At 54.4% G+C, this 57671-nt stretch carries 40 protein-coding genes and 3 pseudogenes; 25 read left to right on the plus strand and 18 right to left on the minus strand.

Annotated features, from left to right (window positions below; all coding sequences use genetic code 11):
* Window positions 1-1005: 1005 nt before the first annotated feature.
* Both MHM84_RS20070 and MHM84_RS20075 read right to left on the minus strand, forming a co-directional pair.
* Window positions 1006-2085, minus strand: coding sequence for an endonuclease/exonuclease/phosphatase family protein (locus MHM84_RS20070; RefSeq protein WP_239268620.1), 1080 nt, complete (start codon window positions 2083-2085; stop codon window positions 1006-1008).
* A gap of 375 nt (window positions 2086-2460) precedes the next feature.
* The gene (locus tag MHM84_RS20075) at window positions 2461-2976 is read right to left on the minus strand and encodes an antitoxin Xre/MbcA/ParS toxin-binding domain-containing protein (protein ID WP_239268622.1); all 516 of its coding nucleotides are present in this window, start codon (window positions 2974-2976) and stop codon (window positions 2461-2463) included.
* Window positions 2977-3658: 682 nt separating this feature from the next.
* Here MHM84_RS20075 and MHM84_RS20080 point away from each other — a divergent pair.
* Together MHM84_RS20080 and yegD are read left to right on the plus strand one after the other, a co-directional pair.
* Window positions 3659-3883, plus strand: coding sequence for a hypothetical protein (locus tag MHM84_RS20080; protein ID WP_239268624.1), 225 nt, complete (start codon window positions 3659-3661; stop codon window positions 3881-3883).
* A gap of 2408 nt (window positions 3884-6291) precedes the next feature.
* Entirely contained in the window at window positions 6292-7845 is a 1554-nt protein-coding gene (gene yegD / locus MHM84_RS20085) for a molecular chaperone (RefSeq protein ID WP_239268626.1), read from the plus strand.
* 113 nt (window positions 7846-7958) lie between these two features.
* On the opposite strand, the gene MHM84_RS20090 is transcribed toward yegD, so the two are convergent.
* The 3 genes from MHM84_RS20090 to MHM84_RS20100 all read right to left on the minus strand — a co-directional run bounded on the left by MHM84_RS20090 (window position 7959) and on the right by MHM84_RS20100 (window position 11912).
* Window positions 7959-8264: a HigA family addiction module antitoxin gene (locus MHM84_RS20090; protein ID WP_239268628.1), complete on the minus strand. Its 306-nt coding sequence runs from the start codon at window positions 8262-8264 to the stop codon at window positions 7959-7961.
* Between the two features lie 335 nt (window positions 8265-8599).
* A complete protein-coding gene (locus MHM84_RS20095; protein ID WP_239268631.1) occupies window positions 8600-9022 on the minus strand; it encodes a hypothetical protein in 423 nt (140 codons plus the stop codon).
* Window positions 9023-10658: 1636 nt separating this feature from the next.
* Window positions 10659-11912 (minus strand): hypothetical protein, encoded by a 1254-nt coding sequence (locus MHM84_RS20100; RefSeq protein ID WP_239268633.1) that lies wholly within the window; start codon window positions 11910-11912, stop codon window positions 10659-10661.
* Between the two features lie 2119 nt (window positions 11913-14031).
* On the opposite strand from MHM84_RS20100, the pseudogene MHM84_RS20105 reads away from it, so the two are divergent.
* From MHM84_RS20105 to MHM84_RS20130, 6 genes and pseudogenes are all read left to right on the plus strand, one after another.
* A pseudogene (locus MHM84_RS20105) lies at window positions 14032-14987 on the plus strand (IS481 family transposase).
* Window positions 14988-17401: 2414 nt separating this feature from the next.
* A pseudogene (locus MHM84_RS20110) lies at window positions 17402-17493 on the plus strand (transposase); the annotation flags it as partial.
* Window positions 17494-21214: 3721 nt separating this feature from the next.
* Window positions 21215-22000 (plus strand): ParA family protein, encoded by a 786-nt coding sequence (locus tag MHM84_RS20115; protein WP_239268635.1) that lies wholly within the window; start codon window positions 21215-21217, stop codon window positions 21998-22000.
* A gap of 1 nt (window position 22001) precedes the next feature.
* On the plus strand, window positions 22002-23117 hold the full coding sequence (locus MHM84_RS20120) for a ParB/RepB/Spo0J family partition protein (protein WP_239268637.1): 1116 nt from the start codon (window positions 22002-22004) through the stop codon (window positions 23115-23117).
* 4 nt (window positions 23118-23121) lie between these two features.
* Window positions 23122-23400, plus strand: coding sequence for a helix-turn-helix domain-containing protein (locus MHM84_RS20125; protein ID WP_239268640.1), 279 nt, complete (start codon window positions 23122-23124; stop codon window positions 23398-23400).
* Between the two features lie 923 nt (window positions 23401-24323).
* Complete coding sequence (locus tag MHM84_RS20130; RefSeq protein WP_239268642.1) at window positions 24324-24503, plus strand: hypothetical protein; 180 nt, start codon at window positions 24324-24326, stop codon at window positions 24501-24503.
* A gap of 55 nt (window positions 24504-24558) precedes the next feature.
* Here MHM84_RS20130 and MHM84_RS20135 read toward each other — a convergent pair whose 3' ends face one another.
* The 4 genes from MHM84_RS20135 to MHM84_RS20150 all read right to left on the minus strand — a co-directional run bounded on the left by MHM84_RS20135 (window position 24559) and on the right by MHM84_RS20150 (window position 28445).
* The gene (locus tag MHM84_RS20135; RefSeq protein WP_239268801.1) at window positions 24559-25839 is read right to left on the minus strand and encodes a Y-family DNA polymerase; all 1281 of its coding nucleotides are present in this window, start codon (window positions 25837-25839) and stop codon (window positions 24559-24561) included.
* A gap of 2 nt (window positions 25840-25841) precedes the next feature.
* Complete coding sequence (locus MHM84_RS20140) at window positions 25842-26099, minus strand: S24 family peptidase (protein WP_239268644.1); 258 nt, start codon at window positions 26097-26099, stop codon at window positions 25842-25844.
* A 367-nt stretch (window positions 26100-26466) separates the two neighbouring features.
* Window positions 26467-27858, minus strand: coding sequence for a DEAD/DEAH box helicase family protein (locus MHM84_RS20145; protein WP_239268646.1), 1392 nt, complete (start codon window positions 27856-27858; stop codon window positions 26467-26469).
* The gene (locus tag MHM84_RS20150) at window positions 27855-28445 is read right to left on the minus strand and encodes a hypothetical protein (RefSeq protein ID WP_239268648.1); all 591 of its coding nucleotides are present in this window, start codon (window positions 28443-28445) and stop codon (window positions 27855-27857) included. Before MHM84_RS20150 ends, MHM84_RS20145 begins: the two co-directional genes overlap by 4 nt.
* 101 nt (window positions 28446-28546) lie before the next feature.
* Between MHM84_RS20150 and MHM84_RS20155 the strand changes: the two genes are divergently transcribed.
* The 7 genes from MHM84_RS20155 to MHM84_RS20185 all read left to right on the plus strand — a co-directional run bounded on the left by MHM84_RS20155 (window position 28547) and on the right by MHM84_RS20185 (window position 40654).
* Window positions 28547-28777, plus strand: a complete 231-nt coding sequence (locus tag MHM84_RS20155) for a helix-turn-helix transcriptional regulator (protein WP_239268650.1) — start codon at window positions 28547-28549, stop codon at window positions 28775-28777.
* Window positions 28778-28949: 172 nt separating this feature from the next.
* Complete coding sequence (locus tag MHM84_RS20160) at window positions 28950-30929, plus strand: class I SAM-dependent DNA methyltransferase (protein ID WP_239268652.1); 1980 nt, start codon at window positions 28950-28952, stop codon at window positions 30927-30929.
* A 181-nt stretch (window positions 30930-31110) separates the two neighbouring features.
* The gene (locus MHM84_RS20165) at window positions 31111-32517 is read left to right on the plus strand and encodes a restriction endonuclease subunit S (RefSeq protein WP_239268654.1); all 1407 of its coding nucleotides are present in this window, start codon (window positions 31111-31113) and stop codon (window positions 32515-32517) included.
* Entirely contained in the window at window positions 32514-33488 is a 975-nt protein-coding gene (locus tag MHM84_RS20170) for a GIY-YIG nuclease family protein (RefSeq protein WP_239268656.1), read from the plus strand. The genes MHM84_RS20165 and MHM84_RS20170 overlap by 4 nt, the downstream gene beginning before the upstream one ends.
* 109 nt (window positions 33489-33597) lie before the next feature.
* Window positions 33598-34509, plus strand: a complete 912-nt coding sequence (locus MHM84_RS20175) for an Abi family protein (RefSeq protein ID WP_239268658.1) — start codon at window positions 33598-33600, stop codon at window positions 34507-34509.
* A 65-nt stretch (window positions 34510-34574) separates the two neighbouring features.
* A complete protein-coding gene (locus tag MHM84_RS20180) occupies window positions 34575-37784 on the plus strand; it encodes a DEAD/DEAH box helicase family protein (protein ID WP_239268661.1) in 3210 nt (1069 codons plus the stop codon).
* A 119-nt stretch (window positions 37785-37903) separates the two neighbouring features.
* Window positions 37904-40654, plus strand: coding sequence for a restriction endonuclease (locus MHM84_RS20185; RefSeq protein WP_239268663.1), 2751 nt, complete (start codon window positions 37904-37906; stop codon window positions 40652-40654).
* 62 nt (window positions 40655-40716) lie between these two features.
* Here MHM84_RS20185 and MHM84_RS20190 read toward each other — a convergent pair whose 3' ends face one another.
* Complete coding sequence (locus tag MHM84_RS20190) at window positions 40717-40854, minus strand: hypothetical protein (protein ID WP_239268665.1); 138 nt, start codon at window positions 40852-40854, stop codon at window positions 40717-40719.
* Between the two features lie 155 nt (window positions 40855-41009).
* Between MHM84_RS20190 and MHM84_RS20195 the strand changes: the two genes are divergently transcribed.
* Both MHM84_RS20195 and MHM84_RS20200 read left to right on the plus strand, forming a co-directional pair.
* Window positions 41010-41654, plus strand: coding sequence for a hypothetical protein (locus MHM84_RS20195; protein WP_239268667.1), 645 nt, complete (start codon window positions 41010-41012; stop codon window positions 41652-41654).
* A gap of 99 nt (window positions 41655-41753) precedes the next feature.
* Window positions 41754-42488: a hypothetical protein gene (locus tag MHM84_RS20200; RefSeq protein ID WP_239268669.1), complete on the plus strand. Its 735-nt coding sequence runs from the start codon at window positions 41754-41756 to the stop codon at window positions 42486-42488.
* Window positions 42489-42719: 231 nt separating this feature from the next.
* Here the strand turns inward: MHM84_RS20200 and MHM84_RS20205 are convergent, their stop codons facing one another.
* The 4 genes and pseudogenes from MHM84_RS20205 to istA form a co-directional block, all read right to left on the minus strand.
* A complete protein-coding gene (locus MHM84_RS20205; protein ID WP_239268671.1) occupies window positions 42720-43136 on the minus strand; it encodes a hypothetical protein in 417 nt (138 codons plus the stop codon).
* Window positions 43133-43492: a hypothetical protein gene (locus tag MHM84_RS20210; RefSeq protein ID WP_239268673.1), complete on the minus strand. Its 360-nt coding sequence runs from the start codon at window positions 43490-43492 to the stop codon at window positions 43133-43135. The genes MHM84_RS20205 and MHM84_RS20210 overlap by 4 nt, the downstream gene beginning before the upstream one ends.
* A 141-nt stretch (window positions 43493-43633) precedes the next feature.
* Window positions 43634-44413, minus strand: coding sequence for an IS21-like element helper ATPase IstB (gene istB / locus MHM84_RS20215; protein WP_239268675.1), 780 nt, complete (start codon window positions 44411-44413; stop codon window positions 43634-43636).
* A pseudogene (istA, locus tag MHM84_RS20220) lies at window positions 44410-45322 on the minus strand (IS21 family transposase). The gene istB and the pseudogene istA overlap by 4 nt, the downstream one beginning before the upstream one ends.
* 639 nt (window positions 45323-45961) lie before the next feature.
* On the opposite strand from istA, the gene MHM84_RS20225 reads away from it, so the two are divergent.
* The 7 genes from MHM84_RS20225 to MHM84_RS20255 all read left to right on the plus strand — a co-directional run bounded on the left by MHM84_RS20225 (window position 45962) and on the right by MHM84_RS20255 (window position 52038).
* Entirely contained in the window at window positions 45962-46375 is a 414-nt protein-coding gene (locus MHM84_RS20225; RefSeq protein ID WP_239268677.1) for a hypothetical protein, read from the plus strand.
* A 309-nt stretch (window positions 46376-46684) separates the two neighbouring features.
* Complete coding sequence (locus MHM84_RS20230; RefSeq protein ID WP_239268679.1) at window positions 46685-46855, plus strand: hypothetical protein; 171 nt, start codon at window positions 46685-46687, stop codon at window positions 46853-46855.
* A gap of 367 nt (window positions 46856-47222) precedes the next feature.
* A complete protein-coding gene (locus MHM84_RS20235; RefSeq protein WP_239268682.1) occupies window positions 47223-47735 on the plus strand; it encodes a hypothetical protein in 513 nt (170 codons plus the stop codon).
* A 755-nt stretch (window positions 47736-48490) separates the two neighbouring features.
* The gene (locus tag MHM84_RS20240) at window positions 48491-49234 is read left to right on the plus strand and encodes a DUF3944 domain-containing protein (RefSeq protein WP_239268684.1); all 744 of its coding nucleotides are present in this window, start codon (window positions 48491-48493) and stop codon (window positions 49232-49234) included.
* Window positions 49234-50127, plus strand: a complete 894-nt coding sequence (locus MHM84_RS20245; protein WP_239268686.1) for a hypothetical protein — start codon at window positions 49234-49236, stop codon at window positions 50125-50127. The genes MHM84_RS20240 and MHM84_RS20245 overlap by 1 nt, the downstream gene beginning before the upstream one ends.
* Window positions 50128-50740: 613 nt before the next feature.
* Window positions 50741-51217, plus strand: coding sequence for a DUF4124 domain-containing protein (locus MHM84_RS20250; RefSeq protein WP_239268688.1), 477 nt, complete (start codon window positions 50741-50743; stop codon window positions 51215-51217).
* 458 nt (window positions 51218-51675) lie between these two features.
* On the plus strand, window positions 51676-52038 hold the full coding sequence (locus MHM84_RS20255) for a hypothetical protein (RefSeq protein ID WP_239268690.1): 363 nt from the start codon (window positions 51676-51678) through the stop codon (window positions 52036-52038).
* Between the two features lie 114 nt (window positions 52039-52152).
* On the opposite strand, the gene MHM84_RS20260 is transcribed toward MHM84_RS20255, so the two are convergent.
* The 3 genes from MHM84_RS20260 to MHM84_RS20270 form a co-directional block, all read right to left on the minus strand.
* Window positions 52153-53601 carry an IS1182 family transposase gene (locus MHM84_RS20260; protein ID WP_239268692.1) on the minus strand — a complete coding sequence of 483 codons (1449 nt, stop codon included), beginning with the start codon at window positions 53599-53601 and terminating at the stop codon, window positions 52153-52155.
* A 107-nt stretch (window positions 53602-53708) separates the two neighbouring features.
* The gene (locus MHM84_RS20265) at window positions 53709-54887 is read right to left on the minus strand and encodes a DNA-binding protein (protein ID WP_239268694.1); all 1179 of its coding nucleotides are present in this window, start codon (window positions 54885-54887) and stop codon (window positions 53709-53711) included.
* A 190-nt stretch (window positions 54888-55077) separates the two neighbouring features.
* Complete coding sequence (locus tag MHM84_RS20270; protein WP_239268696.1) at window positions 55078-55416, minus strand: hypothetical protein; 339 nt, start codon at window positions 55414-55416, stop codon at window positions 55078-55080.
* Between the two features lie 287 nt (window positions 55417-55703).
* On the opposite strand from MHM84_RS20270, the gene MHM84_RS20275 reads away from it, so the two are divergent.
* Window positions 55704-56489: a Fic family protein gene (locus tag MHM84_RS20275; protein ID WP_239268698.1), complete on the plus strand. Its 786-nt coding sequence runs from the start codon at window positions 55704-55706 to the stop codon at window positions 56487-56489.
* Window positions 56490-56719: 230 nt separating this feature from the next.
* Here MHM84_RS20275 and MHM84_RS20280 read toward each other — a convergent pair whose 3' ends face one another.
* A complete protein-coding gene (locus tag MHM84_RS20280) occupies window positions 56720-57556 on the minus strand; it encodes a hypothetical protein (RefSeq protein WP_239268700.1) in 837 nt (278 codons plus the stop codon).
* Window positions 57557-57671: the final 115 nt, after the last annotated feature.

The raw sequence follows: 57671 nt of genomic DNA on the forward strand, positions 1-57671 counted from the left end.
GGGGGGGGGGAGGGGGAGACCGAATCGAACCGGCCGGATTCCAGCACACTTGGCTACGCTCTCTTTCTGGTAATGTTAAAGAAAAGTAACAGGGAGGCACCCATGAATATCCCCCAGGAGCGTCTCGAGCGCGTGTCTCTACTCAGCCCCAAGGGCGTCCGAGGCTGAGCGCTTGATCCTAAGAGAAAGCTCCCCAAAAACCCAAGGGCAGCGATCAACCTTCAGCGAAGACTTGTCCATCTGATACCTCGCCTGAAAAAATGAAAGGAAAAAGGGCTGATGAAGAAAGGCTTATCTCTTATCTGATTACTTTGCTGAAAGGAGTAAGGAACCACCTCTGGTCGCCGAGGCTTGTCCTCGAAACCCAACAGTGGCAGTCGGAGAATGCTCTCGATAAGAATGAAAAGGCTCTGATTGACAAAGCAGTGAAGGAAGCCGTCGAAGCAAGAATACAAGAGAAGCGCCGAGCAAAGGATCTGGCAGAGAAAGCTGCTGCTGAGGCTCGCGCTCACCGGGACAAATATGGCCCGCCAGCAGGCAGTCGAGCACATGGCCGCTCTAAGCGCAGCAGCGGTAGCGTCCATACAGTACAGGGCGGGGCACCCGGCCTCGGTAAGTGTCGCTAAATATCACACCTGGCTATCCCGCGATTCCGTTTCAATCGGAGAATAAAAAGAGGCCCGCCACAAACGTAGCGGGCCAAGCTGGCGCGAACGCCAGCAACCAAGGAAACCAGAAACCGTAAGGCGGGCATGACCACCCCCTAGATCGAAATAGGCATCTTCGCTCAGAATGCTTGTCACTTCCCGGCCAGCGGGCCACTAGTCTGAGCATCGCCCTGCTCCGGTGCGGCTACGCCTGTGCGCTCCAAGCTGAACCCGAGTGCCAGCAGGGCATCGACCAGAGGTCAAAGCATACGTAGGTCATCAGCAATAAGGGAGAGCCGATAGGCGTCTGTCTGCCTGCCCTGAACAGTCCCTCACCTGTCGCTGAGCGGCCTCTCGCTCAGCTTCCACACAGCAAGCCGCTATTCACGATATCGGCCAGCCGAGACGGTCCAATACCGCGAATTGAATCCAGAGCATCCACAGATACCCAGGGGCGACCGGCCTCGATGTCGCTGGCGCGTGCCTCGCCAATGTGCGGCAAACGCTCGAGCACCTCTTTTGGGCTTCGGTTGAGGTCGACGCACTCGTATACGGGATCATTGGCCGCCACCTGAGTAGAGGTGATTCTGGTTGCCTGCGCGGGTACGAGAGCCAAGGTTACCCCGTTGAGGCCGACATAGACCGGAGCATGGTCGCTGACTGTATCGCGCGCGACTTCATGGGTAATGCCGAGCAGTTGAGGGAAGCGAAGGATGCCCCGATCGCTGATATCGAGGGCGTCCGCCTCATACCAGAGGTTGTCGTAGAGATTGGCGTACTTGCCATCGTGAGAGCTTAGCGTGCTGGCGCCCTGCTGGATGGCGGGCACCGCGCCCCGGCGACGCAGCGCGGCCCAGGCCGGCTCGCTCGGCTCGGCATTGAAGTCGCCGGCAATCATTCGGGGCATGCCGGGATAGACTTCGGCCATCCAGTCCCAGATTCCCGTCAATGCGTGGATCTCGGGTTCACGGTCCTGCATGCTGTCACCATACAAAATATGGATATTGGCCAGCGCCAGCTCCTGCCCTGTCGCCTTGCTTCGAAATGCGGCAAGCAGCGGCTCACGGGAGAACACATCCCGGCTGTCGAGGTACACCACGGCGCCCCCGGCGTACTCAACGACGGAATCCCGCCAGGCCATTGCATACATCTCTTGGTAAGTTCCTCGGCCAACCGCATGACTGGCGATGTAGCGCCAATCCTCCCCGCTGCTGCGCTCCATGTGCTTGATGAGCATCTCCAGACCTTCTACGGACATCACCTCCTGGAACGCGACAAGATCGAACTGACTGGCAACAGCCGCCAGCTGGTCGTAGCGCTTATCATTCGACCAGCCGAGGTGAAGCACATTAAAGCTGCCGACGGTCAAGCCGGCCATGGAGAGCGATGGCAGCATGACCAGAGACACGAGCCAGGCTGCAGCGATTCGTTTGAGCATGTGAGCTTCCTTAAATATTACCATAATTACGATAATTATCGCAATTAAGTAATGATGGTGCTATATGAATTCGGTTTCATCAGCTCTGTGAGCTTTTCTTGTCTGACGGCAAGTCGTTCCAGACTCCAGGCAATTCCGCCAGTGTGAACTCCCGATCGAGCGCAAGATCACCAGGAATACGAAAATCTCGTCATTTCTAAGGGCTCGGAAGGCGCCCCATTGACATGCAAGAATCTTTCAAGACTGCAGATCGCAGGGGGCCAGGCCAGGTATAGAACGGCAACATCCTTTCTACCCAATACCCTCCAGTTTTCGCTGCTCCAATGTCGGGCATATCCCATGCCCGTCGTTTTGCGGCAGGTCTCCACGCAATCATCAGACAACTCCGCCCCATTCCAGCGCATTCAGCACGCGACGAACCTGGTTGGCGCCAAGCTCGGTACCGCAGAGCATAATCGGCGAGTCATTGCCTAGTGCAGGGTGCTTGCGACGCATCCAGTCGATAGCTGCTTCACGATCAGCAAACACCTCATCAGCAAGATGTGTTACCTCGGCGATACGATCCAGCTTTTCAGATGTTGTAGCATCCAGTGGCTTGCCACTGCGCTTACGGCGAACAATCGTCGAGCCTGAAATACCCAACAGGATCTCCAAGCCCTTCTGGTTAAGTTGAAAGGCCTCTCTGAGCATTTGGGTAACCTCCGGCTCTAGGCCAGCTTGAATCCGGGTGAGCCGGACGGCATCTGTCTGTTCAGACTGGTCCTCAGCAAATATCCAGAAGCGCTTGGTGGCGCTTTCTTGGCGGGCACCTACCTGGAAGACCCTAGTCTTCCTTCTAGGCCGCGTTAGGGGCTTAGCGGGCTTCGGAACCGTATCAACCGTATCGGCCATGACAATTCTCCATTTGACCTTACGTTTTGCTCACTTGAGGATAACAGGTCATTGCATAGGGAGAATCTGCCCCAATTAGCCTGAGTGGTACCTCTCCCTGGCTTATAAAGAAAACGGGCTCGATGGAGCCCGCCAGCCATATAATCCGAATACCATTCTCAGCCAATCGACCACACATACACATTCTCAAACGGCATGTCCTCATTATTAAGTAACTGCCACGACAGCTCCGCAAAGCCAAGCGCTACGTAGAAACGGAAAGCCTGCTGATTTTTCCAGCGAGAGTTCACCTTTCCGCTCAGAGGCGTGAGCGATCAACTGGCGCCTGATACTTTGTCCCTGCCGGTCCGGAGCAACAAAAAGGCCGCCGACAAACTTGTGCAGCATGGCCCTGCCAAGCATTCAGCATCTAATTGATTCCCTTAGTGATCTCTACCTATATATCTCTCCATTCTTGGACTATCCGGACCACACGCCTGTTGATAATACGGTGCTTTTACTACCTTATGATGCAAGAGGTATAATTAGTGATCGGGAAATAATGGCGATGTTCACGTATGAGCTTACCCCGTTCCTTGCATTGCTGTATCGGCTATGCTGGTAGTGGACTGTGCTCGACCTCGAAAGCGGACTGCCGTTTTCGCAACATGTCGCTGGCCTTAACGCTATCCAGGAGGCAGCCATGAATAAGATCCGTATGTACCCGGGTGAAGCCACCATTGTGGGCACTTCCAGCTCCTCAATGACGGCAACCGTTCACCGTAGCGCTGAAGATGTGCAGTTGGATGAGCATGGCCGCGTGAAGCGCGCATCTGCCAAGGCGTTCTTTGCCGCGGCGAGGCGCTCCGATGAAGAAGCTCGTCAATTTATTAGCCGCCAGCGTGAAGAGCTGCTCAAGCGAAGCTGACCCAACGCATCGAACAAGCCCAGCTCAGCTGGGCTTTCTTTTGCCTGGCTAGTTATTTCCTTGCTGCCCTACCCGGCTCCGACCCGGTCCATAGAAGTATCTTAACAGCTCTATCATGCAACGGTGGCCATCGTTCGGGCCGCCCCTAAGTCCCTCATGATGGAACCCGAAGAGATTGGGGCGCCACAAGTGGCCTGTTAAACTATCCAGACATAGTTTAGGTGTCCTCTTATGGATCATGTGCCGGCCATGCAATGGCTACACGACCTGGACCAATAGGGACGAAGCGAATTTACGCTGCGGGATCTCGCCAAGGTTGTTTCTCGAGGACAGACCAAAACGCTCCAGGAAGGCCTCATCCGGCTTTGCCGGCAGGGCCTGCTCGTGAGAGCTTCCCGGGACATCGATGTGTTTGCCCTATCGCAATCACCCGCCCCCTACCGGCTCGAGTGCATTGCCCGCGCCATGCGCCGTGGCGAATAAACTACTTATCCCTGAAATCCGCGCTGTCAGGGTATGGCGCCACTTCGCAGATCTCTGTAGACGAGCTGACGGTGATGACCACCGGCCGGAAAGGCATCTACCAAACGCCCTATGGCACGATCGAGTTGACCCGCACAAGGCCGTCCGGTGACCGTGCTTATGGAGCATATGAGAGACATTAGCCGCCCTCTGAGGATGGCTACCTCGAAAGCTGCCTGGGCCGACCTCAAGCGGGTTAGGCGCAACACTCACTTTGTCGATGCCGAGGCCTGGCTGAACTGGCTCAAGCTCCGAGTCGTACCCCGACATACCCTCGGGCGAAGGCACTCAGTACATCATAGCAGTGGGGATATTTGTGCATGAGCGGGGCAAACAGGGTGTGGTGAAGCCCTTGCTCGGCAGCGGCCCTTCCTAGAATCTCGGCTTGGGTTGGTAGGCTCCATAGTGGGGCATCGACCAGGTATTGCCGGTAAACTCTTCCTACTTTTTAGCTATTGGTAGCTGATCGCCAATCCTCGGTTCCTTTACCCTCAGCTGCTCCTATCACTGAAGCGCAAGTCCTGGGCCCAGGATCGACGAGCTCAGCTGCCGTTCGATCAATGACTGCAACCTGTATGGCTGGTCGAGCGGCTCATTATTCCAATCGAAACAATCCTCTTCTGTCTCCTCGAGGCTGCCATTAAAATATGGGTCGCCGTCTCTGTTCATGCCTCTCCTTTATTGCCTCGGGTACGCGTTGCTTTTCCACTATGAACGGCTCCGTAGCATGGCGTTGGCTACGCCGGGCCCAAAGCCTTAGATCATACCCGGCTCCCTCCGGGGAGGTGGCCCGAACAGATGCCGGCCACGCAGGCGAAGCGGTGCATCAGATTGGCTTGTCAGGCCTTGCTTTTTTAAGCACTCCTCGCCAAGCAAATAAAAGCCAGCATAGAGCTGGGCAAAGGAAGCGATCGCCATTAATGGCCATTACATAACAATAGAATTATCCAGAAAGCCTGAAAGTGTTACATGGCTGTATTTACGGATAATTCTATAGGTTTGTTTTACGAAGAATCAATCACTTAGGAAGCACCTATACCTATAGAATCGCCTTTTTGCACAAAACCTGTATTTCGAGGAGGCCTTGGGTAGGCACTGTCCTGCACGGAGCCTATCCATGGATGTGAGTTTTCCCCGTTCTTCCGCTGTGCTGATCCTGAAGACATGGATGAATGGCGCGAGGTGGGGATTCGCCTGCCCGTTGCTCGTGCCAATAAGATCATGGTCATCGAAGAGGAGCTATTGCTCGCGTGGCGCGAGCGCAGTTAATCGGCTGCGCCTAGGGCCATCTTTGATCTGGGTGAAATCCATGAGCTTATGAACCGGCAGGCAAAGAAACGACGTTCCCTTGTGTCCGTTCGCTCTTTGTTGTTCCCGCAGTTACAGATGTTGTCCCATGCGGAGGCTCTCTGGCGCGACCGGGCGACGCAGTTAGGGATGAAGCGTGCCTACATTGCTCGTTGCGCTCACCGCAAGAGATGGACACAAAGTGAATGCGAGCGCCTGGGGATTTTTCAGGAGAACAAGTAGACGGACAAGGACTAGATCTCTGTGCCTACCGTTATCTTGGGCCGCGAGAGCCGGATCATCAGGTTCCCCAACGATCACGCATGGGCGGAAGATTCAGCCACATAGCCCCTCCGTAGTCGATTGCCAGCATCATCTCTGGGCTGTACTAGAGCGCCTTGCGATCCGCTTCGAGCCGAGACTGTTGGTTGGCCGGCTGGCGCGTGGAATGGCTCATGGGGAAACTCCGATTCGTGATGGCTTACCCCAGATAAACGCCGCCTTCTCAGAAACGGGTAATGCATTTTTTCGTTCTTCTGAGCGAGCCGTTTTATGCGCAAAATGGCGCATGGCAACCAGGAGTTAAACAAGGATCTCGAATGCACGCAGGTATCGACTTCGGCACATCCAACTGCCTCATCAGTACGTCACGTGACGGAGAGGTCCAGCCGCTCCCCCTCACTGGCCAAACGGCCGAAATGCCCTCGGCGCTCTACGTTCTGAAGGCTGCCGTCGCGGCCCAGAGCATCGAGGACCCGCGCAACTTAGAAATGCTGGCTAGGCGCATCGGTCGGGCCAAGGTTGAGCAAACCACCGCCGTGGCGCAGGCCAAGGAAGAATACGCGCGCTGGATGCGGCGCTATGGCGATGACGACAGCAACAAGCAGCACAAGCCGACGTCGTGGAAGGAGTTCATGACGACGCGGATCATGACAGATACCGAGATCGAGTCACGGATACGCACGGTCATGCAACGCGAGCTGCTGGCGCAAGCCGGGGAAACCTACGCGCAGCAGGGCATGGCCAAAGCGCTGTCTGCCGGCGACGAAACGACCTATGGTACGGAGGCCACCGAGCAGAGCCTGGTGCAGAGTGACGACGGTTTCTATATCAAGTCGCCCAAGTCATTTCTCGGCGCGAGGCTCCCGCACGCGCGCCTTGAGGTCTTCAAGGAGGTCTGCTCCCGTATGCTCGGGCATATCCGGACAACGGCAGAACAGCACACCCAAGAGCCGATCGAGTCGGTGGTGATCGGGCGTCCCGTCAACTTTCATGGGAAACGCGGCGAAGAGGGTAATCGCCAGGCCGTAGGGATTCTTGAAGCCGCGGCGAAGAAAGCCGGCTACAAGGATGTGGAATTCATGCTGGAACCCGTGGCTGCCGCCATCGACTTCGAGAGGACCCTGCTCGAGGATCACACGGTCCTTGTCGTTGACCTTGGGGGTGGCACGACCGACTGCACGGTATTGAAGCTAGGCCCCAGCTACCGTCAGACCAATGGTCGGTCGCGTGTCGTGCTGGCGCATACCGGCGATCGTATCGGTGGGCTGGACCTCGATATCCAGTTGGCCTTCGATGGATTCATGCCTGCCTTCGGCAAAGGCACCTCCGATCGCAGCGGACTGCCTGTGGCTAACCACCTCTTTTGGGATGCCTGCGCCGTCAACGACCTGCCCGCCCAGGATGCCTTCCTCCGTGCGGACCTTCGCTATATCCATTCCCGCGCGGCCGAGCCAGGGAAGCTGAGCAAGCTGCTGGCGCTTCAGCAAAGCAAGGCGATGCTGTGGCTCAGCTTGAGTGCCGAGGAAGCCAAGATTGCCTTGTCGGAAGCGGAAGCTCATGTCGTGAAACTGTCTTACATCTCGCCTGGCTTCTCGATCGAGACGTACCGTGAGGCCTATGAAGCCGCTATCGAGCGCCAGTTGGCTACCTTCTCCAGGCTGGCGCACGAGGCTGTGCTTCAGGCCGGCACCCAGCCCTCCCTGGTCTACGTCACAGGGGGAACCGCCAAGTCACCGATCATTCGCCGATCACTGCAGACTGCCCTGGGCAAGGACACGGAGATCATCTCGGGCAATCTCTTCTCCGGCGTCGTATCCGGTCTGGCCGTGCACTCCGAAGCGATCTATCGGCCAACTCCCGTAGGGGCCTGATGGCAGCCGGCTTGGATCAAACGCATCAGGACAAAGAAAAGGCCAGGTTCTGTGCATAACAGCAACCTGGACTCGAGGATCGCTTGACGCCGACGCCGGCGTTGCGAAGCCGTTCATGCTATTTCAAGCGGCTGTGCCTTCTGAATGCGCTCTAACCTCTTGGCGTCGTGGGTGGCTTCCCAAATTTCGTGCTTCTGCTGAAGGTTTAGCCAGAACTGGGCTGTGTTCCCAAACACGCGCCCCAGCATGATGGCGGTATCTGCAGTGACGGCGCGCCTACCCCGGCAGATCTCGTTTACCAGCCGTGGCTTCACGCCCATTTTTTCAGCGAGCCGGGTTTGAGTGAGGTCGAGCGGCTCAAGGAATTCGTGGGTCAGGATATCGCCTACTGTGGAAGCCTTGCGCTGGGTTTGAACCATAACAATCACCTGTAAGTATTTGAACCCAAGAGAAGATTGAGTAACCTCTCGCCATTTAGCCAAGTTTAACCGATGCTGCCTATTCATACGAGTCGAACACTTGTTTGGTGGTTGCCGCTCAAGTACTTAAAGCGATTAGCAAGCGAGGTTATCAGGACTGCCCACTGATGGCGGCTTCCATGATGTTCAGCTTACACAATAGAGCGGATATAATGATGTTTGGCATGGCGGCCTGGCCTGCCCCGTTTGCGACGCATTAATAATACAGTATATTGTCTATATTACTCCTTTGAAATACATAATAGAAATCTTCCCTCATTACTCGTATTGTACTGCTATGGTTCCATGCTGCTCCAGCCCGCCCCAGTACTGGCTGAATTCTCAAAATTCTTGATAAATTGGCTGTATTCTCCCTCTTGATTTTTTACCATTCCTAGCAGGCTATCTAGCTGCTCTAGCGAAACCAATTCCTCTAGGCCATCAACAACCAGCAATTGAATCCATTGCTTTTCTAGATATATTATCTGATTAAAATTATCGTTCGCCGAATCAAGAAGGCGCCCCCAAAGTATCAACCGCTCTTCTATAAACTCTTCCCTCTCCTTCGAGAATCGCATTTCCAATCGTATTTCCCGCTCCTGGTATTCTTTCTTAAGGCTTTCGATATATTCTTTATATTCTCTTTGTATTTCAGTTTTGATTACAGCAATATCCGATAAGTTTACTTCCTGCGTATCGTATGATGTTCTGTTTTCCAAAGAATCCTTCTCCTGTACGGCAATAACCGTGATCTACGAGGCTTCCTATCGTTAAAGGGCTTTGCTCGATCCGTGTAATAACGGGATCCCACGTCAGCGAAGAACCTTTTCTGCAGGCCATGATAAAAAGACTTCCTCGCTGAACAAACATCAGCCAAATTCCAGTTGCGTATCCTCCTATCGTTATCGAAAGGGGTGAACCATAAATGCAGGTGCAGGTGTTTTTCGTCCAAATGATGCAGCCGGAAATGCAGCATCATTTCATGTGGCAGCAGGAAATCCTTTACTCACTGGGTCGTCTCCTCGGAAAAAACCTTGAACCTTTCAGCTGAATATTCCTCCATGGTTTCGGGGTGACTGATAATACAAGCTCCGATAGCTAAAGAGTTAGAGGCAACTGCTCGAGTATATTTACTGCCACCCCTTGCGCCCTCAACTTGGTTTCGAGCTTCAGACATTTGCTCATTAATCCAATCGCCGAGCTTGGCAGCCTCTGATATAGGAGAGTCGACGCGGTAAACCTCAATGTGGGGCGATCCGGGTAAATGTGAGATGTGCCCAGGCATACGCAAGCCCTCCGCCAGAATGGCGCTGAGTGTGCCGCGCTTGTGCCGGGGGCCGCGGGGGTATCCCTGGAACCGTAGAAACTGGAAGCCGTCGCGTCGTGATGCCATGGGTGTGTCCTAGATGTGCTGGGTTCACCCCTACACAAGCGATGCGATCCTCGGGATGGGTACCTCATTGGAAAGGTCATTCTCAATGGAGCTCATCCCCACTCGAGGTCATCCCTGATACAGAATAGGGTGAGCTCTACGGGGGAGCTATGTGCGGGATGAGCTAAGGCGTGCTAAAGAGCAAACTACAGCGCTGCAGCAGGATTGGATCTGGTCGCAGGGTGAGCGACGTTGGCATTCAGAAATGGAGCCATATCGGTGAATGATCTGCTCTGGAATGGCTCTTGTGAGGCTTAGTCAGCAGCCTGTGTGTCGGGGAAAGGCATCATAGGCATGCTTAACGAGGTGGATAAGGCTTCCCTAAGGCTTCCCTGGCGCTGTCCAAGCTTTCCCGCTCCCCTTTACACTGCTATAAGGCCTACCTGGCACTTCCCTAAGGCTTCACTGACACTTACCTAGGGATTCCCTGGCACTTCCCTGAGTTATCTCTGACATGGCTAAGTAAAGGTTAAGCCTAATGCAAGTGAATGGAATACCTAGCAGAAGGGGAGATAGCCAGATTAACATGCCCAAATTGGCTGTCAGCTGCAGGCTACCAGAGCGGGTCATTAACGTGCTGAACTGCCATGAGTCGGCACTGCATTAGAACTGGATCGGAACTAGATTGGAATTGGATCGGAAACTGGTACTGAAATGGCACTGGGTTAGCACTTGATATTGGTTTGGCACTGTCGGTAGGATGAGCAGGTCATGAATTTGAATGTTAACTTGGTAAAATACCAAACCCAAATACAGGGATACCAAGCTATTCCCTCAGTCTGGGCGGGAGACTGTACTTAGTGGTCTAAGGACACCAACTATGCTGGTGTATTTGCACGCTAGACTGATGAATTTATTCAGCATGTCGGAAACCGATATCGTGCTGTCAGAGTTATATAGAAAGACCCAAGTTCCCTCCGCCCTCACCACTTTTTAGCTTTGGATCGCTCTTGGCTCTCTAGACGTTTTTTCTCAGCCTCATAGCGCTCCATAACCAGGCGCTCCTTAACGTGGCCAGCCTTGATTTCCTGAATTAGTTCTCTACTTCCATATAAAGAAAGCTCAATATCTTCGACACGATTGCGCCAGCCACGAATTTTTCTTTCTTCTATGCGTGACAGAGTACCATGTGTTTTAAGAGCTTTAGCAACATTTATAAACTTTCTTATTCCATCACTTCTACGGCTGTAGTTAAGCTCCCCACAATGGCGAACGAAATCTTGGTACGTTATGCGGTAAGGATGCTCCTCAGAAAGGTTCCTGGCTTGAGTCAACACCATTTTGCTTAAATTCAAAGCAGCCTTACTATTTGTGCACATCAGGCGTTCAATATTATATTGACGATAGTTCCTACTGCTGATAGCCATAGAAATTAATGGATGAAACCTGGCAGCCCAGCGTGCAGAAGGGTCTGTTTTTTTGTAACCTCGCTCTGCATATGAGTAAAGCTCAGGAAGAATAGGTGCAGAGGCTGACTTAACCCCATTAACGCGTAACTCAAGGTTAGACTTATGAAGGATATTAAGTGCTTGCACTAGCTCAGTATAGCTTCTTGTTTTTTTCTGTGCGCTCATTGCATTTTTTAACCCAGAGAGCGAGAAAGAAACCCCATAGGCTCTCCCTGAGTTCAAGTTCGGATCGTCGAATAGTTTGGCCTCTTCCATCGACATCTGAACAAGGACTAATTCAACGAATTCTTCCGTCAGGCCAGGGTAATGAAATTGGTTTACTAGCTTCCCTTTTACCTTTTTTTGAAGCTGTGCCGGGGTAAGGACCATTTCATATTCATCACCATCGTGAATGAACTTATGGGTAACGATGTCAAGCGGCTCTGAAACGCCTGAAGAAACACCAGCTAAGGCGCTCCCATTATATTTGGGGATATTTTCCCAAGCTGTAAATAGGCTAGATAGTTTTTCCCTATCTGTAACCTTATTAGCGATTACACCCTGAAAATCTTGCAGATCGGAATAACCATCCGCGAAATATTCTTCCTGTGGATTGCGGGGATCTAGCAAGCCTAAATTCAGTTGGCCCACCCCTCCCTTTGGAATCACGGGACGGTTATTACTGTTTGGCTTGGCTTTCTCTACAGGTCTACCTTCGAGTCGCTCCAGCGTCTTCTGGCGGCGCTTCTGCAGTTCAGCTAAATCGACATTCTCAGTACGGTTTCCCATAGAGGCCTCCTCCGGTTCATCGACGAGGATAAGTGAGTGCGGCCCCCTTCGGCTAGGAGGAATCCGTCGCATCTTACATTTTTTAATGTCACTGTAATCATGTGGCAAAAGCCAATGATCGTACGACAAGGCCAGCTCCTGGCCAAGGAGACTATGTACCAGTATTGGCTAGCTTTTAAAGCAGTAGCCTCTCAGACCCTATCGAACGGCTTGCTCACAGCGTAGAGCTTTGGCTGACTTACCGAAGAGTCCCTATGGCGAGTTCTGTTAGACTACGGTGATGGATTCCTTCTAGCTACTGGTTGGATGGCCTGTGTATGCTGGCCTCTCTTGGCCTTCGGTGACAGATTCCTCCTAGCTTTACGGGTTGGATGGCCTGTGTATGCTGGCCTCTCTTGGCCTTCGGTGACAGATTCCTTCTAGCTTTATCGGCGATAGTCTGTATAGCCGAGCTCTTCTAGCCTACGGCGACAAATTCCTCCTAGCTATGCTGGTTGAATAGCCTGTATAGGCTGGCTTCTCCTGGCCTACGGTGACGGATTCCTCCTAGCTGTACTGGTTGGAATGGCCTGTGTAGGCTGATTTCTCCTAGCTACGGTGACAAATTCCTCTTAGCTGGGGTGATTGAGTGGCCTATGTGGGCCGCCCCCTGGCCTACGTTGATAAATTCCTCCGAACTGTGCTGGTTGGATGGCCTGTGTGGGCCGGCCTCCCCTGGCCTACGGTGACGGATTCCTCCTAGCTGTACTGGTTGGAATGGCCTGTGTAGGCTGGCCTGCCCTGGCCTACGGTGACGGATTTCTCGTAGCTGGGGTGATTGAATGGGCTATGTAGGCTGGCCTCTCTTGGCCTTCGGTGACAGATTCCTCCTAGCTGTGCTGGTTGGATGGCCTGTGTGGGCCGGTCTCTCTTGGCCTTCGGTGACGAATTCCTCTTAGCTGTGCTGGTTGGATGGCCTGTGTAGGCCGGCCTCTCCTGGCCTACGGTGACGAATTCCTCCTAGCTGGGTTGGTTGGATGGCCTGTGTGGGCCGGTCTCCCCTGGCCTACGGTGACGGATTCCTCCTAGTTGTGCTGGTTGGATGGCCTGTGTGGGCCGGCCTCTCCTAGCCTACGGTGACAAATTCCTCCTAGTTGTCCTGGCTGGATGACCTATGTGGGCCGGCCTCTCCTGGCCTACGGTGACGGATTCCTCCTAGTTGTGCTGGCTGGATGGCCTATGTGGGCCGGCCTCTCCTGGCCTACGGTGACGAATTCCTCCTAGTTGTGCTGGTTGGATGCCCCTGTGTGGGCCGGCCTATCCTGGCCTACGGTGACGAATTCCTCCTAATTGTGCTGGTTGGATGGCCGTGTGTGGGCTGGCCTCTCCTGGCCTACGGTGACAAATCCTCCTAGCTGTGCTGGTTGGATTGCCTGTGTGGGCTGGCCTCTCCTGGCTTACGGTGACGAATTCCTCTTAGCCGCGTTGGGTAGCCTGTAAATTGCCACGAGTTTCGTAAAATCCTCTAGGCCTCTCCATGGATGCGGCGACGGATTCCTCTTAGCTGGGGCTGCCTCCGGTTTCCCTGTAGCAGGATCAGTGGCAACTCCCTCTTACTGGCTGAGGTGTTTCAGTTGGAAGTGATCGGGTCTTTACCTTGCCTCCTAGCTAGGAGGAATTCGGCGCATCAGCTAGTAGGTATCCATCGTTTTCTAAGTTTTATGAACGTTTTGCCGCTTCTAGCATGTTTGTAAAGAGACTCTAGCTAAGAGGTATATGTCACCAAGTTCGTCTAGCTAAGAGGTATCCGACGCACCGAAGCCAAACTACTCAGAGGTTTTTGACGTCAATCTCCTAGGTATTCGTCACGCATCTGTCCTTAGTAAGACATACTAGGAGGAATCTGACACACTCACTTAGAGGTAACCAGCACGTCAGCTAGTAGGTAAACGTCACCATAGCAAGAAGGTTTCAGTCACATATATTGGCCAGAACAGGCTCTACTACGCGGTTTCCTCCTCCTCTCCTTTTGTTCTTTCATCCTTTTATTCTTTTCTTTAATTCTTGTGCAGAGAGTACCTAGCTGTGTGGTCCCGAAGAGTAATGGTCTATCCTACCAGCCATTGTCGGAGGATGATCCATGGCTCAGATTCTTCATCAACGCACCACGACCACGCACGCCATCCGAGCAGAAATACAGCGATCGACAGATTCGGTCGCGACGTTGAGCCGGCGCTACGGCATCAATCCAAAAACTGTGCGCAAGTGGCGCAGTCGGGATAGCGTCGAGGATACCCGCATGGGCCCCAAGGCGGCTCGCTCCACGTCGCTGACGCCCATTGAGGAAGCCGCAGCGCAGCTGTTACCTTCCGGCAAAAGACCCTGCTGCCTCTCGATGACTGCCTTCATGCGCTTCAGCGAGAGATCCCTTCGCTTACCCGATCGAGCCTACACCGCCTTTATCAGCGGCACGGCATCAGTCAGCTACCCAGGGCTGGCGACCAGAAGCGTGAGAAGAAACCGTTCAAGCGTTACCCGATGGGCTACCTGCACATCGATATCAGCGAAATCCGTACCGGCGAGGGCAAGGCCTACCTGTTTGTCGCTGTGGATCGGACCTCCAAGTTCGTCCATGCGCAGCTATACCGGAAGATGACGAGGCAGATCGCTGCTGACTTCCTCGAAGACACACTGCAGGCCCTGCCTTACCGCGCCCATACGGTGTTGACGGATAACGGGGTACAGTTCGCGAAGAAGGCCGGGACAGAAGCCTACAAGCCGCATATCTTCGATGTCGTCTGTTACCGTCACGGCATTGAGCATCGCCTGACGAAGCCCTTCCACCCCTGGACCAACGGACAGGTGGAACGAATGAACCGCACCATCAAGGAGGCAACGACCCGGGCGTTCCATTACACCTCGCTGGATCAGCTCCAGTCCCATCTGGATGATTACCTATGGGCCTATAACAGTGCCCGGCCACTCAGGGCGCTCAAGGGCAAAACACCGATAGGATTTATCCTTGAGCAATGGCAGAAAGAGCCCGAGAGATTTTATGACGACCCGAACCATTACTTTGTGGGACCAAACACTTAGCAGCTAACGAGGTAGTAATCGGAGGTATCACTACGCACTTACCACGAAGAATCATCATCGAAGGCCTTATCAGGCAAACACTTCGGCAGTGCCAATGTCATCCATCTTGGTAACGCAGGATACCCACACCAACCAAAGTGTGCAGGGAATGAGGGGTGAGCCAAAGGTTCACTTGCATGAGTCATTGTCGATGCTTAATATGGCTATTCGTACAGCACTAATTTGAGTGCTCCGCCCCATCATGATGAAGCAACAGCTTGGCCTGAAAGCATCACCACGACCCGAAGACTGCGCAGCCCTACCAGCTTGTCAGGGCGCTCGGCTTTGTTACGATCACTTCCTTGAAGTGCGTACCAATGCCTAGTACGAGAAGGAACAGTGAGTCGGGTACAACGACACCTCGAAGCAGCTAAAAACAACCGGAGGCACTGAGGTTTCAGGAGGTGTCGAACTTCTGCTTGCAGCAATCGCTTCAGAACCTAGATACTGCCTTTAAAAAATTCATTCAGGGTCAAGCCAGGTATCCGACTTTAACAAGAAGCATGCTCATCGGTTCGCTACACAACCAATGGCTTTTCGTATCACAGTGGAAAAATCAAGCTAGCCAAGCACAATGAACCACTAAATATTCACTGGAGTTGTAGCTTCCCCAGCATGTCCTCCAGTGTCACAGTGAGCAAGATCAGCGCAGATCGCTATCGCGTTTCCTTATCTTGCTGATGGAAGATGTGGCGGCATTGCCGTTCAACAAGCAAGGAGGAGGTATCGACCTGGGGCTGACTCATGAGGTTATCTCCAGCAGCAGCAAAGCGTCAATCGAGCCAGGGCCAAGCGGAAAGTCGCGTGCGTACATGCCAAGAGCGCCGACCAGCGTCTGGATTTATCCACAAGCTGACCAAGCAGCTCATTCACGAGAACCAAGTCGTCGCTGCGGAGAGTCTTCAATTAGAAAACCTGCTCAAGAACCGCTCGCTGGCGAAAGCCATCAGCAATGTGGGCTGGCATCAGTTCACGGAGATACCAGCATACAAAGCGCAGTGGTACAGGCATTCTTTTGTCCAGCTCGACAGACTCTACCTGTCAAGCAAGCGGTGCCACGCCTGCGGTCACTCCTCGGACATCATGCCGCTATCAGTTGTCAATGGGACTGCCCAGCCTGCGGTGCCAGTCACGACCGGGACATGAACGCAGCGGAGAATATTCTCAAGGCAGGCAAGACAGTTCTCGCCGACGCCGTAAGCTGCGAGAGCATGAGAAAATACCGCGAAGCATGCAGGAGGCTAAGCTGGACTACGGAGCGTAACGGTGAGATTCGGGCAATATCGCTTTGTGCAGCGCCATGGCGAACCAGCTCAACGAGAAGCCCATCAGCCGCCGTACCTTGCTAGGCTGTCTCGTCATCGCCGAGAAGTGCATCTGCGATAGTGTTTAGCACAGCCCCACTCAGTGTCGGCCTTGAATGGACTCCTTGGTGACGTTCTTCACCGCACCCATTGTTCAAGTTTATAACTATGATACCGCGGTTCTATAGACTCGAATCCAGCGGTGCGTAATGCTGGGCACACTAGAGGTTCTCACCGGCGATGACGGTGCAGCCGAAGGCCTCCTCGGGAGTGCATATTTCACCAATGCCCGGGTGCGCTTAACAATTGTGACAGCGACAACTCCCTTGAGCAGGGTCGGCTTGCAGGTGCTGGGCGGCCCGTTTACCGCCTGCAAGCCAGTGTCTCCTGCAGTTGACGAAAAGTCTGATTGACCCCTATCTGCTGGCTGAGCAATAGAGAAAAGCGACTTTGCCGGGCCAGCCGCGGCGAGGATATAAGCCGGGATTTGGGCAGCACCTAGGCTGCACTGAGACCGCGTCGCAGATCGGTTCGCTCAGGGTGCGCTTGACCCAGATAGATGACCAGTGCTCCCCCCCTGCCCCGCCTTTACGGTATGCTTCATCAGAGAACATCGCCCGCTGAATAACTGTTGAGCATCCCAGCGCCACAGTCAGCTTTCGCTTAGCGTCTCGCCCTGCTCAGCAGTGCCCTTGGCAGCCTCCCGGCCAGTCAGCTTAAAAACGCCACAATCTGGCAATGGAAAGATGTAGTGGATGAACCGTGCCATCAAGGAGTCAACAACACAGGCGTTTCATGACGTCTCGCTGGGTCAGATCCATTTTCACATGAATGATTATTTAACCAGCTAACCGTTAGCGCATCCTAGGGTTGGAATACAAATGTAAGAGCAAGGGGTCCTCAGCTTTCGGTGAATAAAAACAGAATGAAGTGTTTCGCATGCGGAACATTTCAGACTAACGACAAAGCCTGGCCGAAGGGTCAGGCTTTGTCATCATCTAGGTATGCTAAAGATCTCGATCCAACTTAACATGAGTCGCAGTGACTTCAGATGGCAGCACTGGATCCCGCCTCCTGTTCAAGACGCTATTTATTGCTTACCTGTTAGGTATTCGCAGTGAGCGTCAGCTGGTACGTGAACTCCAAGCGAAACAGCCTATCGCTAGACCAGGGCAAGCGCTGATCAACTAGATGAAACTGCTTCGAACTTAACCCATAACCAGTGCTGGCGATTCAGTGACAGCAACATCGAGGAGTGGCTAATCCACTATAATTTGACATTCTCTCCTTCCTTCGCGCTACAGGAAGAGAATTTCCTAGCGGGTGATCATCGGTTGCCTGTTGGTCTAATTCCTGGTGCTGGCGGCCTCACTGCATAATTCACTTCACAGGCAATTCGGTCGTCGTCCCGCCCTGAGCATGTCTTACTGGTTCGAGGCTTAGAGACGGCCAGGGTCCCGGTATACAATGTTAATCGCTGTAATCACGCCCGCGTTCTCTGCGTAACCTCAATGCGTGCACAGGAAGCTTGCCTGCGTCCTGCGATTCTCCGCTGACTAGAAGAGCCGGGCAGGTCTGGCTCACGTTCTGCGGTGACAGCGCACGAATAGCCCACCCGACTACCGCATCTTGGACTCAAGCTGGTGGCGAATCTCGTGCCATCTCAGATCCAGTATCAATGGCTTCAGCCCCGATTTCTGCCAGACGATACGTCCCGGTGCCGGCAGCTTGCCAGAGCGGACTTTGATAGGTTGGCGACGTGAAGGTCTTCGACGGCTATCATGGCGTTGTAATCGCTGACACTCGTCGTGGCCTTATACTGGCAGTCGCGTTGCACATCGGCGATCTGCAGGTGGTTTCGAGTTATCCTGCGCTGGGCAGTGGCCAAGCGACCTTGAATAGTGGTGAAGCTACATATATTTTCGAAAATATCTACCGCTCAGCGTTATGCTCTTGGTGATACCCATGTCGTTGCCAGCAGTGCCCGATCGGGAAGCCGCGCAGGCTCAATCACGACTGCGCACATGAGAGCTACGGGCCAGTTTTCACAAGCGTCGAGTGGAACGGTGGCGTTTCGCGTTTCTCCTTCGATGGCCCGCGACTGTCGCATGGCACACCATTATTGTCATGCATATTTCGTCAGCCGCGTGCACTACAACGTGCCCTACCTTGGCGAGTCAAGGTCTCTAAGACTGGCTGTTTCGACTTAGATAACACAGCTGTTTGGTTAGATACGCGACAATTTTGTCTGCAATTTGCCAAGATTGAGGAGAATACCAACTTTGCAGCATAATCGGCTACTTCTATATCAGCATACCGAAAGGCATAATGCCCAAACGCATCTTCTGTCGCCGACCAGGACGGTTACCACTCCCCCGAAGGCCAGGCGCTACGGCGCGTAACAACCAACCGTGAACGTTACCATCATTACCAGTCAGCCCAGGCCTAGGGCAGTACTTGTCCTAGGCATAACGTCTGAAAACGCAACCTGTGCTACCGCAAGACAATGCCTTGCCACATATTGCCCAAAATAGCGGTCAGGCAGCCACCTGATGACACCGTCAGGCATACGCACTTACCAGAGCCGCAAGGAGACGGTGGAACGCAGCTTTATGCATGCAGAGCAACCTTACGGGTATCGCTTTGTACGAATGTGAGGGAGCAGGGATGCGAGAATAGGCGGTGCTCTGTGTGACTCTGTACCTGAAAGAACGACACTGGCGCCTCAAGGAAAGGCCGATAATAGAAAATTCTTGTCTCTAATCACCTGGCAGAAGGTCATTTCCGTCTGAGTACAGCATTCTAGCCATTTGCATCAAGGCTGAGCACCAAATCCTTATCGGTTAGCGTATATAGAAACGCCAATCCTGTAGATGTGCGGCACTTCAGCAACCAAAAAGCTGTTTCGCATGCGGAACATTTTGTTCAGGTGCTTTGCTATGGTTGCCCGTAGAGTTTCCGCACCTCGGTCGGTGTAGGCACTCTACGGTTTGGAGTTGGTTATCCAAGCTATACTGGCAGGCCTGAGCGATTTGCAGGTATGTTCTCGAAACCCCAGGGATGTAAAAAGTCCACGCTGCGGTTTGGATAGTGAAGCTGCCTGTCATGTGCTCGGCTATACGGCCTTCATGGATGCCAGTCTTCTTGTCACTGGGTATCTCGGCCCTGCCATATCACCGGTATGGAAACCTCTAACCAGCTTCTGACATATGAGATAGCTGCGTGGGAAGCCATATTAGTTGAGTCGGGCTCGCCGATAGCTGCTTCGGCCAATCGCCTTGATGTGTGGGGCGATGCCAATCGGTGGCGGCTTCAACCTGGCCAACGCAGGCGGCAATCAGGACATGCCTATTGGGGATGCACATACCGCAATGGTTAAACTTGTTTTGCCTGACCGAGGCGACTTCCACGGGCAGACGTATCTTCTCAAATGCACGATACAAGGGCCCTGCGAGCAACTTTGCCAGCAGCAGCGTCACGCAGAGGATGAAGGCATTCACGCTCGATAATTGCCAGCTGGTGATGGTGCTTCTTCAGGCGACGAGACGTCTTTAAAAATTGCTTCAGTGTTTTGCGCGTGTTCTTTCGTTGATGCAGCCGTGGCAGGTCAGGGTCCGGTTGCTGATGCGGTCGGAGCCGCCTGTCGCTCGGGATATGATGTGGTCGATCCCCAGCGGCGACTCCTTCGTTCCCCAGTAGGCACACAGGCAGTCCCATCCTTCCAGCAGGTATTCACGCACCCCCAGCCCATTAAGGTGTTTATCTGATACTTGATCCTTCTGATCTCAATATTCTGCATCTGCTACATGTGAAGTACACGAGTTCCTGACTGATCTCCGTGATCGATGCTAGCTTGCAAAGCCGTGTGACCCAACTCATGACGGTATCAAGCCGATGTTGCAGTCTGGGGGCGAGCCAGCCCTCGGGTCGTGTGGGGTTGTTGAACGCGGCTGCCGATAGCGCAGGTTCATGCTGCGCCGACGGCGCCGAATCCGGCACGTTGTTGCAACGCTTCACGTATCTGAAAGCCGCGATGGATCAGCTCGAACAGGCTACTGACATATTGTATCTTGCCTTTCTTACGGACCAGGCCCTACCGCTCCCCGACTGCCGAGATCAAACTTTAAGGCGAATCGTCTGGAGATCACCGCCAGTTCGATACTTCAGGAGGATCGTGAGCAGGTGGTGACATACCACCACGGCACGATCTCGCATCAGCAGCAGTCATGCTCGCTTCTCGCACACGGCACCAGGGGCCGTTGTTTGTCCACAACGATAACCGGCATGCGGTTTCCTCCCCTTGTTAATGCTCTTACGGTTTTGTAGACGCAGGCCATTTAGCCCGTCTTTCCCCTCGGGAAAGCCAGTGACCGGCTCTTGCGAGATGCAGCGATATAAACCTTCGGCGCTTTACTTTTCGCCAACGTGATTCGAAGCTTCCAAAGTCCACCGCTGAGGAAGCCCGGTGGAGCGGGGCTTGGCGACCTGCCACTACCATAACTAGTTGTCTAACGCTTTCCTTGGTCAGCCTGCGGCTCCTTTTCTCAGACCCCGCCCTTCAGAGGGTGCCGCGAAGGGGGGGCCGAAAGCAGCGATACAGCAATGCAGCAGACAACGTACTGATTTGTTAGTGTCGTTACCGATACAATCGGATTTTGCGACACCCTCTTCAGGCCGGGGTTGCTGACACGTAACGAGTTGGTAAAAGCTGAGAGCATTAGAAAAGGGCAAATTTCGCCCCCTAAAGTAACAGCCTATGTAGATTGATGGCTCACTTTATGTAGCATAGAATGTTCCGCATGCGTAACATGACGCGGGGCGGCTGGATGCTTATGACGATAACACTGATCCAATCCATGCTGAGGTCGGGCATTCCGAGATAACATGACCAAAATAATCAGTTTTGCAAATCAGAAGGGCGGCGTCGGCAAATCTACCATTTGCCTTCAAAGTGCATTTTATCTCGTCGAAGCTGGACATCGTGTTCTCGTGATCGACCTTGATCCGCAGGGCAACACATCTAGCCGGCTAGCTCAAGACGAGTCCGGTAACGAAATTGAATTTAGCGGCACAACGACAGCAGACCTTTTCCGTTCTGGCCTCGACGAGATCCCTGTCATGTCCTGCCCTAGGGGCATGGACCTGATATGGACAACCAAGAACGATCCCGTCCTATCTGAAATTGAATCTTTGGACCTTGGGTGTGCCTTACTTCCTTCTGAAAACTTAAAAGCGAGCCACCTGCTAGATAGCTATGACTACGTACTTATTGATTGCCCGCCGAGTTTAGGAAGGAAGTTGGTAGCAGCACTTGTTCTTTCCACACATGTCATATGCCCAGTCCAAGTCAGCGGCTTCGCTGTAGATGGGGTAGAGGGTCTCTTAAACACTATTATTAGCGTCCAGTCAGAGCTGAATCCTCAGTTGGAAAACACGGGCATTGTTATCAATAATCTCAACCGTAACTTCCAAACCCATATGGAAGCTCGACAGCAGCTTATAGACGCAGTCCCTGATTTGATCTACGCCACTGAAATTGGCGTTCGGGGTAAGCTGGATGAAGCTACTAATAAAGGAATCCCTGTGTGGAGCATCAAAACGAGCTCTGGACGTGCTGCCGCGAAGGATGTCCGTGCGGTAATCGAAGAACTAATCGAGAAGGTGGGCTGAAATGAGTCTCGGTAATCTTTCCAATCTTCAGAACCTATCTCGCCGCGCGAAAGGTGCCAAGGAAGTAATAGTTCTTAGCTGCGATGAAGTGATTCCGAAGGAAGGCCAAGTCCGTAAAGAGTTTACGGGGATTGAAGAACTGGCTGATTCTATCCAAACACATGGTCTTGAACAGCCCATCATTGTGTCTCCGAAGGATGCCAGTGGCAAATATCGCATCCAAAAAGGGGAGCGTCGTTGGCGTGCCTGTAAATTACGTGGATTACCCATTGAAGCTATCATTAATAAAAAAGAACAGTCAAGCTTAGACGAAACAGCAGGCGAACTGATAGAGAATATTCAGCGAGAAAACCTAGCACCCCTCGAAATTGCTGAAGGACTGAATAAGTTCATCGAGGCTGGCTGGAAAGCTGCTGCTGTGGCAAAGCGCCTTGGTAAATCGAGGGGCTATGTCTCTACACACCTGGCGCTGTTGAGGCTGCCTCACAAAATCCAGCGCTTGTATGAAGAAGGCGTGACCCGAGATACAGAAACACTCAATAACCTGCGTCAGCTCTATGAACGTGACCCTGACGAGGCAGAAGAAGTCTGCGATCGTGCATTAGTGACCGGTATTAGTCGTAAAGCCAGCCGCGATTTACTAAAAGAGGCCAAGCAAAGTAAGAAAGAAGCTTTTGATGAACACAGTGGCGATTCCATACACTCAATGGAGCACTTGTCTGGTACAGGGATGAGTAGCGATGCTATAGGAAAAGGCGAAACAGAGAAATTAGAATATAGCAATGTTTCAGATCATCAAGAGACTGACAGTTCCAAGCGTAAAGTTGAGGATACGCGTAACGAAATTGATGACCCTGAGCCTCCAGCCAACGCACGCCCCAAGGCAAAAAATCGCGGCTTGGAAAAGTGGAAACGGACCGAACCTCAGCGAGTTCGTATTAAAGTAAGTACAGTCTATCAGGATGTCTTTCGTACAGGATTGTTATTAACTGATCGCGTTGATACTACAGCGGGCTTCTGCTGGATACGACTTGACGACAACGAGGGCAGTACACCTGAAGTGGTTCGCATGAGCGTATCGGATTTGCAGTTGATGAGCGTAGACGGAGAGGATTAACCTGATGGCAGGTAATCTATCTCGAGATACCCAGCGTAAGTACGCTATTATATTAGCTTTATCGCAACTTGATAAGCCGTCGCTCCAGGATATAGCTCAGCAGACCTGCATCCCGGCTGGTACGGTCAAGCGTCAGCTAACTGCTATTCGCAATGAATTCAAGCTGCGTATCCTATTTATTAGAGATGCTGCTGAGTCAGAAAGTGCTAACGGGTTCTATGCATTAGACGACTGGGGCATTCTTAATCGCGACGAGTTTCTTCGATATTTTGGAACCCTGTAGTATTTTTATTTAACCTAATTTGAACTGGCTTATTAGCTGGGGTGGGCCTAGTGCCCACCTCTACCATATTTCATGCCTCAGTCTATTTGTTCATCAATAGCTTTATTCGGTAGGTCGGCTCCCACAAGGGGGGCAGGGGAGGGAACAGCTAGAAAATGTTTCGCATGCGGAACAGAATGACTTGACGAATATACTGAGTGCCAAAGAGTTTCGTTAAGTTCCTTCGCCCACTAGCCCGCCATGGGGCTGAAAGGCTGTAAGCCTACTGACCTGACGGCCACTCCTGCGGGTTTGAATTCGCCGATGATCCGCTAACGCGCTTGGATGGCATCTAGACCTGATATCGTTGACGCTGCGGTGGAAGTTCTGCTTGAGCAGGTTGGATGATACGGGCAACCCCCTAGATATGTAGTGTAAAGCGTTTTTTCATGCTGGACTGGAGGCTGCGGGAGAGGTAGCTCACATCCAGCGCCTGTCGCTCAAGCAGTGCCTGGGCCACTGCCTGCCGGACATGTTCTTCCAATGGGGGCGGGAATGAGCGCCTTATCGTTGCCAGCAAAGGCGTCCTTGAGCTCGCTAAGAGTAGTTGCCAGTGGATACTCTTCAACAAGCTGAAGTAGCAGGCCTTTTCAGCTTCGCCGAGTTTTCTTAGCCGACCGCCTTGCGACAGGGGATCTCTCCCTGAGTGGTAGAAACCCTATCGTCTCAACGACTGATTGTTTTTGTAAACACCTTCTAAAGCTTTTTACACTCCTGCCGATAAAAAGAACTTTAATTATATATTTAAACAGGTGAGCATGGCTTTTCGAAAACCAATTTCGACTTTTGGTGGTTTGATGTGGTGGAAAAACATCAGCCAAAACAAGCATTTTATCATGCAGGAAAATAAGTCTGGTGTATGAGCATACAAATACAGGATATTAATGCGTGAGAATCGCATGGAAATTGCCAATTCAAATGATGTTGATGAGATCAACATGGATTGGGAGTATTTGAAAGATAACGTGGTTCCACAAATTGACCAAAAAATTGATATTGGCAAGATGGTAATGGATACAGATCTGGCATCTTTTGTTGAGCTTTTGTTGAAAAGGTTTATATGATTTTCTTGCCAACTATGTTGAGCCCGGCTCTTAGCCGGGCTTTTCTTTAAATGTTCTACAGCACCCTTACCTTAGGTATCTCTTCCCAGCGGGTCGACCAGTGTGGCGTGCGGTTGGCACAGCGCAGGTGCCAGGCAGCTCCATCCGTGGGCATGCCCAGGCGCAGCGTGCCGCGCCCCATCTTCTGATTCAGTTCGTCCATGGTGGCCATCAGCTTTTCACTACGGGCGCGATCGGCGGCGCTTTGTGGCGTGTCGAGCAGCGAGAGCTGCTGCCGGTCGGCATCGACGAGATCCAGTAGCATCACGCCGGCCTTCATATAGGCGAAGCGGGGCAGGACGATCCTCTGCAGTGCCTGGCTGGCCGCGTGCAGAATAGGCCGGCTGTCGTCGGTGGGATGTTCCAGCTCGACGATCGTGCTTGGTGCGTACTGGGGTAGATCGGCGCGGTGCGGGTTGGTCTTGAGAAACACGAGCACGGCCCGGGCAAGGCTGCCTTGCTGGCGGAGCTTCTCGGCGCCGCGCTGGCCATGCTGACGAATCGCCTCCTGGATCTCCTGATAACTGCCGGTGAGTTTGCCAAACGAGCGGCTGGTCATGATGCGCTGCCTGGGCTCGTCGAAATCGTTCATTTCAGTGCAGGGAATGCCTTGCAGCTCGAGCACGGTGCGCTCGAGCGTGACACTGAACTTGCGGCGGATGCGCTTGGGATCGGTGTTGCGCAGGTCCCAGGCTGTGCGAATTCTCATGACGTGCAGGCGCTCGACGAGACGCCGCCCCACGCCCCAGATATCCCCCAGCTCGATCCGTTGCAGCAGGCCCTTGGTGGCGGTGCTGTCGCGGTCCAGCACGCATATGCCGCCATAGCCGGGAATTTTCTTGGCCGCTCGGTTGGCGAGCTTCGATAGCGTGCGGGTAGGGGCGACGCCGATGGATACGGGGATGCCGGTGTACTGGCGCACCTGTTGGCGGAGCTGGCGGCAATGCTCGGTGAGCGCAGCGGTCTCGAAGCCGTCGAAGCGCACAAACATTTCATCGATGGAGTAGGGCTCGACCTGGGGTGCGTATTCCTCGAGCACGGCCTGCACGCGCGACGACATATCGCCATAGAGCTCATAATTGCTCGAGAGCAGCACCAGGCCTCGCTGACGAACCAGATGCTTGAGCTGGAACGCCGGCGTGCCCATTTCCACGCCCAGCGCCTTGATCTCGGCCGAGCGGGCGATCACGCAGCCATCGTTGTTCGAGAGTACCCCAACGGGGCGGCCTTCCAGGCGCGGCTGAAAAGCGCGCTCACAGCTCACGTAGAAATTGTTACAGTCGACAAGGCCAACCATGGTCACACCGGAAACTCGTGAATCACCGAACGAACGACGCCCCAGACCTGGCATTCGTTGTCACCAAGCGGGATCGGGGCATAGCGGGAGTTGCCGGAACACAGGTAGGGCCGGTTACCGACCAGCTCGTAGCGTTTGACGATGACTTCACCATCCACCAGGGCGGCGAGGATATGCCCCGGGCGAGGGGTGATGGAGCGATCCACGACCAGGATATCGCCTGAGTAGTCGCTAGGGGTACTGGTATGGATACGGCCCATAACCCAATCTTTTTGGGGCTTTCGGGCATTTCTGTGAATGTCCGTATGGACACTGATAACATGTGGACATATGCGCCCTAACTTGTCCATATCCAAGCTCTGGGCCGAACGAGCTGATACGTCCGACCCGCTGCCCCTTCTCCACTCATTTTCAGGGCATCCGGATTAGTGGTTGATGCCCCCCTCCTGAGCCACCAAAACCTTAATCGTCCCAGAAGGTTGATAGATCGACGCCGTAGTTCTTCTCGTGCTCGGGGAGCCTCATGCTATAGATCATGGTGGCCTTACCTAGGAAGAGGATTCCTTGGTCTGGGGCGCCTTCTTATTGTGCTTGGTGGTCCGAAGGATGGGGTCCACTTCAGATATTTCACATGCAACTCAGCAACAACTGTCTGTAGTGCTGCGAAAAACTAACATGGTAGCTCAGTTCATCAGCAAAGCCGCCGAGCGCGTAAGTGCTCGGGGAGGCCCCCTCCTGGTCTTGTTCAAAATCGCCGTCATTGCTGCCATCTTCAGCGTTGTCAGCTATCTTGCCGCCCGACGCCGGGCTAGCTCCTGCGGCAGTCATAGGTACCTCGCGCAGCACGGCTAGATCCTTCGGCAGATCGTCGGCAATGCGTTCCGCGAATCGCCGTAACGTCGTCTCCGCCAGCATGAACAGCCAGGCTTGATCATCAGCTTCGCCCATGCGCCTCAGTATTCTCCCCAACACCTGCCGGTAGTGAAGCTCGGTACGGATGCGGCTGAGAAAGCAGCATACTTGCAGGCGGGGGATGTCAGTCCCCTCGCTGATCATCCCGACTGCGACGATCCAGCGGCAATCGCTGTTTCGGAATGCATTGATGACCTGCTGAGCATTAGGGGTTTTGTTGGTCACGATGCACCAACTCTCCCCTTTGGCGTCAAGTGCTTGGGCTATCTGCTGAGCATGTGCAATATCGGTAGCGACTACCAGGCCCGCCGCCTCTGGCTGGCTTCGGCGAAGCGCGTCCAGCTTGTCGCTTCCTAGCGCGAGCAGTTGTTCGATCACCTCGTCATGACGTAGTAAGTCTTCATAAGTGACAGGCGTCTCTCCCAGCAGCTGGGCGATACTTGGGAACAACCTGACGGTGCTCTCGGTTTCGACTGCTTCCGTGAGCACAACTTGTTGGTTGTCCAGAAGTAGAATGCGGGGCGAACGGCACAACCGGTCCGCGATGGCTTCTTGCAGACCATAGCGATAGTCGCAGATCAGCTGTCCCTCGGGGGATAGGTAACGCGCCAAGGCAATGGCGCGGTCGTCAGAGCGCCACGGCGTGCCGGACAGTGCCAAGGTGAAGACGGCACGATCCTGGATCTTCTGCAGGATCTGTTGCCCCCAGGCGTTGCTCAGCAAGGGATCATGACCGGCGCAGTGATGGATTTCGTCGAAGACGACGAACACGCGATAGTCGTCGAGCAGTCGCCAGAAGACCTCATCGCGGTACTCCATAGCTTGATAGGTGTAAGCCCCTCCCGCCGCGCCGAGCATGCCGTCCAGGCGCTTGCCGAGCACCGCCGAAAAGGTCGAGCGAAAGCCGTCGACGACCTGGCAAGAGGGTGCGAAGCAGAGGACCAGATCGATCTTGCCTTGGTCAAGCAGGCATCGGGTCAGCTCCGCCGCCATGCGCGTCTTGCCGGCACCGGGGGTCGCCTGGCACAAGAAATGCGACGTGGAAAGGAAATGCTCCAGCGCCGTGTCGATACACCGGCGCTGCCAGTCTCTTAGCGATGCGGTCATCGCTCAGAGGCTACCGCTTTAAGTGTGTTCTCGACGGCACGAAGATGTCCCAGCAGGCGCGAGCTTCGGTCTTTGGCCCCCTGATACTCGTAGCCCACTTGGTCCCTTAGATGGGGCATCTCATCAAGGAGCTGCTTGTAGCGCTCCGTTTCGCCCATCGACGACAGCAAGTCGAGCTTGATCTCTTTGAAGAGGCCTTCCAAATACGTCTGGGCATCAAGCGACGATGGCGGTGGCGTGGCAGCCTGCTTAGGTTTTGAAGCGGTCAGCTTCTCTTTATCAGGCTGCTTAAAGCAATTCTCGAAACCGTTGTCGATCAGTTCCAACTGCAGATGCGGTGGGATGGGTTGCAGGTGGTAGACCTGTCCTCGCTTCCGGCGCTCCTCGTCAGGTACGAGCCAGCCCGCTCGGAGCAGGCGACGAATCTGCTCATACACATACCGACGGACATCGCCGAGACGAAAGTCGGTGCCTTTCAGGTGCTTGGCATAGGCATCCCGCAATTCGCGGGTGGTGAATTGCGTGCGCCCCTCCTCCTGGAGAAGGTCATACAGTCGCCTGTCGAGGATGAACGGGACGGATTTCATGCAGGCACCAGAGCGGTTGTCACAAAAATGCGGATTATAGTCCGTGGCCTGTGCATCCGCAAACACACGATAGTGCTTCCTCAAGTGAAATTGAGGCGGTCATGGATCCATTGGCAAAAGCGTTGGGGGCACGGATCCGGGCGCAGAGAAAAGCCTGTGGGCTCTCTCAGGATGCACTGGCGCTGGCCTGCAGCATTGACCGCAGCTACATGGGACGCATCGAGCGTGGCGAGGTGAACATCACGGTCGAGAAGCTGTACCGCATCGCTGGGGTGCTGGCATGCGATCCGGCGTCGCTTCTTCCTCGCATGACGGAGCTTCAGGCCAGCTAGCCCTCACGCTTTAGGGAGGTATTCAGCGTCACGCCATAGGATATCTCTGACAGGCGATGTAGGACGGCCAGCACCTCCTCAAGGCGGCGTGCCTGCCTTGCCCCTCACTCCGCTTCGCTGTGTATGATGGCCGTCAACCATCATCATTAGCACCAACACGCGGGGAAGCATCGTGAATACGGAGAGTCACTCTCAGCTGGCGGCCTTCATCTGGTCCGTGGCGGATCTGCTGCGCGGCGATTTCAAGCAGTCCCAGTATGGCCGCATCATCCTGCCCTTCACCCTGCTACGGCGCCTGGAGTGCGTGCTGGAGCCTACCAAGGCCGAGGTGCTCGCCGCGGCCCACGCCCACCAGGCCAAGCCTGAGGCGGTGCGCGAGAAGCTGCTGCTGCGCGCCGCCGTCCAGCCCTTCTTCAACGCCTCGCCGCTGACCCTGGGCAGCCTCTCCGACACCCAGACCGCCGACGACCTGATGAGCTACGTGCAGTCGTTCAGCCAGGACGCCCGGGAGATCTTCGAGCACTTCGAGTTCGAAGGCTTCGTCCAGCAGCTGGCCGCCAACAATCTGCTTTACCAGGTGGTGCAGCGCTTCGCCGCCATCGACATGAGTCCCGAGCGGCTGACCAACTACGGCATGGGCCTGGTGTTCGAGGAACTGATTCGCAAGTTTGCCGAAAGCTCCAACGACACGGCGGGGGAGCACTTCACCCCGCGAGACATCGTTCATCTGACCACCTCCCTCGTGCTCACCGGCCAAGAGGACAAGCTGCGCCCGAACGGCATCGTCACCGTCTATGACCCCACCGCGGGCACCGGCGGCTTTCTCTCCGAGAGCGACGAGTACATCCAACAGGTCAGCCAGGACGTGACCGTTTCGCTGCACGGCCAGGAACTCAACCCCGAGTCCTATGCCATCTGCAAGGCTGATATGCTGATCAAGAATCAGCAGGTCGACCAGATCAAGCTCGGCAACACCCTCTCTGATGATCAGCTCCGTGGAGAGCGTTTCGACGTCATGCTCTCCAATCCGCCGTTTGGTGTGGAGTGGAAGAAGGTTCAGAAGGCGATCACCGATGAACACAAGCAGCGGGGCTACGATGGCCGCTTCGGCCCCGGCCTGCCACGAGTCTCCGATGGTTCGCTGCTATTCCTGATGCACCTCGTGAGCAAGATGCGCTCTCGTAAAGAGGGTGGCTCCCGAATTGGCATTATCCTCAACGGATCGCCGCTGTTTACCGGTGGCGCCGGCAGCGGCGAATCCGAGATCCGCCGCTACCTACTGCAGCATGATTTGGTGGAGGCCATCGTTGGCCTGCCCACCGACCTGTTCTACAACACCGGCATTGCCACCTATGTGTGGATCCTCTCCAATAACAAGGCACTCGAGCGTCGCGGCCAGGTCCAACTGATCAACGCCACTGGCCGGGCCAGTAAGATGCGCAAGTCGCTGGGCAGCAAGCGCCAGTACGTTGATGACCGTAGTATCGAGGAGATCGTGCGCCTCTATGGGGCCTTCCAAGAGAGCGAGGAGAGCAAGATATTCCCGGTAGAGGCTTTTGGTTATCGACGCATTACGGTAGAACGCCCGCTACGTCTCAACTTCCAAGCCAGCCCCGAGCGCCTGGCTCGCCTCGATGACGAGAAGCCGATCCAGAAGCTCGAGGAGGGCGAGCGCGAGGCCCTCAAGGCCGCCTGCGCCACCCTGGACCCCCAGCAGCGATTCAATAACCGTGACACTTTCCTCAAAGCGCTGGAGGCAGCATTGAAGACGGAAGGCCTCAAAGTTGGTGCCCCGGTGCAGAAGACGATCCTCAACGCGCTTTCCGAGCGTGACCAGGACGCTGATATCTGCCTGGACAAGAACGGGAACCCTGAACCCGACAGCGGCCTGCGTGATAACGAGAACGTGCCGCTGGACGAGTCGGTGTACGGCTACTTCGAGCGTGAGGTGAAGCCCCACGTCCCCGACGCTTGGATCGACGAGGAGAAGTGCGACCCGCTGGATGGCCGTATCGGCATCGTGGGCTTCGAGATCCCCTTCAACCGGCACTTCTATAAATTCACGCCACCGCGCCCGCTCGAAGAGATTGATGCCGACCTCAAGGCGTGCACCGACCGGATCAAGCAGATGATTGAGGAGCTGTCGGAATGAGAAGTCATAGCGAGGTGGGGCCTGCGTTGACAGGTAGGCCTCGTCACTTCAGCATGATGGGCGACACACCCGCCATGCCTCTCAAAGATGCACACTTTGGCGGGTTTTTTGTGTCTGGCGTTGGACCGGCTGCCCCCCACCTGCAAAAGGCAGCGGAATATACAAGGGAAGGAGTGCGAGCATGAGCTTCCCGAAATACCCTGAGTACAAGGACTCCGGCGTCGAGTGGTTGAGGGAAGTGCCGGCGCATTGGAATCACGGCAAGGTTCGCTATTTTGCCAAACTAGAGTCTGGCCATACTCCTAGCCGTAACAAGCCAGAGTACTGGGAAAACTGTACCATTCCTTGGTTCACGCTATCTGATGTATGGCAAATACGGTCTGGGCTTACCAAGGTCGTGTATGAGACGAAAGAGAAGGTTAGCGAGTTGGGCTTGGCCAACTCATCAGCACGCCTATTGCCTGCGGGCACTGTGATTCTTTCGCGAACAGCATCCGTAGGGTACTCAGCGATTCTTGGTAAGCCAATGGCTACCACGCAGGATTTTGCCAATTGGATTTGTGGGAAAAAAGTAAGCCCAGAATATTTGCTGACAGCGTTCAGGGCAATGGCATCTGAGTTTTCTCGCATGATGATGGGGTCGACGCATAAAACCATCTATATGCCGGATATCGCAGAGCTGTACTGTGCTATTCCGCCAATGCACGAGCAGTCTAAAATAGTTGCTTTCCTCGACCACGAAACCGCCCGTATTGACGCCTTGATAGCAGAGCAACAGCGCCTGATCGAGCTGCTCAAGGAGAAGCGTCAGGCGGTGATCTCTCATGCTGTCACCAAGGGACTGGACTCCGGTGTGCCGATGAAGGACTCCGGTGTGGAGTGGCTAGGTGAAGTGCCGGAACACTGGGAAATTACTAGAGTAAAGCATATTGTCCAAACCTTCGAGCAAGGCTGGAGTCCTCAGTGTGAAAATAATCCAGTCGAAAGTGAGAGTGAGTGGGGCGTGCTTAAAGTGGGGTGTGTCAATCATGGTAGATTTGACAGTCAAGAGAACAAGAAGCTTCCTGGCGAGCTCTCCCCGCGATTTGATTTATCCATCAAAGCCAATGATGTCTTGATATCACGTGCCAATACACGAGAGCTGGTCGGTAGTTGTGCAGTCCCTACGGTTTCCTATCCCAACTTAATGTTGTCGGATAAGCTGTTTCGTCTGCGCCTCCGCGAGACGGTTGCAGATCCAATATTTTTAGCTTTTTTCATGGGGGCTTCCCAAACTAGGCAGCAAATTGAGTTGGAGGCAACCGGAGCTAGTAGTTCAATGCTGAATATTGGACAAGGCACCGTGCTTGAGATGCCCTTCCCATGTCCTCCGCTCGAAGAGCAGGCAAGAATCCGCGACGAAGTCATCAAGCAGACATGGAGCTTACTCAACTTAGCAGGGGAAGCTCTAGAACTGAAAAAAAGGCTTGAGGAACGCCGTTCTGCCCTGATCTCCGCCGCTGTTACCGGCAAGATCGACGTGCGCGGCTGGCAGCCGCCGACGCGGTCATCGATTCCCGCTGAGACAGACCAAATGGAGGCAGTATGACCCAAGGGCGCAGCATCCGGCTCTTTCTGGTGGACGGCACACCCAATGGTCTCCTCACCGCCGAGATCATGAACTGGACCGGCCATGTGTTGACCGGGCCACGCAGCAAGCTCAGCGAACTGGTCCAGCGACCGGAGTGTGGGCGAACCGGCATCTACTTCCTAGTCGGCACGGACCCTGATGGTGATCTGCGGCCCTTGGTGTATATCGGGGAAAGTGATGATGTCGGCACGCGCCTCAAGCAGCACAATCGGCCAGAAGACAAGGGTGGCAAAGACTTCTGGGAAAAGGTTTGCTTGGTCACCAGTAAGGATCAGAACCTGACCAAGGCCCATGTTAAGTTTCTGGAAAGCTTGCTGATTCAGAATGCCGGAGCCATGGGGCGTTGCAAGCTAGCCAACGGTACAGCGCATGAATACATAGGCCTGCCAGAATCTGATCGTGCCGATATGGCGTTTTTTATGGAACAGATTCGTACGGTGCTTCCTGTCCTCGGCCTGGACTTTCTGCGCAGCACAGCGAAGCTCTCCCCAAGCCAGAAGCAGGGAGCATGCACGCCGGCGCAGCCTGATACGAACCAGTCGGGGGAGCTGGAAAATCCCCGACTGAAGATGGAAGTTAGAAAGCACAACATCGTGGCCTTTGCCCAAGAACTGGATGGTGAGTTCGTGGTTCTCGAAGGCTCCTTGGCCAGAGGCGAATGGATAGACCTGAAACACAGCTACCGGCACCTCTATAAGCAACTCTGCGATGAGGGCGTGCTGATGGATGATGGGAACGGCTTTAAAAGGTTTACGCGCGACTACGGTTTTACGAGCCCCAGCCCAGCGGCAGCCATCGTCGCAGGGCGTGCCGCTAATGGGCGAGTGGATTGGAAAATCGAGGCTACGGGACAGACCTATGCGGACTGGCAAGACCAGCAAGTAAGTGCTGCAGCGGCACAGCCGGAGGATACAGAGCCAACCTGGTAGATGTGACTTGGCAGCAGGTCTCTGCTTCCTTATACTTGTTTCTAACAACACCCCCCACGCCTCTCTCGGAAGCGCACCTTGGGGGGTTACTTTTTTCTGGAGGCCGGCCTTGCAGTTCAACAAGCCCCCGCTGAGCTTAGATGATCAGCTCGACCGGCTCATCCAGCGGGGGCTGACGGTGCCGGACCGCCAGCGGGCGCTCCACTATCTGCGTCATCTCAACTACTACCGGTTGGGCGCCTATTGGTTGCCCTTCGAGGCCGATCACCGGACGCATCGCCTGCGCCCCGGCACTACCCTGGATGACGTGCTGAATCTCTATGTGTTCGACCGGGAGTTCCGGCTGCTGGTCATGGACGCCATTGAACGCATCGAGGTTTCGATTCGCACCTGCTGGGCCTACCACATGGCCCATACACACGGGCCCCATTGCCACCTGGATCCGGCCCTGTTCAAATCACCTCACCGTTCTTGGCGTCACGAGGAGCGGCTCCGAGCCTTGGAAGGCGAGGTGCGGCGCAGTCAGGAAACCTTTATCCGCCACCTGAGCACCACCTACGATGAGCCGCTGCCTCCAATCTGGGCCTTGGTGGAGATCATGACGTTCGGCCAACTGTCGCAGTGGTATGCCAACACACGCCAGCGCCGAGACCGTAACGCCGTGGCACGTGAGTACGACTTCGACGAGAGCGTGCTGACATCGGTGTTACATCACCTGAGCACGGTGCGCAATCAGTGTGCTCATCATGCTCGACTGTGGAACCGAGAGTTCACCTTCCTTCCTAAGCTGCCAAAGGATCGTCCTGTGGCTGCGCTGGATAGCCTGTCCTTCGACGCCTCGCGTCGTATCTACAATACCCTCACCCTGATGCTGTACCTAATGGACGTGGTGAATCCACACCACCGTTGGGGAGAACGGCTAATTGGCCTGATTGATCACCATGCGATCGATGTCGCCGAAATGGGCTTCCCTGATGACTGGCGAGTCCGCCCCCTGTGGAAGAAGCATTCTCCTAATTAGGCTTCTCCTTATTTCCCCAAACCGTTAGGCTGTTTCAAAAAATTACGCCAAGCGCAGGGGATAATATGGCGGACAGCAGGGAGTCCCGCTTCCAGCAGGATATCATCGAGTCCATGGTGTCTGGAGGCTGGAAGGCCGGCACAGCCAGCGGTTACGACCGTACGACGGCCCTCTACACCGAGGATCTGCTGGGTTATGTGCGGGAAGCCTGGCCGGAGCGCTGGGAGAAGTTCTGCAAGGCCAACCCTCAAGCGCCCGAGCAGGTGTTCGTGCGGAAGGTCGTGCGTGAGCTAGACAGGGCCGGCACCCTGGAGGTGCTGCGTCACGGTTTCAAGGTACCCGGTGTTAAGTTCGATCTGTGCAGCTTCCAGCCTGACCACGGCATGAACCCCGATTCGCTGGCCCGCTACCGCGCCAACCGACTGCGGGTGGTGCCGGAGGTTTCATACTCACCCCATGCCCGCGAGAAGGGTAAGGGCGGCGAGAGCTACAATCCCCGCCTCGATCTGGTGCTGTTCGTCAACGGGATCCCCACCGCCACGCTAGAGCTTAAGAGCCAGTTCAAGCAGACAGTAGAGAACGCCAAGCGGCAGTACCGCCACGACCGACCGATCAAGGATCCCGTTACCCGTAAGCCCGAGCCTCTGCTCACCTTCAAGCGTGGTGCCCTGGTTCACTTCGCGGTGAGCCAGGCCGAGGTGGCCATGACCACCAAGCTGGCTGGCAAGGACACCTTTTTCCTGCCCTTCAATCGCGGTACCGAGGAGGGTGGCGCTGGAAACCCGCCCGCGTCGGACGAGCAAAGCTACGCCACCACCTATCTGTGGGAAGCTGTGTTCGCGCCGGACGCCTGGTTGAAGGTGCTCGGTCGCTTCCTGCACCTGGAGAAGAAGACCAGCGAAGACTTCCACGGCCGCCGCCATACCAAGGAGACGCTGATCTTCCCCCGCTATCACCAGTGGGAGGTGGTCAATCGCCTGGTGCAGGCCACCCTGGCCGAGGGGCCGGGGCGCCGTTACCTGGTGCAGCACAGCGCCGGCTCCGGCAAGTCCAACTCCATTGCCTGGTGTGCCCACCAGTTGGCCAACCTCTACGCTGAGGATGGCACCAAGCTGTTCAACTCGGTGATCGTGGTCACCGACCGCACGGTGCTCGACAGCCAGCTCCAGGAAACCATCTACCAGTTCGAGCACGCCCACGGCGTGGTGCGGCCCATCACCCGCGACATCGGTAACCAGAGCAAGTCGGAGCAGCTCGCCGAGGCCCTGGCCAGTAACACCCGTATCATCATCGTCACCATTCAGACCTTCCCGGCGCTGTTCGACGCCCTGAACAAGCGTCCCCAGCTCGCCGAGGGCCACTATGCGGTAATCGCCGACGAAGCCCACTCTTCGCAGACCGGCAGCTCGGCCAGCAAGCTCAAGGCGCTGCTGGCGGCCGCAGGAGAGCCCGCAGAGGACGATGACGACGAGATCAGTGCGGAGGCCATGCTGGATGCGGCCGTGGCCTCACGGCGCCCCAGCGAGCGCATCAGCTACTACGCCTTCACTGCCACACCCAAGGCGAAGACTCTGGAGCTGTTCGGACGCCCGCCGGATCCCGGCCTGCCTGCCAGCGCCGATAACAAGCCCGAGCCGTTCCACCTCTACTCCATGCGTCAGGCAATCGAGGAGGGTTTTATCCTCGATGTGCTGCGCAACTACGTCACCTACAGTACTGCCTGGAAGCTCGCCCACCCCGATGGCGAGGATCAGGAGGTGGATTCCAAGAAGGCCTCGCGCACCCTGGCCAAGTGGGTGCGATTGCATCCTTACAACATCGCTCAGCGCGTGGAAGTGATCGTCGAGCATTACCGCGAGAACGTCCGTCATCTGCTCGACGGCCAAGCCAAGGCCATGGTGGTCACCGCTAGTCGTCAGGAGGCGGTGCGCTACCAACTGGCCATGCGTCGGTATATCGAGAAGCAGGGCTACGGTGACGTTCACCCCATGGTGGCCTTCTCCGGCAGCGTGCCGCCCGATGAGGAGATACCTGAGGAGGTCACCGAGACCAGCCAGTTGCTCAACCCCGGGCTCAAGGGCCGCGACTTGGCCGAGGCGTTCGACACCGACGACTACAACGTGATGATCGCCGCCAACAAATTCCAGACCGGCTTCGACCAGCCCAAGCTTTGCGCCATGTATGTCGACAAGAAGCTGCGTGATGTGGACTGCGTGCAGACCCTCTCGCGGCTCAACCGGCTGTTTCCCGGCAAGCAGGCCTTCATCCTCGACTTTTACAACGAAGAAAAGGACATCCTCGATTCCTTCGCGCCTTATTACCGTAGGGCCGAGCTGGCCGGCGTCTCCGATCCACAAGTTGTGTACGACCTGCAGAACGGTCTGGACGCCAGCGGTATCTACCACTGGCCTGAAGTAGAGGCCTTCGCCAAGGCTTTCTTTGATCCTAAGGCCCCGGCTTCCAGCCTCAGTTATCACTGCCGCCCGGCCCAGGAGCGCTTCAAGAAGCGCTACCAATTGACTCTGGAACAACTGCAGACCTGGAAGGAGGCTCGCCAGATTGCCGAAGTCAACGGCGACGACAAGGGCCTGAAGCGTGCTGAGCAGGAACTGAAGGACGCTGGCACCATCCGCGACGAGCTCGACCTGTTCCGCAAGAACCTGCAGAGCTTCGTGCGCACCTACGAATTCCTCAGCCAGATCGTCACCTTCGACGACCCCGAGCTGGAGCAGCTGTGCGTCTTCGCCCGTCACCTCCATCCGCTGCTGCGCACCGACCGGCTGCTGGAGGAGGAGAGCATCGACGTCAGCGAGCTGGAGCTGACCCATTACCGCCTCACCAAGCGCGAGGAGAAGCGCCTGCGCCTGGACGAGACTGAGGGCGACTACGGCCTCACCCCAGTCAGCGAGGTGGGCTCAGGCAAGCCCCACGACCCCGAGAAGCAACGCCTGGCCGAGATCATCGGTCGGCTGAATGACCTCTACGGCGCCGAGGTCAGCGACGACGACAAGCTGCACTTCGCCAACGGTATCGCCGACCGCATCGAACGCGACGAGGCGGTGATGGCCCAGGTGCGCAACCACAGCGAGGACCAGGTGATGCATGGCCTCTTCCCCAAGAAGGTCACCGACGCCGTGCTCGATGCCCTCAGCGACCACGAGAAGCTCAGCATGCCGCTGTTGGAGGACGAGGCGACGGGGAGGAAGTTCGCGCTGTTGGTCCTAAAACTGCTGGCAGACCGGTCTCGTCAAATTACACGATGGCTAGAACAATGACCGGTTTCGACCCAAAGCGGACGTCCATATAATTGCGGCCTGAAAGTTCACTAAATTAAATAATAATGATAAGGTCGCAGGCAGCATTTTTCAATTGCCAAATCCGAGTGTAGATAAACATGAAAATAGAAGTTGCTTTGCATAAAACTTCTTCAACAAAGGAGCGAGGGGATCTCCTTGAATCACTGACAGAAAAGCTCTTGTCGGCACAATCCTATGAAGTGATTAAAGAAATAAGATTTACTGCTTTGGAACTAGATCTTTTGTGTCGCCACAAAGTAAGTGGAAAGGAAATTTATGTAGAGTGCAAGGCATATCGAGATAAAAATATAGATGCTAATATATTAAAAAACTTGGCAGGGACACTTTTCCTTAAAGATTACTCGGAAGCGTGGATTGTTAGTACTGGTGAATATGGAAAAGAAGCTAAAGGATTTGCAGAAGAGTGGAAGGCTAAACCAAAAGATCAAGCCACAAAGCTAAGCTTCTATGATCCTGAGAAGGTTGTTGCCTCTCTAATAAGCTCAGGAATAATTAAGAGGCAACCTGAAGATCGCGCAGCTGAATATATGGGAAGTGAAAACTTAATTGGAGAATGGGTGCTGTTAGTAACTAGTTATGGAATATTTTGGGCTGTAGCAACTCTGTCAGGTGGCATACCTGCAGGTGTGCTGTGCTACTATGCTAAAAATAACGAGCTGGTTAAGGACGCTGCTCTGCTAAGCAATATTGCGGATACTGATACTACCCTAAATAACTTAAATTTCAACTTGCCAAAAAGCCATAAAATAAAGCCCCCTGAAATTGATTCTGGGAAGTCAGTAAGCGTAGTTCAAGTGCAAACTGGCGAGGCTTGGAGTGATTATCGGCCTGCGAGACCAGAGGACTTCGTGGGCCGAGTAAAGGATATTAGGTATATATTCGATTTTTTTAGGAATATTAAGGAGAAGAATACAAGTACTAGGATTTTTGCTATAACCGGGAACTCGGGGATGGGAAAAAGCTCGTTGATTGCAAAGCTAAAAAGCAAAGCTAGAAATTATCAAAACAAACATAAGTACTTTGTTTTTCCGGTCGACATTCGAGCTGCAACCGGTCCAGATTATATATATTCTTCACTTTTGGAAGCACTAAAAAGTGCCCAGGAAGATGGTTTTGGTGAACAAGGAATAGACTTGGTTTTATCAGATGTGGGAAACCCTCTGAACTCGGAAACCATAAAGAGATATTTGGAATCTCTTGATCAAAATGGTCAATTAATAGCTTTGGTTTTTGACCAATTCGAAGAGTTGTATTCAAAACCAGAGCTATATGAAGTTTTTGAAAAAGCAAAGTCTTTGCTTTTAAGCGCAGCTGCTATGAAGCTGAATTTTTGCTTGGGTTTTGCTTGGAAAACTGACAGCACAACGCATAGTGAACATCCTGCCTATTTTTTCTGGCATCAGCTTTCAGATTACCGAGTAACGAGAAAGCTGGCACCTTTCTCTGACAGGGAATCAAATACAGCCATAAATATATTTGAAAAAGAGATACAACAAAAACTACATCATGATCTTCGTCATAATCTTGTTGCTAGCAGTCAAGGTTATCCGTGGTTGCTAAAAAAGCTATGTATTCATTTGTATGAGAAAATGGAAAGCGGTATTGACCAATATGATTTACTTGAAAACAAGCTGGATGTGGCTAGTCTATTCAGAGAGGACATGGATGCATTAAGTCCTGCAGAGTCAAGTTGCTTGAAATTAATTGCGCAGCGGGCGCCCGTAGATTGGTTCGAAATTATAGAGCTGTCCGGCCCTGACACCCTTAAGTCTTTGATTAACAGGCGCTTGGTTATAAGAAGTGGAGATAGATTAAATATTTATTGGGACATATTCAGGGAGTATGTCTTGACAGGGTCTGTTCCAGTTATTCCTTTAAGGTATCTCCCATCTACTGATTTTTCTTCGCTTTTCAAGGTGGTTAGTCACCTTGAGCATGACACGAAGCTTTCTGTTCAGGACTTGGTTACAAAAACAAGGCTTTCTGAGGGTACTGTTCAGAATATTGGTTCAGATATGGTTATGTTTGGGGTGGCGATCAGAGAGAGCGGTCTATATTCGTTAAGTAAAGATGTAGCAATGTGTACTGAGATGGGAGTTTTAAGAGCGATTCGTGAAAAATTTTTTAAACATGCCTTTACGCATGCGGTTAAAGATAAGTCAGCGCACTCGGTTGCTACGGTTAATAGTCTAGTGGAATCCTTGAAGCAGCTGTATCCAGATAACAAGTACGCTGACAAAACATGGCATGCTTACACTGTCCGGCTTTGCCGGTGGTTGGAATTATGTGGTTTTATTGAGAATACTGGTAATGGCTGGATATATAGAGATCAAGGAGACGTTGTTACTGAACGAGCAAAATCCGAGCGCAGACGACGTAAAAGTAATATTTTTACGGCACCTGCATCTCCTGGGCTGGCCTTGGAAACATTAAACTGGCTGATAAAAAAAGGTAGCGTCGATAAAGATGCAGAAAAGCCTAAGGGTTACCGTAATGCTCTTTCGGTTCTCAAGCGCTTTGAGCTCATCTATGTGGAAAATGATATGTATATGGTCGATATAGAGAAGGTGAATAAATTTCCAGAAATAAGTGAAGCAATATGGATTAGTGCTAACTTGGAAAGTGTGCTGCTAGAAGTAGTGAGGGTTCTAGAGTCTGACGTCGAAGTTTCAGGAAAGGCTATTGGTGAGTATATTGCTGAAAAACATGATCTGAATTGGACTGAGGCGTCTAAAGTTAGGAATGGTGGTGCTATTAGACAGTGGGCATTATGGCTATTTCAAGGCAAGTTAGAGTCCAAAATACCAATTTGTCCTGGGCGAACCTGATGCCTAACAAAGAGCTGTTACTGGCGTGCCTGCACTATGCCCCGTTACACTACAGCCAAGCGCTACATGAGCATCTGGCGAAGGTCCGCTTCCTGGATGCCGAACTTCAGGATACGCTGATGGAGCTGGACCGGCAGCAGACGACCCAAAGCAGTCATGCCGGCAAAGCAGCAGGCACACTCGTCTGGCTTATGCAGCATGCGTGGCGATTTGTGTTATGTAGTCGAGCTATACTTGATGTTAGGTTGTTCAAAACCTTAGGTGCTTTAAGCGCGTGCCCGTCCAAGTCAATAACGAGCGTGCTGTCTAATACCAGCTAAGCCGCCACACAGTTTTGGATGCAAAGTGAGATTTAATGCGAAAAAAAGTTACGAAATTTCAAGAGCTTAGAATTTTACTGGCTTTAATTAAGAATGCCAACGAAAAAGGAGAAGTCGATTTTACAAGCTCAGAAGTTGATTCTGACCTTAGCGGAATCGTGGCGAACGGAAATTGGTTGGATAGCGCCCTTTATGAGCTTAACGACGTGGGAATTATTTACTACGAGGAAATAGGGGAAGAAGGGTTCAGGCCGTTTATTAGTGCGGGAGTAAACGCAAAAACTCATAGGCGTGTAGCCGAACTGGTTTCTTCCATACAGGGTGACTACGAATCTATGGAGCAAAGAATAACTGAGATACTCACATTCAACCCTGAACAACTATCAAAAACAATTTCTGACACTCAGCGAAAGCTCGACGAGGTAGGCGGGCAAATTTCCAATAACGAGTTGTTAAAGCCCTTGGAACGGCCTCTCTCAGAGATCAGGAACCATTTCAATAGTGTGAGTACGGTTTCTCAGCACTACGAGGATGTTTATAAAAATATCATAAGGCCGGTCCAGGAGGAGGGGCAGTCTGGCGTAAGGGCAACTGTGAAATGGGCAATAATTAGTATTGCTGTGTCCACCGGATTGTCATTTCTAGTGAGTAACTGGGACGCAATCAGTGCCCTGTTCTAGCCAGGCTTAACAATCGCAGACACAGCGATGGCTTTTTCGTTGCGGCTGCGCCTTCACTACAAAGCTACGCGTACTGCGGGCGTTATATCCAAGGATCACATGGAAGAAAGTAATCTGGTTCAGGCATTGGCAATTTGGGGAGCCGTTACAGGAACCATCGGGACTGTAACTGGTGTTATTGGTCTGATTCTTCGCTACCGAGCGCACAAGCGGGATAACCCTTGCTTACAATGTGAATCGGATTTCTCGTTTGAGCATTCCGCGGGGGAGGCCAATCCAAAACATAAAATTATAATCAGGTCTGTAGGTCGCCGTCCGGTAGCAGTGGATTATGTAAGGTACTTTATGAGGCCTGGGCGCCGATGGCATCGTGTCTTCAAATGGTATCACTGGTCTAATAAGCGGTGGGTCTACGATCAGTCGCCAAGGAGACTTATAAACCTGGCCGAGGGAACAAAGGAAAACATCTTAATAACCGTTCCGAACGGTTTTCCTCTCGGCGAAGTTCAAAAAGTAGAAGTTCACGATCAGGCGGGAAAAGTTTGGAAGGTCTCTTGGCCAAGGCAAGGAAGCCTTCAATCTTTAATTAGAATTCAGGGCCTTGATGGTAACCAAGAAGAAAACGAACGACAGCAGTGCAAGGTTAAAGGGTATTTGGCTGGAGAGTACTACTATATTTATGCTCAGTGGAATCAAGAACCCGGGAAAAAGAGCTCGTTTAAAGGGCGGCTTTTCCGATTACAGACACGCCAGGAGTATGACTGTAAGTGGAAAGATTTAATAGATAATCAAATCCCGAGGCTTTTACGAGAGGATGTTTTGGAGATTCAATGATATAACAATCGTCTGCACAGGGACCGACTTTCCGCCGCTTCGCGGCTCCAAACCGGCGCGTGAGCCGGGCGTTATATCAGGAAAGCCGGAATAGCCGCTTCTGGCCGATAGCAGCTGTGTATCATATGGTCGTTTTCTTTGTGCGGGATGACTGACCCTACAGGAAGACTAGGAAGTTGGTTTCGCGAAAAGAAATTCTGTAAATTTTTCGGGTATCCGGATACCCCATTTTCAATGGTGGTTGCCCAACGGCACAAACTTGCCGCGATGCTTTTCGGCGGTGAGTTCGCTGATCTGTTGCTTGAGCAAGTAATTCTCCTGGGCCAGCGAAACAATCTTTTGAAGGGCAAGCTCATAGTCTGCCTTCAAATCACCTAACTGCTCTTTCGCTGCTTGCTTGAGGGCTTTCTGCTTCTGCACATCTTCAGATGCAGACGGCTTGGAAGCCTCTCTTTGTGCAGCCGCCGCCGCCTCGATCTCAGCAATCAAATCAGCGTTTTCAGCGCGACTTTTCTTGATCGAGCCACGCTTGCGTCCTGCTTCCAGGGCCACCGTGTCTTTATTGATCGCAGAGCCTTTCGGTACGTTTTTCGGCCTCCCTTCAATCAACCGCTGTAGGGCTGCGAGATAATTATCAACTGCACTCATGACATCGCCTCCATTTTCTCCAGCAGGCCGCGTTTCTCCAGTTTATCGTAGATCGCTGAAATTTCGGCTTCAAGTTGTTTGTACTGCGCATTCTCCGCCACGAACAGGGATTGCCCACGCTTCAGGTTATCTAGGCCGCGCTGGATGTTCTTCAGACTGCGATCGTCATCGAGAATAGATTTCTCGCAGTCGATACAAGCAAATACGCTGGTGAAGTGAATCTTGTCGCAGGGTTCAAGGTTCGTACAGCCACCTATCGGGCCGAACTTGTAGGTCATCTCGCCTTTGAGGAACTTCTTTTCAGTCATAGCTCGGTCGGTCGCGATGATGAGCGGCTGACCTTTATCGCGTGCCACTTGAATGCGATTACCTTCGCCGCCCCAAAGCCGACTGGTGCTATTGATTACATTTGCCTCGTAGTTGTCAACGCCGACTGAAAAGTGCCCCCCCTTTGGCTCTGAATCGCCGAAGTAATATTGACCCCCAGGGCCCGTCGGTTATTCGGCTGCCGTTGCCGGCGGGGTGGTGCCGGCTCTGCGTTTGTCCTTGAGTCGGTAGCTCTCGCCGGTGATCTGCACGATGTGGGCGTGGTGCAAAAGCCTATCCAGCATCGCGGCCGTCAGCGTTCGATCGTCGGCAAAGGTCCCGGCCCACTGCGTGAATGGCAGGTTGCTGGTCAGAATCAGGCTGCCGCGCTCATAGCGCTTGGCGACGACGTTGAAGAACAGGTTGGCCTCATCGCGCCCGAAGGGCAGGTAGCCGATCTCGTCGATCACCAACAGGCGTGGCCCCATCACTACGCGGTTGAAGTACTCTCTGAGCCGTTCCTGACGGTGTGCCGCCGTGAGCTGCAGCATCAGGTCGGCCGCGCTGACGAAGCGTGTCTTGATCCCCGCCATGACGGCGCGGTAGGCCAACGCCACCGCCAGGTGGCTCTTGCCCACACCGCTGGGGCCAAGCAGGACGATGTTCTCCGCGCGCTCGATGAAGCTGAGTGCCGCCAGTTCCTGAAGCTGCGCACGCGGGGCGCCCGAGGCGAAGGCGAAGTCGTATTGCTCCAGCGTCTTCACCGCCGGGAAGGCGGCCATCTTCAACAGCGTCTGGCGCGAACGCTCGGCACGGGCATCGGCTTCGGCGCTCAGCAACGTCTCGAGAAAGTCGGCAAAGCTCGCCTCGCCGTTGGCCGCCCGCTGCGCGAGGTGCGACCAATCGCTGCCGATGCGCTCGAGCTTGAGGCTCTTGCACAGCTCGCCGATGCGGTCATGTTGCAGGTTCATGGACGGGCCTCCAACAGCTGGTCATACACCGACAAGGGATGCTGCAGGCTCTCATGCGGGAGCACGCGCCCCGACCGCAACGCCGGGACTGGAACGATGCCAGCGGCCGATGTGAGCATTGGCCGTCGGCACGTCCAGGATCAATCCGGCGCTCTTGAGCGTGGCGGCCAGCGGCGTGATGAAGCTGCCCTTGAGGTAGCCGTTGAAGCGCTCGACCTTGCCCTTGGTCTTGGCCCGGTAGGGGCGACAGACCCGAGGGCGAAAGCCGTACTCCTCGGCCAGCGCCGCCAAGGCCGGATGCCAGCGATGCCGGCCGTCGCCGTAGGCGTCGCGCTCGGTAATGATGGTGCCGGCGTTATCGAACAGCGCCTCTTCGGGGACGCCGCCAAAGTAGACAAACGCCTCTCGCAGGCCAGTCAACCACGCCTCGCTGTCCTCGCGTGTCGAGAAGCGCACGAAGGTCGCTCGGCTGTAGCCGAGTGTCGCAACGAAGGCCTTGAGCGGCTCGCGACCGCGACGGATCGTGGTGAAGTCGACCTGCAACTGCTTGCCCGGCGGCGTTTCGAAGCGCACGACCGGATCCTCCGGTCGGCCCTTGAAGGGCGCCAGATAAGCCTTTAGCTGGCTGATGCCGCCGGCGTAACCTTGCGCCTGAATCTCACGCATCAGCACGGTCGCCGGAATCCAGTGAGGGCGGGCTGCCGCGATACGTCCCTGAAGATAGGGCTTGAAAGCGTCGAGCTTGCGGGGGCGCGGCGCTCGCGCCTTATAGCGTGGCAAGTCCTTCTCGCCGCGTAGGTACTTGCGGACGGTATTGCGCGAGAGCCCCAGCTCCCGGGCGATCGCCTTGATGCCATGGCCCTGACGGGCCAACACTTTGATCTCCACTGACTGCTCCTGGGTCAACATCTCGGCGGCTCAAAAGCCACCATCTTCGCCCAGGGGGGTCAAATTTACCTCGGCGTCAGGGGGTCAGTTTTACATTGGCGATGACAGATAGCGGACCTAAACCAGGGGGAAGGTCCATGGGAACCTCAGTCGAAAGGTGATACTCAATGGAGCTCACTCTATATCGAGGTCATCCTTGATACAGAATAGGGCGAGCCCTAGGGGTGAGCTATGTGCGGGATGAGCTACGGCGTGCTTGAGAGTAATCTGCAGCGCTGCAGCAGGATTGGATCTGGTCGCAGGGTGAGCGACGTTGGCATTCAGAAATGGAGCCATATCGGTGAATGTTCTGCTATGGAATGGCTCTCGTGAGGCTGAAACAGCAGCCTGGGTGACGGCGGGTGGCACCACAGGGATACGCGACGAGGCTGGGCATAGGCATAAAGTTACCCCTAACCAGGCTCTAAATAAGCTGTAAGATGGGGCTAAGTAATCTTTACCATGGCTCTGGGCTGGTTTTTTGGTTGACCCCGCATGTAAGCCATGTGTAATCTTAGCGAAGAAGATCCAGCATGGTGGTGTCCATGCGTAGTCTCATCGAAAAATTACGGTCAAGCGCCCTGTAAGAAGTTCTACTACGTAGGTGGGAAAAGGAGTGTCATGAACGAAAAAACTCAAGAAGCAGTCTTTCTTGAATATTTAAGAGACTCTGTACCAACGATCAAGGCTGTTAGTGCCCAGCCACGCAAGCAATTGCTTTATATTCGTGAGGATCTGCACAGCTACGTTGCTAGAGGCGTGACCGCAAAGTCAATTTGGCTTGATCTAAATGCTATAGGCATAGGTTGCCACTATAAATCTGTAGTCTCTGCTTTAAAAGCTATGTTCCCTGATATATACCAAACAACAGCAGGCAAAGCTAAAGGAGCAAATGTTGCTTCTGCTAGTTCGCCTGTACCAGGCCAATCAGATTTGGAAAAAATAAATGAAAAGCCGGAAAAGCGGCGAATGAGCGTAGAAGATATGGCTGAAGCACTTTCTGATTATACAGGGAAAAAAAGACCTAAATTATGAATGTTAAAGGCGGGACTGGTTAGTCAACTGTTGCCATGCAAGTCTTAGCCAAAACAGCGCATAAAGCATGGCCACTCGGGCGACGATATACGCGCGCACCGCGCAGCGGTGCCTGTTGATAGGGTCACCCACCCCTGACGAAACGTGCCTACAAAAAACGCTTTTACTCTTCGCCGGATCAGGCCGGGCTTCTGGCGCAGTCGTTCGGGTGCGTGCGTTTCGTCTGGAACAATACGTTGGCATACCGCACCGAAGCGTATCAGCAGCGCGGCGAGTCGATATCGCATTCCGCAGCGGAAAAAACGGCTGGTGGCCCTCAACGTCGAGTATCCGTGGCTAAAGGACATGTCCAGCTTCATCCTGCAGCAGGCACTGCGGGATCAGAAAACCGCCTTCGATAACTTCTGCAACTCCCGGATCAAGGCGCGCTATCCGCGCTTCAAGCGCAAGGACGGTCGTAAGTCGATCCGGCTGACCTAGGCAGCCTTCCGCTATAGAGATAGCGAGATCACCATCCCCCAAAGCGAAGACGCCATTGCCGATCCGCTGGAGCCGACCGCTGCCCTGTGAACCTTCCAGTGTCACGATTTCACGCGACCGTGCGGGACGATACTTCATCAGCTGCCTGTGCGATTTCATGTCGGAGGTGCTGCATGGGCACCAGCAAGCCATGACGCTGTTGGAGGGGCATATTAAGGCTAAAAAAGCCATTGATCGAAACCCAAGATTCGTGCGGACCCGGTTATGCAACTGACAAGGCATAGCAATGCCGTGCTTGTTGATGACAGTTCACTTACTGTCTGACCTGGAGGGCATGCCATGAGCTGCAAATGTGACTGGGAAGTCTGTGAATACGACTGTCGCGCCGTCCAACTATCCGCCCGCAATCTGGCCACTAAGCATAGATTCCAGAATTGACGATTCGCAATCGAGCCAAGGTAGAAGGTGGCGACGATACCTAACTGATGATGTAAGGATAGCGACCCGCGCCAAGCTTTCTCGCACTTCGCGCAGTAAAACCGCGCAGGATGAGGATGCGCAAATTATCGAGGAGGCCAGTAATGCAGCAGCAGCAGCAGCCACTAATCATCGTCAGGCAGTTGTTCGGTGGCGTAGCATTTGGAATCGCCTAGAAGGCGCTATGGATAGTGACGAAATCACTGAGGACAATCACGATAAGATGGCGCGTAGCCTAATCAGCGGTATTGATGCGCTGGGTAAGGCTACTCGCCTCGGGCGACCTGTGTATAGTTTAGACGGCGAGCAGCAGCCTGATCAGGGCAAAACAATGGTAAATTTAATGGCTGACTTGGCTGAGGCTGAAAAATACGTGGACAGGACCGTGTCAGGGATGGAGTAGTCTGAAGGCTACACATTGAAGAAGTTCCTCATATTGCCGATAGCCTTCATGCTGAAGGAGGGGATATCGCCACAAGCTACGAGCTAGAGGCTCATCGCCTAGCACACTTGCATGCCTTGCGCCCGTGATAAACCGCACTGGGGTGCGAGGGGGCGGTAGCGTGCCCCGATATTGATATCGCATCGTCAGGTGTCAGTTCGTAGCACCATCCAAAACATAACAGTTTACCCAGACGCAGGGATAAGAGCCGCATGTCAGCTTCTATGCAGGGTCGGGCCCGCCGAGATGATCCTAACCTCAAGGATCGCCACAACCAGATTGCCGAAAAGATCACCAGCCTGTCTTTCTTTCGTGCCTGGGCTAGGTAACGAGTTCAACTTCTGAATATGCGATTAACCTCTAAGCATGAACTCCAGGTCCGCGAATACCTGCCTTTTTTGAAGGGGGGGCTGGCTCGTGCACAGCAGGTTGACGGCCGATCATGTTAACCTGCTACGCGCTACGTGCAGGAGCGTGGCTTTCTCGAAAGGGCCACCGTCATGCAGCAGAGCAAAAACTGGATGGTGATCGATAATATCGATCCTGAGTAATTTGTATTCTGGGAAGAAAATTGTTCTTGTTTGAGTTTATAGGAAGAAAGGAGAATGGACAGTTTGTAAGTATTGGTAAATACCAGTGTTGGCGGTTAAAGATTTTAACAAGCTAGCAAGTTTATATTTAAGAAGTGAAAAACATTCATAATGTAAGGGTGCTACATGGGGATTGAATATAGGCCGGACGACGATTTAGCTTTCCTTCAGTATTGTACAGAAGAAGATATTTTTCAGCTAGCCGAATTTATCATTTATGATAAAGATGGGAAGGAGCGCTTCGCCAGCGAAATAAGAGCGGATCCCGATTTTAAGAACCTGAGCGGCAAGCCGGATCAATGGCGAAAATCTTGGAAGTTGGTCGCCGGCGAGCTTCAGCATTTCGGTGGGGATAGTTTTGTTAACCTTCTGAGAAGAAAGGGCGTCACTTACCGCGAAATCCTGGTTGATGTATGCGAAAAACTCAAAGTAAAGTACAGTAAGAAGAGCTCTGCATACGATATTGAAAACCTACTCATAGAACGGCTAGTTGAGCTGTCTTGGGAAAAAATGTCCGATGCCGAGCGTCAGGAGGCACTAAAAACAGTCGATGTAACTAGTTTCTCTGGCCCTGCCTGGCATCTGATTCTTCATATGATCAGAAGCAGAGGGATGGGTTCCCTGGCATGGTCTTCCTGGCTCGCTCAGTCAGCTCGTTTAGCCTTTACGCCGTTTGCCTTGACAAATATTGGCGCATCAGGCGCGGCAGGCTTCTTGGTGCAACGTAGCGTTACATCTTTTGCAGGCCCATTAGCTTTAGTAGCGCTGACGGTGCCGAAGGTAACTGGCGCGGCGTATCGAGTTACCGTGCCTGCCGTTATTCAAATCGCCTACATGCGTCGTAAATATGAACAGAAGGATCGTTTTTGATGAGTGTCACTGCTGATTTGTTGGAAAAGATCTGGGTTGTCGATGAGTCTGCTTTGTCCGAGAAGCTCATAAGAGCCTTGGCCGAAGGGAAAGCGGTTATTCACGATGGCGTCGCTTACTGGGCGGAAGGCAGTGGCCAGACGGGAATCATTCAGCACCTCCCCTTTAAGGAAACCCTTGTAAAATCAGCCGAGGAAGCGATTAAGGCTGCGCAAATGACCACTGTGATCGCGACTGCAGCATCGACTTGCATAGTCCTTGGCGCCCTCATTGTTCAGACTAAGTACTTGGCCGCCAAGCTGGATAAGATACAGAGTACGGTGGACGAAATATCTAGAGATCTCCACGCTCAGAACATCATCTATTATATGGATAAGATCACCGACTACATCGGCTGCGTTGAAGTTGCCCGTACTCTTCTGAGCGATCGTAGTCTTGTAGACGAAATCAAGGATATCGCCTATCCGTTGCTCGCCTCTGTTGCAGCCAAGCGCAACCATGCACTTTCATTCATCGATAACATTCTAAACTTGGCGCGGAACACAAATGAGTTGACGGATAAGCACTATGAGCTCGTAGTCAATTTCGCCCACATGATGATGGAAATCATGCCCTTGGGTATGCATATTGAATACCTTCTGGCATCCCGGGTCGGCAAACCGAGGCTCGCCGAACAAATTCTACTTGATGGAGCCAAGCGCTATGATGGCGCTATGAATCTTTACAAAGATTTTCTAAACGAGCAGCACCGGGCCTTAGTCCGGGGTAGCATTGGGGGCAGGGCAGAAATTTACCATCGTATTGAGCACAAGGCGGAGCAACTGATCGGCTCTCAGGAGAATCGGCTGCTGCTATCCCTCCCAACTGGCCGAATTGCTCTCGAAACTGTATAACGAACGCTTGGCAGTAATGGCCAGTGGCTACCTTGGCAACAGTCGAAGGCCTATTGCAGTGAGTTCTACCGCTTCGACATCGCCTCCCGCCCCGCTGGGTACTAGAAAAGAAGGAAAGGCTGTGTCACGTTGGGTGCCGCTCAGGCAGCCGATCTCAGCCTGCTAGGCACGCCAAGTGGCAATGCCATAGGCTAGCAGATAGAGCTAGGCCCGGCGCTGCTGGGGCTAGGCAACAGGCGTGCCGTAAAGCGCCATGAGCATGATGTAATGGCGGCAAAGCTGGCCCATTCAATGCGTCAGGTGGCAAGTTCTGCACCGTTAAGGTGAGAGCTTGCCCTATTGTTTCTTATGCTTTGTCAGCGACAGCTTACATAAGATGTATGTATTTTCTGATTTTCTTATACAATTAGGATGTTAACGTTTACCTGACGTCTCATCCTGCGTTCCCTTAGGGACTCGCCTTTAGTCTACGTCGCGGAGAGCCCTGTCAGGATGATGGGGCTCTTCTATTTGGTTGGTACGGGATGCCATTGCTTGATATCCAACCGATCAAGTGCTCAACGAGTCACCAGTGAGTGTCTGGGCCTTGTTGAATGATCATAGGCTCTGATCCGTGGTGGTCGAAGTGAATAAGAAAAAGTGGCTTGTGTTGGTATTATTGGCTGTGGCTTTGCCTGCACAGGCGGAAGTCTACAAGTGTGTTGCAGATGGAAAGACCGCCTACCAGGACTGGCCTTGTGATGGGGAAGCGCCCGACCGAAGCCTCACCATAATTGGCAAGCTCGACGAAAGCAGCCATAACGAGCCAATTATCGGCCGGCTGAACAGGCGCAAAGCTGAAGCCATCAGCAACGCGATAATGCAGAACAATCATGCTCTGAAGGAAAGCACCGCCAGGCGACATAGAATCAATCAAGCCATCGTAGCTCGTCGCCTTACAAATGACATGCCTGAGGCGGATGCACGTCTCATTTACGGTGCAACCAGGTTTGTCGAGCGGGACATAGGTGGTTGCCACAAACTGGTCTGGCGCAACCCTGACCATGCTGCGCGTGTCTGTTTCAGCACAGTGGCTCACGTCTATTACTAAAGCTCGCCTGCCATTCGGCTCGTGCTAGCAGCTGTACAGGGCTAAGTCGTACGCCGAGTGACGTCAATCTCCTACACGCACCACGAACATAGTCTATATCGTGCTTCAGCTATGGCTGCAAGAATACATCCATCGAGCAAAAGGATAGCTCGACAAGGAAGAAAGAGCACACGGATGGCTCAACGACCAAGGAAGCATGGGCAGGATGCCTGTGATGATAGCAAGGAAACGCAGTGCTAGAGATAGCCTGGCCCCAGCGGCCGGGCTTTTTCGCTTGGAGCCCTATCTTGTCATGTGCCTAAAGACATACTGGGCTGGACCGGGCGGGAGCGGTATTACCCGACCCTGACGGGTGTACCCTTGAACGGCATGCCTTTCCCCGGCCCCAGCCGCTGGCGCTGCCGATTACCGTCTTTACCGGCACCGATGCCGCCCAGCTGCGCGATGCGGCTCAAATGATGACCGGCAACTGCCGCGAGGGGGATGACCGGGAGCCGGTGGATGTCCCGCTCAACGCCAAACGAAAATTCGATGTCGACGCGGAGGGCGCAGAGCTGTTCGTGGGCCTGGAAGCGCCGTACCTTCTGGCGCGGGCCCGACAGGGGAAGGAGCCACCGTCGAGCATGGTTCGCACGATGCTCAACTATGGCGTGCTGAGCTTGCGCGAGGCTGACCGTGGGCGCTGGGAGCAGATGAATGCGGTCATTGACGATCCCCTGGCGCTGGCGGCCTTCGCCCGAGATGCAATGCGGTATGGCCAGGTGCCGGCGCCCCATGTCGATGTAACGCCGGCCAGCTCTGCTATGCTCAGCATGGGGTAAGCCCCCTAATCAGGCCGTGTCAAAACGGCTTGCCGGAGTTCGCTCCCATCGCCCCGCTTTTGCGGGGCGATTTCGTTGCAGTCTTGTCGATGTCACATCGATACAGATCCGGCCTCAGACCGAGGCCCGCCTTAGCCGGGTCATCAGCGTCTCGACCCCGATATGTCGCATCAACCGCTTCAGGTTGTACGCCAGTACCGCCAGGCTGATCTCCCCCCGGGCTTTATCGAGCCCGCGCACCAGTAGACGCCCGGCGTTCCCCATCAACGTATCCTTGAGCGTACCGAAGGGATGCTCGACAGTGGCGCGGCGACGTGTCATCGCCTTGGGGTCGTCTATCAGGCGCTGTCGCGACGTCTCGAAGGCGCTTTCATACTGATGGCGCGTGACGGTTCGCCAACGCCCCGCCGTACAGCGTGGCTTGAGGGAACAGCCGGCACAGGCCGAGGGGTTGGCATAGTGAAGGACTTTCTGGGACCTATGGCGTTGTTTCAACGGCAGCCTGTGACCGGCCGGGCAGCGGTAGGCATCCCGGTCCGGTTCGTAGTGAAAGGCATCGGCTTGGTATAGGTGGCCGCCTCCTTGGTTGTTAACGGCCCGCCGGGGCGGGATATGGCACGCGACGTGGCGATCCTCGCAATGCTGCTGTTGTTCGCCGTTGGAGTAGCCGGCATCGGCCAGTAGCGAAATCGGCTCTGTCTTTCCCAGTGCCGCTTGTACCGCCTCCGCCATGGGCCGTAACTGGCGACTGTCATCGCCGTCCTGCACCGTCTCGTGGTGTACGATCAGATGGGTGTCGGTATCCACCGCCGTTTGCAGGTTATAGGCGGTCCGGCTTCCCTGCGGCGAGCGCATGAGCCGGGCCTCGGGCTCACCGGTGACGTGATGCTGGATCCCAAGTCGTTCCATGCGCTCACGACTGTCCCGGGTCTGGTCACGCAGGGCCTTGAGCCGTTCGAGCGATCGCCGGCGTTGGCCATCGTCTGGCCCATCCCGATGCGCTTCCTCGCGATCGGTCTCGTCGAGGTCTTCCAGCCAGGTGTCGATACGCGCGTTCAGCGCCTGCTCCTCACGGGCCAGCGCCTGTCGACTCACCACGCGCTTCTTGCTGGCCACGGCGCCGAACTTGCTGCCATCGATGGCCACTTCGCGGCTCGCCAGCCAACCGGCGTCACGGCAGAAACGCACGAAGTGACGGCACAGCTGACGAAACGCTTGCGGATGCTTGCGTCGAAACTCGGCGATGGTCTTGAAGTCGGGAGTCAGCCGATTGAGTAGCCACATCAGCTCGACGTTGCGCTGACATTCGCGTTCCAAGCGGCGTGACGAGCGGATCTGCTGAAGATAGCCGTACAGGTAGAGCCGGAGCATGTCGGCGGGATGATAGCCCGGACGCCCGGTTGCCGCTGGTCGGGCGCGCTCGAAGCCCAGGGCATGGAGATCGAGAGAATCGACGTAGAGGTCAATGATGCGAACAAGATGGTCGTCGGGGATCAACTCATCGAGGGAAGGCGGTAGCAGGTCGAGCTGCTCGCGAGACTCACCGGTGATATAGCGTGCCATGACGAAAACTGCCCATCAGGAAGCCTGATGGGCAGTGTGCCAGTCGAGACTGTGTTTTGACACAGCCTGCGAGGGGCGGGTTTCCTTGTCAGCCTGGCACCGACAAGTCAGGCTGAATCACCGTTTTTGTATTCCTCAAGTTTGGCATGGCACTTGCCGAGCTCACGTTCCAGCTTCCTGACCTGCTCGCGCCCAGCCGTCAATGCCCCGTTGCATTCAGCCGCGCGGTTTTCAGCGTCGCGCAGATCTCGCGTCGTCTGTTCAAGGGAAGCGCGCGTCTCGTCCAACTGCTGTACCCGGTAGCCGAGGTTCGCCTCGAGATCCATAACCTTGGTCATCAATTTCTGCGCCTTGGTTTGTGACGCCTTGGCCTCGTCACGGGCATGCTTTTCGCTTACCTCCAGCGTGACAAGCCGTGTGCGGGCCTCTTCGAGTCGGGCTTCAACGTCCTGCAGTCGGGATGCTTGGCCCTCCATCCGCTCTCGCGCCTGTCGTGCGTCAGTTAGCGCCGTATCTCGCTCATGCTCGGCAGACACTGCGCGGGCTTCCAAGGCTTGGATTGACTCGCCCTGTTGGGCTACTTCCGCCTTGAGGCCACTCGCCTCGATTCGTAGCGCCACCATCCGCTCTTCCAGATCGGCTGCATGCCCGCGCACTTCGTCGCGCTCTTCCAAGGCGGTGTCCAAGCGGGATTGAGTGGCGGAGGCCTTTTCGCGTAAGTCGCTCAAGCTGGCGCGGGCGCCCTCAAGGTCACTTTCCAATTGAGCAATCCGCTGATTGGCATCATGTCTCTGTTGTTCGCTAGCCTCATGCGCCGCTTGCAGTCGCTCATGGTCACGTTGTAGCTGCCGGTGCTCCTTATCCAGCTGGGACAGCTCGTTCGCTTGTCTTTCCGCCAGGGTGGTAGAGGCGTGAAGTTCCCCGCGCAACTGACTGGCGTGCTGGATAGCTGATGAAGCCTCGGCTTGAAATTCTCCCTCGGCCACGGCCAGCTGCTGGCGCTCTGTTTCGATGATGGCCTGGGCCGCCTGTTCAGCCAGCGCCCACACCTGCTGTAGGAACTGGTTGGCATTCCCCGCGAGGGCCTCGGGCAGGGCCAGGTGCGTTGGCGCAGCGGCCGCTTCCGGGTTCTCGTCGCGCCACTGTTTTAAGTACCGGCCGATCGTGGTGAAAGAGCCGCGCTGGAGAATCTCGTGAACGCGGGTCGGTCCTGGATGCTCGCCGGCACGTACAAGTTGCTCGGCGGCGTCTCGGACATCCTCGTACTGAACCAGTTTGCGTGCCATAGGTAGTCTCTAAAAGTAATTACGGTAATTACGATAATAAAGCAGCATAGAATCATCGTCGAGATCCGGCATGAATATTTCAAGTGGTGCGGGGTCGATGGAGGGGAGACGTGCTACTGGCCGTGAAGGCGTTGGGGCGGCCGCAGGCATTCCAGATGATGTGGTGAATGCCTGCTGCTGAGAAGCTGCGTTACAGTGAGGGAGACGAGGAGGGTTCAGGTGATACAGAGGGTCGTGTGGCCATGGCCTCGAGCCGGGCCTTAAGATGTTGCTGCTCATCCGTACCCAGGCGCTTGAAGAATCGCTGCATGCCTTCCTGGTCATTGCCCTTGGGCATGTAACGCCTCTTGATTACCATGCGATCCTCGAGCGGGGCATTGGCCACTGCTGCCAGCTCGGCATCGGCCTTGTTGCGTTCTTGGTAGACCTTGATCATTTCCGCCGCCCCGTAGAGGTTGACCCGGCCCCGAGTGAGCGTCACGTACTGGAGACGAGCCTCCTCGGCGGAAACGGGCGCTTCCTCTGTCAACGAGTTGGCCTCGGCAAGGTGAAGTCTGGCCTAAATCCGATGAAGTCGGGGTGGGCCGTCTCCGGTCACCTTTTAGATCCTCGATCGCCGCATGTTACGGGCAGCAGTGAGCAAGCCGCGGAATAAATTCTCGCTGCTGTCGATCGATTGATACACTGGCTACCCATTGGGAAAGGTGCATGCCGAGCCTGCAGGGGTAGGTCCAGTACGCCCTGGCCGGGCTTACAGGCTGGCGTTGGCGGACCACGATATTGGACAGATAATCAATAGCGGCGAGACAGTTTCCTATGCGTAACGCACCAGATTTACTGCAACGAATCGATGCAGCCAAGGCCCGACTGGACGCGTATCGCCCCTTGCCGGCACACACGGCCGCGTCACTTCGCGATCACCTGGCGCTTGAATGGACCTACCATTCCAATGGGATCGAGGGGAATACGCTGACACTGCGCGAAACCAAGGTCGTGTTGGAGGGTATCACGATCGGCGGGCGCTCCTTGCGTGAGCACCTGGAAGCGATTAATCACCGGGACGCCATCGAGTTTATCGAAGCCATGGTTGGCTCACCGGGTCCGCTCACTGAGCGCGATATTAAGGACATCCACGCCCTCGTGCTCCGGGGTATCGATACCAAGGAGGCAGGGTGCTACCGGCGTGAAAACGTGCGTATTTCAGGCGCCAGCACGACGCTGCCCGATTTTCTGCATCTTCCCCGGGTGATGCAGTCTTTTCTCGACTGGCATGCACAGCATTGTGATGATCATCCGGTGCGTCACGCAGCAGAGCTGCATATCCGCTTCATGGGGATCCATCCGTTCATTGATGGTAACGGTCGCACAGGGCGTTTGCTCATGAACCTGATCCTGATGCAGGCCGGCTACCCCCCGGCAATCTTGCGAGTCGAGGATCGCCTGTCCTATTACGACGCGCTGGATGAGGCGTGTGTGACAAACAACTACGATGGCTTAACTCAGTTGGTGGGGGAAGGCGTCGAGCGTTCCCTCGAGGCGTACCTTGCCCTGCTGGAACCCCAGCCCACGCCGACTCCCCATGGTTCCGGGCTGGGTCTCTGATCGCCCGATTTCCAATTGAGCCGTGGCATAGGGGTCCAGCGATGCTGGGCCCCGGAGAGAGGACTGCTTTGCTTAGTGAGTTAGGGTTGCCACTTCTCGGCAGAGTCCGGCGCATAGGCTTCTTCGAAGATAATGTGCTCACTCAGCTAGGTCAGACAGCCGCTCCACTGATCGATAGGTATCACACCGGCTTTAAGCCTGGTTGATATCTTCCTCTGCTTGCAGTTTGGCTATGTCGTGGGCAGTGGCTCGATGAAAAGCAGCGCCTTGCCATGATCCAACACCAGCGGTGGAGTCTGGTTGTTTTCTCGACGGCTGCCCTTGGGCGCGACGTACAGGAAAACACCGGCGGGCAATCTGTGGCTGACCTCGGCGACCAGTGTCAGGTTCTCGGTTGGCTCGGCGTCAGTGCAGTGAATCCAGTATTTCGGGTAGCGGATGTCATGCGCCGCCCAAAAGCGGTAACCCTGGGAGGCTGGAAGGATGAACTCGGGCACCGGAGCCAGGTCGGACACTTCACCAGGGAAGAGCTCATAACGAAAGGCGCAGGTCTTGTCCTCATTGGTGAAGTTCACAAGGCTTTCGAGATAAGGATCAAACAAGGCATGCCGGCGGCGATCGCGGTATTCGATGTCATACGGATAGCCATGTTCTTCCAATGTGGCGATCGACGCCTCGAAGAGCGTATTGGCCAGGATCTGGGTCGCTTCCTCCGGATCGTTTGCCTGGGACTGCGGCAGCCAGGCCAGCACTGTATCCCGCTCCATCTGGGCTGGCGGAGAAAACATAAAGGACAACACGCTCAGCCCAGCGGCCTTGCCCAGTGACAGCCCCAGCCCATGCGGGGTATTGAAGGCTGCCGTACCGGTGATGATATCGAAGCTGGCGCTGGCCAGATCGGTTCCCTGGTCCTTGGTCGCTTCAAAGTCTTCGGCACGCCACATGCCTGCAGCCTGAGCAATGTTGTAAGCCTTGCTGTGATCGGACTGGTAGGTCGGCGTTGTAGCTACGCAGCCAGTCATCAGAATCACGGGCAGCAGTGAGGCATATCTCCAGGGCGTCGACACGACGGTTTCCTTATCGGCCCGATCTGGGCTATCAAGTTATGGATCGATACGACCCTATCGGCTTCTCAAGCCGGTCCTGAAGGATAAACGGGAAATATTCTTATCAGCCGTTGAA

This window comes from Halomonas sp. McH1-25, from assembly GCF_022348165.1.
In the GTDB taxonomy this organism is placed as follows: domain Bacteria; phylum Pseudomonadota; class Gammaproteobacteria; order Pseudomonadales; family Halomonadaceae; genus Modicisalibacter.

What these genes read in the sequence shown, in the direction of transcription:
- MHM84_RS20070 (WP_239268620.1), bottom strand. Translation starts at nt 2,085, where the DNA reads ATGCTCAAACGAATCGCTGCAGCCTGGCTCGTGTCTCTGGTCATGCTG.
- MHM84_RS20075 (WP_239268622.1), bottom strand. Translation starts at nt 2,976, where the DNA reads ATGGCCGATACGGTTGATACGGTTCCGAAGCCCGCTAAGCCCCTAACG.
- MHM84_RS20080 (WP_239268624.1), top strand. Translation starts at nt 3,659, where the DNA reads ATGAATAAGATCCGTATGTACCCGGGTGAAGCCACCATTGTGGGCACT.
- yegD (WP_239268626.1), top strand. Translation starts at nt 6,292, where the DNA reads ATGCACGCAGGTATCGACTTCGGCACATCCAACTGCCTCATCAGTACG.
- MHM84_RS20090 (WP_239268628.1), bottom strand. Translation starts at nt 8,264, where the DNA reads ATGGTTCAAACCCAGCGCAAGGCTTCCACAGTAGGCGATATCCTGACC.
- MHM84_RS20100 (WP_239268633.1), bottom strand. Translation starts at nt 11,912, where the DNA reads ATGGGAAACCGTACTGAGAATGTCGATTTAGCTGAACTGCAGAAGCGC.
- MHM84_RS20115 (WP_239268635.1), top strand. Translation starts at nt 21,215, where the DNA reads ATGACCAAAATAATCAGTTTTGCAAATCAGAAGGGCGGCGTCGGCAAA.
- MHM84_RS20120 (WP_239268637.1), top strand. Translation starts at nt 22,002, where the DNA reads ATGAGTCTCGGTAATCTTTCCAATCTTCAGAACCTATCTCGCCGCGCG.
- MHM84_RS20125 (WP_239268640.1), top strand. Translation starts at nt 23,122, where the DNA reads ATGGCAGGTAATCTATCTCGAGATACCCAGCGTAAGTACGCTATTATA.
- MHM84_RS20130 (WP_239268642.1), top strand. Translation starts at nt 24,324, where the DNA reads ATGCGTGAGAATCGCATGGAAATTGCCAATTCAAATGATGTTGATGAG.
- MHM84_RS20135 (WP_239268801.1), bottom strand. Translation starts at nt 25,839, where the DNA reads ATGGTTGGCCTTGTCGACTGTAACAATTTCTACGTGAGCTGTGAGCGC.
- MHM84_RS20140 (WP_239268644.1), bottom strand. Translation starts at nt 26,099, where the DNA reads ATGGGCCGTATCCATACCAGTACCCCTAGCGACTACTCAGGCGATATC.
- MHM84_RS20145 (WP_239268646.1), bottom strand. Translation starts at nt 27,858, where the DNA reads ATGACCGCATCGCTAAGAGACTGGCAGCGCCGGTGTATCGACACGGCG.
- MHM84_RS20150 (WP_239268648.1), bottom strand. Translation starts at nt 28,445, where the DNA reads ATGAAATCCGTCCCGTTCATCCTCGACAGGCGACTGTATGACCTTCTC.
- MHM84_RS20155 (WP_239268650.1), top strand. Translation starts at nt 28,547, where the DNA reads ATGGATCCATTGGCAAAAGCGTTGGGGGCACGGATCCGGGCGCAGAGA.
- MHM84_RS20165 (WP_239268654.1), top strand. Translation starts at nt 31,111, where the DNA reads ATGAGCTTCCCGAAATACCCTGAGTACAAGGACTCCGGCGTCGAGTGG.
- MHM84_RS20170 (WP_239268656.1), top strand. Translation starts at nt 32,514, where the DNA reads ATGACCCAAGGGCGCAGCATCCGGCTCTTTCTGGTGGACGGCACACCC.
- MHM84_RS20180 (WP_239268661.1), top strand. Translation starts at nt 34,575, where the DNA reads ATGGCGGACAGCAGGGAGTCCCGCTTCCAGCAGGATATCATCGAGTCC.
- MHM84_RS20185 (WP_239268663.1), top strand. Translation starts at nt 37,904, where the DNA reads ATGAAAATAGAAGTTGCTTTGCATAAAACTTCTTCAACAAAGGAGCGA.
- MHM84_RS20190 (WP_239268665.1), bottom strand. Translation starts at nt 40,854, where the DNA reads ATGCTGCATAAGCCAGACGAGTGTGCCTGCTGCTTTGCCGGCATGACT.
- MHM84_RS20195 (WP_239268667.1), top strand. Translation starts at nt 41,010, where the DNA reads ATGCGAAAAAAAGTTACGAAATTTCAAGAGCTTAGAATTTTACTGGCT.
- MHM84_RS20200 (WP_239268669.1), top strand. Translation starts at nt 41,754, where the DNA reads ATGGAAGAAAGTAATCTGGTTCAGGCATTGGCAATTTGGGGAGCCGTT.
- MHM84_RS20205 (WP_239268671.1), bottom strand. Translation starts at nt 43,136, where the DNA reads ATGAGTGCAGTTGATAATTATCTCGCAGCCCTACAGCGGTTGATTGAA.
- istB (WP_239268675.1), bottom strand. Translation starts at nt 44,413, where the DNA reads ATGAACCTGCAACATGACCGCATCGGCGAGCTGTGCAAGAGCCTCAAG.
- MHM84_RS20225 (WP_239268677.1), top strand. Translation starts at nt 45,962, where the DNA reads ATGAACGAAAAAACTCAAGAAGCAGTCTTTCTTGAATATTTAAGAGAC.
- MHM84_RS20240 (WP_239268684.1), top strand. Translation starts at nt 48,491, where the DNA reads ATGGGGATTGAATATAGGCCGGACGACGATTTAGCTTTCCTTCAGTAT.
- MHM84_RS20245 (WP_239268686.1), top strand. Translation starts at nt 49,234, where the DNA reads ATGAGTGTCACTGCTGATTTGTTGGAAAAGATCTGGGTTGTCGATGAG.
- MHM84_RS20255 (WP_239268690.1), top strand. Translation starts at nt 51,676, where the DNA reads ATGACCGGCAACTGCCGCGAGGGGGATGACCGGGAGCCGGTGGATGTC.
- MHM84_RS20260 (WP_239268692.1), bottom strand. Translation starts at nt 53,601, where the DNA reads ATGGCACGCTATATCACCGGTGAGTCTCGCGAGCAGCTCGACCTGCTA.
- MHM84_RS20265 (WP_239268694.1), bottom strand. Translation starts at nt 54,887, where the DNA reads ATGGCACGCAAACTGGTTCAGTACGAGGATGTCCGAGACGCCGCCGAG.
- MHM84_RS20275 (WP_239268698.1), top strand. Translation starts at nt 55,704, where the DNA reads ATGCGTAACGCACCAGATTTACTGCAACGAATCGATGCAGCCAAGGCC.